This is a genomic window from Mesorhizobium sp. AA23, assembly GCF_001672435.1.
In the GTDB taxonomy this organism is placed as follows: Bacteria; Pseudomonadota; Alphaproteobacteria; order Rhizobiales; family Rhizobiaceae; genus Mesorhizobium.
In genome coordinates, this window is record NZ_LYTP01000011.1 from 1 (window position 1) to 56,363 (window position 56,363).

Consider the following 56,363-nt stretch of genomic DNA (forward strand, 5'->3'; position numbering starts at 1 on the left):
CTTCAACAAGCTCAAGCATTTCAGACGCTTCGCCACACGCTTCGATCGTCGCGCCGGCCACTTCCTCGCCTTCACCCATCTCGCCGCAGCTATGTTATGGATGCGCTGAATGTCGATTCAGCCTAGTTTGCGGCGAGACTGTTCCCCGACAGGCCGGGCAGGGTAACCCGATAGACCAGGAAGGTGGTGTCGACATCGGCGCCATCCTCGGCCTTGTACGGGGCACCGACCTGGAAGCCGTCCTGGGTGAGAAAGTCGTTGTCGTTGGCGACGAACAGGAAATAGTCGTCAGGCAGCTTCGGGTCCAGCACGCTCACCAGCGACATCGCCTCCCACTTCTCCGAGAGGTTGTTCCTGTCGTTCGGCGCGCCGTTGTGCAGGCCGAAACGGCCGAGTTCGCCCTTGTCGTTGATGTCGATGAACGAGGTGAGCTTGGCCGGCGTCACCGACGGATCGAGCACGCCTTTCGGCGCAACCGGCTTGTCGGCGGCGTCGAATGGGCCGTTGGCGATATCGGTGGCCGCGGACAGGTCGACGATCTCGATCTTGCGGTAGACCGACTCGGCGTCCTTCAGCCCCTGGCCGTTGCCGCTGTCGCGTGCCAGCATCAAAAAGCTCTTGTCGGACAGCGCCACGATCTCGCTCTGCGCGGCCACTTTGATCTTGCCCTTGGCGTCCTTGAACACCGGCAGCGGTACGACATATTCGTGCGCCAGCTTGAGGTGGGCGAGGTCGGAGGCGTCATAGACCAGCGCGCGGGTGTTCCGGCGGGTCGAGCCGGAATCGCCGCCATCCTGGCGCGGCGCCGACTGCAGCACGGCGATCAGGAACTTGCCGTCCGGCGTCATCGACATGCCTTCGAGGCCTTGATTGTTCTGGCGGCCGGTCTCGGGATCCTTGGGATCCGGCTCGGCGGCACCCGGGCCAGGATTGTCGGAAGCGAAGTTCGGCTTGCCATGGCGTATCGGCACCAGGGCCGCCGGCGGCTGCGTCGCCGACATCAGGCGGCCGTCGGCCGAAAAGCGATAGATGTTGGGGCCATATTCGTCGGAAATGAACATGGTGCCGTCGGGCAGGCGCACGACCGCCTCGTCGTCGAGCGAAAGCTTGCCATTGTCGGCCTGCGGCAGGATCGGCATGTCGCCGGCAGCGGGGCGCACGCCGTTGAGCGGGTCGAGGCCGGTGGCGTCGGCGCCCTTGTCGTCGGTCAGGAGCATGGTGTCGACGAGCGTTGCCTTGACGCCCGACTGTTCCTGGCCGGCGGCGGGCGCCGCGCCCGGAGGGGTCGGGGTCAGCTCGATTGCAATGGTGTTCAAGCGGGGCCGGTAGTCGGTGGTGCCGGCGACGTTGTAGCCGCGGTCCGGCAGCAGCCAGAGCGAGCCTTTGTAGCCGGCGCCGTCACGCGCCCAGCTCTTGGCGTCGATTGCCATGCCGGAGCCCGAACCAAAGGTCTCGCCGAATTTGTCCTTCTGGCTGGCGGGGATGCGGCCAACGCAGACCAGCCCCTTGTTGACATAGCCAACACCCTCGGCGAGCGCAGGGCTCAGCACGGTGAACAGGGCGATTGCCGCGCCAAGCGCGACGGTTCGGTTGAGGTGCTTCATGATGTCCCCATGTGACGAGCAGAGCCGGAATGGCGTCACATCGGGTCTAGGACGCGAACATCATACTTGCGTGACAGGAGTGGGGCTCCTTCCTTCTCCCCATGTGGGAGAAGGTGGATCGGCGCGCAGCGCCGAGACGGATGAGGGGTGTTCCAGCGGAGCGAGACGTTGGCTTTCCCTGGAGCACCCCTCATCCGTCGCCTTCGGCGACACCTTCTCCCGCAAGGGGAGAAGGAGAGGGTGCTCAATCGCTCTCGCGCGCGACGAGCTCCAGCGGCCAGACTTCGCGGATCGTGCGTGGCCCCTCCGGACCGGCATGGGCCGGGAGTGACGCCAGCAGCATCTCGGCCAGCCGCCGGCCCATCGGCTCCAGCGCCGGACGGAAGGCGGTCAGCGTCGGCGAGAAGTAGCGGCAGAGCGGCGTGTCGACGATGACGATCACCGCGATGTCGTGGCCGGGCCTGATGTCCATCTCGGCCAGTGCCTTGCAGCCGCCGAGCGCCATCGCGTCATTGTTGAAGATGATGGCTGTCGGCCGGTCCTTGGAGAGCATGACACGCGGCGTCACCTGGTAGCCGCCGGTCTCGTTGATGAAGCCGTCGGCGATCAGGCCGGGGTCGACTTCGATGCCGTGCCGCTTCAGAGCCTTGCGGTAGCCGTCGAGGAACAGGTAGCCGAAGTTGAGATCAAGCGAAGGGCGGATGGCAGCTATGCGGCGGTGGCCGCGCGCAACCAGCCGGTCGACGGCTTCATCACCCGCCCTCTCGAAATCGATATCGAGCGAAGGATAGGTGTCGCCGCCGGATTGACTTCGGCCAAGCGTGGCGAAGGGAAAGCCGGCCTTGCTCAGATAGTCGATCCGATCGTCTTCCCGCCGTGTATTGGCCAACACGACCGCGTCGGCCCGGCGCGTCTCAACCACGCGGCGCAGCCGCTCCTGCTGATACTGGCCGGGCTCGCCCATGACGACCATCAGATCCAACTCATGCTCGGCGAGCCGCGCCTGCAGGCCGGTCAGGAACGGAATGAAGAACGGCTCGCCATATTGCTGGTCGCCGGGATGCGGTTGCAGCATGAAGGCGATCGAGCGGGTGGCGCCCTGGCGCAGGCTGCGGCCCGACTGGTTGGGCGAATAGTTCAGCTTCCTGGCCGCCTCGAGCACGCGCTGGCGCGTCTCCGCATTGACGTCGGCGCGGCCGTTCAGCGCGCGCGACACGGTGCCGATCGAAATGTTCAGGTGACGCGCGAGATCGTGGATGCTGGACGCCAAGGTAGGTTCTCCCCCTGACCTCGCTAGCACCGGCCGTCCTTCAGGCCAAGCAGTGCATGTCGATTTTCGCGAGCAGGTGATTGACATTCTACGCCATCGGGTGTGTTCTCGTAAACGTTTACGGAAAAACGTTTACGGTGAAGCCGGAAATGCCGTGACACTCGGCCTGGAGGGGCCGAGCGGAGGAGGAGCGCTGGATGATGAAGGTCGTCCTGGTCGGGTGCGGAGCCATGAGCAGGCAGTGGCTCGATGCCGCGAGGCAGATCGACGGGCTTGCCATTGCCGGCCTTGTCGATCTCGATGCCGATCGGGCGCAGGCGAGGGCGCGCGAGTACGAGCTCCCCAATGCCGTCATCGGCACCAGCCTCGATGCCGTTCTCGATCAGACCCGGCCCGATGCCGTGTTCGATGTCGTGGTTCCTGCTGCGCGGCGCCAGGTCGCGCTTTCGGCCTTTGCCCATAACTGCCATCTGCTCACCGAAAAGCCGCTTGCCGACAGCCCAGAAAATGCGCGCGCCATCATCGAAGCGGCGCGCCGCGCGGGGCGGGTCCATGCCGTGGTTCAGAACCGGCGCTATGTCGCCAATGTCAGGCGGATCCGGCGGTTCCTCGATTCCGGCGCCATCGGCAAGCCGACCAGCATCCATGCCGACTTCTTCGTCGCGCCGCACTTCGGCGGCTTTCGCGAGGAGATGCGCCACGTGCTTTTGCTCGACATGGCGATCCACACGTTCGACGCCGCCCGCTACATGGTCGCCGGCGAACCGGCCGGCGTCTATTGCCAGGAGTGGGAGCCTGCCAATTCCTGGTACCGTCAGGGCTCGTCGGCCAGCGCGGTGTTCGATTTCGGCGGCGGCAAGGTCTTCACCTATGCCGGCTCCTGGTGCGCGGACGGTTTCCGCACGAGTTGGGAAGGCAGCTGGCGCATCGTCGCCGAGCGCGGCAGCCTGTTGTGGGACGGGCATGACGGGTTGAAGGCCGAGGTGGTTGCATCCGGCCGCGACGGTATCATCGACAAGACCCAGTCGATCGAGGTGCCGGCGCTCGACGCGGCCGACAGAGTCGACGGCCATCTCGGCATCATCCAGGATTTCATGCGCGCGATCGAGACCGGCACCGAACCGGAGACGCGCGGCACCGACAACATCAAAAGCCTAGCCATGGTCTTTGGCGCCATCGAAAGCGCAGAGACCGGACGCCGCGTCGCAATCGCAAAGGAAACGCCGTGATGCCGAACCCGCTTCTCGACATCAGGATCGGCACCATGGTGCGAGCCAATCTCGACGACCCGGCCGCCTATGTGAAACAGATCCTGCCGCTCGGCTTCGAGAGCATCCAGCCCTTTTTCTGGCAGACGCTGGGCGGCAAGGACCTAAAGCGCCTGGCGGGCGAAATCCGCGAAGCGATCGGCGATGCGGACGTCGCCGTCTCATCGATCGGCGTGTTCGGCAATCCGCTGGAGAACGGCGAGGTCGACCGCGGCGTGCTCGCGGCGTGGGAGACCGTCATCGACAACGCACATCTGTTCGGCACCACGATGGTCTGCGGCTTCACCGGCCGGCTGCGCGGCAAACCGCTGACCGACAGCCTGCCCCGCTTCCGCGAGGTCTGGGGGCCGCTGGCCAGGCGCGCCGCCGACAAGGGCGTGCGCATCGCCTTCGAGAACTGTGCGATGGACGGCAACTGGGCGAGCGGCGACTGGAACATCGCCCACAACCCGGACGCCTGGGAGCTGATGTTCAACGAATTGCCCGACGACAATCTCGGGCTCGAATGGGAGCCCTGCCACCAGCTCGTCTATCTGATCGACCCGATTCCGCAGATTCGCAAATGGGCGCCGCGTATCTTCCACGTCCACGGCAAGGACGCCACCGTGCGCTGGGACGTGATCCGCGAGCACGGCGTGTTCGGACGCCTGCCATTCGTGCAGATGCGCAGCCCCGGCTTCGGCGACAGCGACTGGACCCGGGTGATCAGCGAATTGCGGCTGGCCGGCTACAAGGGCGCCATCGACATCGAAGGCTGGCACGACCCGGTCTATCGCGGCGACCTCGAGATGACCGGTCAGGTGCGGGCGCTGGGCTATCTGAAGCAGTGCAGGGGAGGAGCCAGCTACCTGCCCAATCCGGTGTGAGGACCGGCCGGCGGGAGGAGCCGGCCACCAAGACTACGGCCGAAGCAATCGTCGAAACCCTCTGTTGCGAGGGACCAAAAGGGAGGAACGTGCATGAGCATCACGACGAGAAGGACTGTTCTGCGCTCGACCGTCGCGGCGGCTGCTGCGGCGCTCTGCGCCTCGATTTCCACCTTGCCGGCAAAGGCGCTTGACGCCCAATGGTGCAAGGACGTCCATATCCGCTTCTTCGTCGGCGGCGCCGAGGGCGACGCCTTCGGCACCATCGTCTACAATGGCGCCAAGCAGGCGGCGGCCGATCTTGGGCCGAAGGTCGACTACATCTTCTCCCAGTGGGATGTCGAGAAGATGGTGCAGCAATTGCGCGAGGCGGTCGCGGTCAAGCCGCAAGGCATCGCCATGATGGGCCATCCGGGCGATGCCGCGATCATGCCGCTGGCCGAGCAGGCGCATAAGGACGGCATCAAGATGATGTACCAGAACGTGCCGGTGCCGAAGGTGGTGGAAGCGTTCGGCGGCGGCTATGTCGGCGCGCAGCAGGAGCAGCAGGGCCGCGCGCTCGGCGCCGAGGCGTTCAAGCTCGGCAAGCTCAAGGCCGGCGACAAGGCGATCATGATCGGCCCGTTCGAGAACGAGAATCGCGGCGCGCGCGAGCGCGGCACGGTCGCGGCGCTGAAGGAGGCGGGCGTCGAGGTGATCCAGCTGTCCTCGCCGCCGAGCGGCGAATGGGCGTCCGACCCGAACCTTGCCATTCCGGTGATCACGGCGGCTCTGCTCAACCACCCCGACGTCAAGGCGGTCGGCTATCCCGGCGGACAGATGCTAGGCAACGTCGCCACCTATATGCAGGCGGCGGGACGCAAGCCCGGCGACATCTTCAACTTCGGCTTCGACACCAGCCCGCAGATCGTCGAAGGCTTCAAGGGCGGCTGGGTGCAGCTGACGGCCGACCAGCAGCCTTTCCTGCAGGGCTATCTGCCGATCTTGAGCCTTTGCCAGCAGGTGGTGCTGGGTCTGGCGCCGATGAATGTCGATACCGGCGCCGGCTTCGTCACGCCGCAGAATTACGAGATCGTCGCCGAGCTGGCCAAGCAGGCGCTGCGTTGACCTCCCAGGCGGTCGGTCGGGGTTGGGCCCGGCCGACCGGATCGCCGGCAAGCGGCCGATAACACAATTGGAAGCGAGGATCGCATGGGCGAACGCATCATCGAACTGCGCGATATCAAGAAATCCTACGGCCAGGTCTATGCGCTGGGCGGCGTCAACCTCAGCGTCGATCGCGGCGAGGTGGTCGGCTTGATCGGCGACAACGGCGCCGGCAAATCGACGCTGATCAAGATCCTATCCGGCGTGGTCAAGCCGACAAGCGGCGACATCCTCGTACGCGGCAAGCCGGTGACCGGATGGAGTGCCGCCCGCTCGCGCGATGCCGGCATCGAGACGGTCTTCCAGGACCGCGCTTTGGCCGTGCAGCAGACGATCGTGCGCAACATCTTCATGGGCCGCGAGCTGACCGGCTTCATGGGCTGGCTGAAAGTCAACAAGGAGATCGAGGAGGCAAGCCGGCTGATGCGCGAGATCGGCTTCACATCGAAAGTGTTCACGCCGCATTCCATCGTCGGCCAGCTCTCGGGCGGCGAGCGTCAGGGTGTGGCGATCGCGCGCGCCATCTACAAGCAGGCGGAGCTGATTATCCTCGACGAGCCGACGACGGCGCTGTCGCTGACGGAGACCGCCAAGGTCTTCCATTTCGTGCGCCAGGTGCGGGCGAGTGGCCGCTCGATCCTGTTCATCGGCCACAACATTCATCATGTCTTCGACATCGCCGACCGCTTCGTGGTGCTCGACCGCGGCAAGGTGGCGTTGACGGCTGACCGCAGCGAGGTCAAGTCAGCCGACGACCTCATCAACTTTATGGAAGAGATCGCGCATCCGGGTGGCCTGCCAGGGCTACACGAGGCGGGCGGAGCGGAGCAGAGAGCGTGATGAGCAAGGCCATGGAACCCGATCTGCAAACACCTCTGGGAAGAGCAAGCGGCCCGACAGAATCAGGCAAGCAGTGGAGTCATCCTTCCGATCACTGGCTGCGCGGCTTCGTCCTCGACAATCGCGCGGCGCTAGGCACGCTCGCCGTGTTCATCGTCATGATGGCGATCTTCATGATCGCCAACCCGACCGTCTTCACCACCTGGTATCTTTACAGCTCGGTGCTGACGACGCTTCCCGTCGCGCTGTTCGTTGTCGTGCCGCTGGTCTTCGTAGTCACCTGCGGCGAGATCGACCTATCGTTCCCGGCGACGATGGGTTTCGCCTCATGGGCCTTCGCGATCGTCGTGCAGGCCGGCTACGATCCGTTCCTCGGCATCGCCGCGGCGCTTCTCACCGGCACGCTGCTCGGCTTCCTGGTCGGATCGCTGGTGGTCTATGGCGGCCTGTCGTCGCTGATTGCCACGCTCGGCATGAACTTCCTGCTGCGCGGGCTGATCCAGATCATCAACGAGGGCAGGTCGACGGCGCTGACCAATCTGGCCGACAGCTCAGCTTACGCGATCTTCTCCAGCCAGCTCTGGGGCATCCCGGTGCAGATCTTCTGGGCGATCGCCTTCGTCGTGTTTTCGGCGCTGCTCTACAACCGCCACCGCTTCGGCGCCCAGGTCAAGGTGGTCGGCGACAATCCGGACAGCGCCAAGCAAATGGGCATCGACGTTCAGCGCGTCCGGGTCAAGGTGTTCGTCTTCACCGGCATCGGGGCGGCGATCGCCGGAACCTTCTCGGTGATGATCAACTTCACCTGGTGGCCGACGGCGGGCGACGGCTACCTGCTGCCGGTGCTGGCATCGGTGTTCGTCGGCGGCACGCCGACGTGGGGCGGTATCGGTACAGTGGTCGGCGGCGCGATCGGCGCGGTCACCGTGTCGTTCATCCAGACCGGCGTCGTCGCCGCGGGCCTCAGCGGCTTCTACGTGCAGTTCTTCAACGGGCTGATCATCATCCTGTCGCTGCTCGGCCACAAATGGAACCAGGCGCGGTATCGCTGAGAGGCTGCGGTTTTCGGACGGTAATCCGTTGGCGGCCGCCGCTCAAACGCTGGTGACAAACCCGTCCAGCACGCGTTTCTGGCCGGCCTTGTCAAAGTCGATGGTCAGCTTGTTGCCGTCGATGGCGGCAATGTTGCCGTTGCCGAATTTCTGGTGGAAGACGCGGTCGCCGAGCTTGAATGGCGAAGGTGTGTCGGCGACCGATTTGGCGACCAGCTCGCCTTCGATGGTGCGGCCTTTCACCGAGGTGCGGCCAGCGCCATAGCCGCTGTCGGTCTCGCCATAGCCGATGCGTTCGACCTGGTGGCCGGAGCGTGTGCCCCAGTTGCGGTCGGTCGCTTCGGTGCGGTTCGCCTGCGCGCGCTGCCAGCCGGGTGTTGCATAGGTGTTGGAGAAGCTGCCGGGTTTTTCCGCGCCGATATTGTCGAAGCGCGAGGCGCCGTAGGGATTCTGCCGGCCGCCGCCGCGGTCTGAGGCGAAGGAGCCGCCGCCATAGGGATTGCCATAGCCGCCATAGGAATTGCCGCCATCGGCGACATCGACATGGGCTTCCGGCAATTCATTGACGAAACGCGACGGAATGGTCGATTGCCACAGGCCGTGGATCTGGCGGTTTGAGACGAACCAGACGTGCAGGTTCTTTTTCGCGCGCGTCAGGCCGACATAGGCGAGGCGGCGTTCTTCCTCGAGGCCGGAGCGGCCGCCTTCGTCCAGCGCGCGCTGATGCGGGAACAGGCCTTCCTCCCAGCCGGGCAAGAATACGGTCTCGAACTCAAGCCCTTTCGCCGAATGCAGCGTCATGATCGAGACCGCATCGAGCGATTCGCCCTGCTCTGCCTCCATGACCAGCGCGACATGCTCGAGGAACGAACGCAGGGATTCATACTCCTCCATGGAGCGGATCAGTTCCTTGAGGTTCTCCAGCCGCCCGGGCGCTTCGGCCGAACGGTCGTTCTTCCACATGTCGGTGTAGCCGCTCTCCTCGAGGATGGTCTCGGCGAGCTCGGTGTGCGGCGTGGTCTCCAGCGCCTTCTGCCAGCGCTCGAAATTGGCCGCGACCTCGCGCAGCGCGGCGCGCGGCCTCGGCTTCAACTCGTCGCTTTCGGCGAGTGTCGCCGCGGCCTCAAGCATCGGGATTTGCATCGCGCGCGCGGTGTCGTGGATCTGGCGGATGGTGGCTTCGCCGAGCCCGCGCTTCGGCACGTTGACAATGCGCTCGAAGGCAAGGTCGTCGCCGCTGTTGGCGACGACGCGGAAGAAGGCCAGCGCGTCGCGGATTTCCAAGCGTTCGTAAAAGCGCGGGCCGCCGATGACTCGGTAGCTCAAGCCGAGCGTGATGAAGCGGTCTTCGAAGGCGCGCATCTGGAAGGACGCGCGCACCAGGATCGCCATATCGTTGAGGTTGTGCTTTTGCCGCTGGTAGGCCTCGATCGCCTCGCCGATGGCGCGCGCCTCTTCCTCCGAATCCCAGGCGGCATGGACATGCACCTTATCGTCCTCGGGGTCGTTGCGGTCGGTGAACAGCGTCTTGCCGAAGCGGCCCTCATTGTGGGCGATAAGATGCGAAGCCGCACCCAGTATATGCGCGGTGGAGCGGTAGTTGCGCTCCAGCCTGATGATGGTGGCGCCCGGAAAATCCTTGTCGAAGCGCAGGATATTGTCGACCTCGGCGCCGCGCCAGCCATAGATCGACTGGTCGTCGTCGCCGACGCAGCAAATGTTGACAGTGGATCGACGCCGGTTTCCCTCCCCCTTGAGGGGAGGGTGGCCGGGTGAAGCCCGGTCGGGAGGGGTCCTCGCGGCAGTGCTCGACGCTCCGGCGCCTGATGACTGGGCGGCGCCTTCCGCGGCGACCCCCTCCGTCCGCTTCGCGGACACCTCCCCCTCAAGGGGGGAGGATTGCAGCCTCTGCGCCAACAGGCGCAGCCACATGTATTGCGCGGTGTTGGTGTCCTGGTACTCGTCGACCAGGATGTATTTGAACTTGCGATGATAGTCCCTCAGCACGTCCGGATAGGCGCGGAAGATGCGGATCGGGTGATAGAGGAGATCGCCGAAGTCGCAGGAATTCAGCGTCTGCAGCCGTTCCTGATAGGCCTTGTAGAGCTGGCGCCCCTTGCCGTTGCCGAAGCTGCGCGCGTCGCCTTCCGGAATCTCGTCGGGGCCAAGGCCCTTGTTCTTCCAGTTGTCGATCATCTGCGCGAAGGTCTTGGCCGGCCAGCGCTTGTCGTCCAGATTTTCGGCCTGGATCAGCTGCTTGATCAGCCGCACCACGTCATCGGTATCGAGGATGGTGAAATCGGATTTCAATCCGGCAAGCTCGGCATGCCGGCGCAGCAGCTTGACGCCGATCGAGTGGAAGGTGCCGAGCCAGGGCATGCCCTCGACATTCTGCTCGCCGATCAGCAAGCCGATGCGCTGCTTCATCTCGCGCGCGGCCTTGTTGGTGAAGGTGACGGCGAGAATCTGCGAGGGGAAGGCCCTGCCGGTGGCAAGGATGTGGGCGATTCGCGTGGTGAGCACCCGCGTCTTGCCGGTGCCGGCGCCGGCCAGCACCAGAACCGGGCCTTCGGTCGTTTCAACAGCGAGCCGCTGTTCGGGATTGAGGCCGTTCAGATAATCGGGCGCACGGTTCTGCGCGTTGCGTGCGGCCATGGCGCGCGCGGCAAGGCCGGATGGGGCGGCGGGCCGCGCATTCGGTTCGTCAAAAAAGGGCATGTCTTCCGAAAAGCCGGACATCGCCCCCGAATGTAGTGATTCGGCAGCGAAAGGCCAGAAGTGTCTCCGTTTTGTTCTAGTTGTTCCTGTTCGGGGCCGCCTTGACAGGCGCAACTTGCGAGAGAAAGCTGCCAACAGGGCAGGGACGGCAAGCCGTTGCCTCAGAGGCGCCGCAAGCGCGCAACAGTCGAAGGAGTATCGTCTTGGCTGTCACCATCACCTCCCTCGTCCTTTTGCTTATCGGCCTGGTCCTCGGCGGCGGCGGCATCTGGCTGGTGACGTTGGGTGGCAGCTGGTACTACCTGATTGCCGGACTGGCCTTCCTGATCACCGCCTGGCTCATTTTCCGCCGCAGATCGACAGGGCTCTGGCTCTATGCCGCGATCGTGCTCGCCTCGCTGTGCTGGGCGGTTTGGGAAACCGGCTTTGATTGGTGGCAGCTCGGCCCGCGCGGCGGCATCATCGTTCTCATCGCGCTCTGGCTGCTGACGCCATGGGCCAGGCGGGGATTCACCGGTCCGGACGGACGCGCTCCGCTCATCCTGGCGGTGCTCGCATCGCTTGCAGTGGCTGGCTATTCGATGACCGCCGATCCGAAGGACATCGGCGGCACGCTCAACACCGATAAGGTGACGCCGACGGCCAATCTCGGCGGCGACATGCCGGCGGGCGAATGGCATTTCTACGGCCGCACGCCGTTCGGCCAGCGTTACTCGCCGCTCGCTCAGATCACGCCGGATAATGTCGCCAAGCTGCAGCCGGCCTGGACCTACCGCACCGGCGACATGAAGGGTCCGGACGACATCGGCGAGACGACCTATCAGGTAACGCCACTCAAGGTCGGTGATGCGCTCTACATCTGCACGCCCCACAATTTCGCCATCGCCATCGATGCCGCGACCGGCAAGGAGAAATGGCGCTACGACCCGAAGATCAAGCTCGATCCCAACCGCCAGCACCAGACCTGCCGCGGAGTTTCCTATTACGCCGATGCGAAGATCGCGGCGGGCCAGCCCTGCGCGGCACGCATCTACCTGCCGACTTCGGACGCCCGGCTGATCGCTCTCGATGCCGCGAACGGGCAAGTTTGTCCGTCCTTCGCCGAAGGCGGCACGCTGAACCTGATGGCCAACATGCCCTTTCCGAAGTCGGGCTATTATTATTCGACCTCGGCGCCGCTCATCCTCGCCGGCAAGATCATCGTTGGGGGCGCGGTCAACGACAATTATTCGACCGAGGAGCCGTCGGGCGTCATCCGCGCCTATGACGCGGGCACCGGCGCGCTGTTGTGGAATTGGGATTCCGGCAAACCGGATCAGACGGCGCCGCTGCCGGCGGGGCAGAACTACACCAACAACTCGCCCAACATGTGGTCAACGGCGAGCGCCGACGAGAAGCTTGGCCTGCTCTACCTGCCGCTCGGCAACCAGACGCCCGACCAGCTCGGCATGGGCCGCAGCGCCGATGTCGAAAAATTCTCCTCCTCGATCACTGCGCTCGACCTCAACACCGGACAGTTGCGCTGGGTGCGCCAGACGGTGCATCACGACCTGTGGGACATGGACGTGCCGGCGCAGCCGACGCTGGTCGACATCACGACGGGGAGCGGCGTGGTGCCGGCACTGGTAGGGCCGACCAAGCAGGGCGATCTTTATGTGCTCGATCGGCGCACTGGCGAACCGATCATTCCGGTGAAGGAAGTGCCGGCACCGGGCGGAGCGATCGAAGGCGACCATACCTCGCCGACGCAGCCGTCCTCCGACCTGTCGTTCAACCCGAAGCCGCTGACCGGCGCCGACATGTGGGGAATCACCATGTTCGATCAGCTGGCGTGTCGGATCGAACTGAAGAGACTGCGTTACGAGGGACGCTACACGCCGCCCTCGCTGCAGGGCACGCTGGTCTATCCCGGCAATTTCGGTGTGTTCAACTGGGGCGGCGTCGCGGTCGACCCGGTGCGACAGGTGATGTTCGGCATGCCGACTTATCTCGCTTTCACGTCGAAACTCATTCCGCGCGCGGACGTGCCGCCGCCCGGCGACACCAAGGGCAGCGAGCAGGGGCTCAACCGCAATGAGGGCGCGCCTTACGCGGTGGTGATGGGGCCATTCCTGTCGCCACTCGGCATTCCCTGCCAGGCGCCGCCCTGGGGCTATGTCGCCGGCGTCGACCTGAGAACCGGCCAGATCGCCTACAAGCATCGCAACGGCACCGTCTACGACATGACGCCGCTGCCCCTGCCGCTCAAGGTCGGCGTTCCAGGCATCGGCGGGCCGATGATCACGGCCGGCGGCGTCGCCTTCCTCGGGGCCGCCGTCGACGACTATCTGCGTGCATATGACCTTACGACGGGCAAGCAGCTCTGGCGCGCGAGGCTGCCGGCCGGCGGCCAGTCGACACCGATGACCTACACCGTCGCCGACGGCCGCCAGTTCGTGGTCATCGTCGCCGGCGGCCACGGCTCGGTCGGTACCAAGCCGGGCGATTATGTGATGGCTTACACGCTGCCCAAGTAGACGAGGACATCCAATCGCGCCGGCCTTTTTCGCCGAGCACGTGGCCAAGCGCCTGCAGCGACGACAGCAAGCGCCGCCTCGCCAGCCGCTACGCCGGCGGCCATCACGTTCCCGGCATTCCCCTTTTTGCCGTTCGGACCGGGCGGGGCCGCTCCGCAGTTTCCCGTCCCACCGTGACAGCACCATCAACTTTTTCGGAATGACCAAAATGTGATGGATGCAGAAGCCACCGGCAATCGTCATGGTCGAAGTTCGGATCGAGTGCCGTTGTCGCCGGCGGATGACTGGACCGTGCGCGTTCTAACCCTATCTTGCGCGTCAAACAGTCGTCGAGGAGAGCCATGGCCGAACCTGTCGCCAAGCCTGTCGTCACACAGCCCATCATCACTCAGGCGCCAGCACGACGAGCAAGGCGATCGCCATGGCGGTGCCGAGGCCGGCGATGCCGAGGCCAGTTCGGGCGATGCGGTGGCCCAAAACGATATAGCCGATGAACAGCGCGCCGTTGAGAAAAGCCCAGAACAGGCCGACGGGATCGCTCGACCACTTGACATCGATGAGCAGCAGCGTGCCGGCGACAGCGATGGCGAGCGCCGCGAAATTGCGCGGGGTTCTGAGGCCGACCATCGCGACGCCTATGGTGCCGACAAATTCGATCGCGGCGACTAGCGAGATCGGCAGGCGGTCTAGAGCCAGATAGAAGGCGCAGTTCATCACCGCCAGGCAGGCGCCGAAGGCCAACAGCAGCAGGCGGGCCGAGCGGTCGGCGCGCGTGAAAACCGTCCATGGCCTGGTAAGCGGCGCGAAGACGAGCGCGGCCGTGGCGATGCGCAGCCAGGCCATGCCGAGCACGCCGACCTGAGCGAACAGCAGCACGGCGAAGGCCGGCCCAAGATAGTGGAAGATCGCGCTGACGCAGAACCAGATATGCGGCGGCACCGCATCGGCCAGTCCGGCGAGGGCAGGGCGTGCAGCGTCGGTGTCGCTGCCGGCCCGGTTTGTCGGACGAACTTGCGCTTCAGAATTCATAGGGTCATTATCGCAGGCGAACTTCGCGACTTATATGGATGATGCACGGCTCCGATCGCCGTTCGCCTTCTGAAGAAAAGAGAATTATTTGAAACGCCTTCGAAATGAAAATGGCGAGCTGGATGCGGCGGACCTGAAAATCCTGCGACTCCTGGAAAAGGATGCGCGCACCAGCACGGCGGAACTGGCGCGCGCCGTCGGGCTCTCGGCGCCGAGCGTGGCCGAACGCATTCGCAAGCTGCAGGAGAATGGCGTGATCGAAGCCTATACGGTGAAGATCAATCCGACGGCGCTCGGCATGAAGCTGTCGGCATGGCTGCGAATCAGGCCGGTCCCGGGGCAGCTTGCCGTGGTGGCCGGGATCATTCGCGACCTGCCGGAAATCGCCCAATGCGACCGAGTGACCGGCGAGGATTGCTTCATCGCGCTCGCGCATGTCGGCTCGGTGGCCGAGTTGGAGCGGGTGATCGACAAAATTATTCCCTATGCGATGACCAACACCGCCATCATACAGTCGTCGCCGGTCGAGGCGCGCTCGCCGCTTGGCAGTTTAAGGGAGCGCTGAAGGCTCAGTGTGACCGCGTCTGATGCGCGCCTGCTTGAGAATCGCGCGCCAGCGGATCATGTCGAAGGGGATGGGCTCGTTGTTGTTGGCGATGTGGAAGATCTCGTTGTTGACGTTCTTCAACGATCGCCAGAAATCATAGTCGGTGATGCGCGGATCGGCCGCCAACCGCTCCACTTCGACCTTGATGTCGGTTTTCATGCACTGTCCTCGCACCGCATTCCGCCTGCCGCCCGCGCGTAAACCCGGTGCGGCGGTTTTCGAACGCGCCACTGAGTCGTTCAACAGACTCAATCGGCTTGTTCACGTTAAAACCTTGGTAAGGTTAACGCGGGTGTGCGGGTTTTCAAGCGCTCTTGCGTTTGATGCCGATCGAACGGCCGGCACGCTCCGGCATCGGCAACGCGGCGTGGGCGGCGCGCATGGCTTCAACCTGTGCCATCACATCGGCCGGGAAGGGAGCGACCCTCGGCCCGGCCATGTCGACATGCAGCGCAAGCTGCTCGGACGTCGCGGCCAGCCAGCCATCGACGTGGCGAATCTCCTGATAGGCCCTCAGCCGCTTCTCGTCGTGGTCGATGAGCTGGAACGAGACCTTCACCTTGTGGTCGAGGTGAAGCTCCTGCACGTAGCAGACATGGACTTCCGCCGTGTAGATGGTGAGGCGGCGGTCCCTGGCATAGTTCGGTCCCATGCCCATCAGCTCGAACGCTTCGTCCGAGCAGCGGTCGAACAGCACGTTGTAATAAGCCATATTGAGATGGCCGTTATAGTCGATCCAATCCTTCTCGATCGCCATCGGCTTGGAAATGATCGGCGCGGTCATCGTCATCTGGTTTTCCTTGATCGTCGCTGGACAGGGCCTGGCTGGTGAGGTTCTCTTCGCTCTGGCGCAATTCCGGTGCTTCACTCTTTTCCTGGAATTGCTTTAGGCATCATCCATAGCTGCATTACAAGAGTGGCCGCTGGTCCATTCGCGGAGGAATTCATGGCTTTGAGCGACCTCAACCCCGTCGAGCGCAACGAGAAAGGCATCGCCGCCGCACTCGGCATCCTCAAGCAGCGGTTCGGCGAGCGTTTTCAGACCGGCGAGGCGATCCGCGACCAGCATGCGCACACCACCACCTACATCCCGACCCAGGCGCCGGACGGCGTCGTCTTCGCCGAAACCACGCCGGAGGTGCAGGAGATCGTGCGCACCTGCGCCGCGCACCGCGTCCCGGTCATCGCCTTCGGCGTCGGCTCCTCGCTCGAGGGCCACACCAATGCGCCGGGCGGAGGCATATCCATCGACACCTCTCGCATGAACCGCATCCTCTCGGTCAATCCGCAGGATCTCGACTGCACGGTCGAGCCCGGAGTGACACGCGAGGATCTTAACCGCCATTTGCGCGACACCGGCCTTTTCTTCCCGATCGACCCCGGCGCCAATGCCTCGCTGGGCGGCATGGCGGCAACACGGGCGTCGGGCACCAATGCCGTGCGCTACGGCACGATGCGTGACAACGTGCTGTCGCTGACGGCGGTGATGGCCGACGGCGAGGCAGTGACGACCGGCAAACGGGCGAAGAAAAGCTCGGCCGGCTACGACTTGACGCGGCTCTTGGTCGGCTCGGAAGGCACGCTCGGCATCATCACAGCACTGACGCTCAGGTTGCAGGGCATTCCGCAGGCGATCTCCGGTGGCGTCTGCCCGTTCCCGACCTTGGAGGCCGCATGCAACGCAGTGATAGCGACCATTCAGATGGGCATCCCGGTGGCGCGCATCGAACTGGTCAACGCGCTGCAGATGCGGGCGATGAAGAGTTATTCGAAGCTCGACTATCCCGAGAGCCCATGCCTTTTCGTCGAATTCCACGGCAGCGACGCCGGTGTCGCCGAACAGGCCGAGACTTTCGGCATGATCGCCGAGGAGAATGGCGGCGGACCGTTCCTGTGGACCAGCGTCGCCGAGGAGCGGACGAAGCTCTGGAAGGCGCGGCACGACGCCTACTGGTCGTCGCTGACGCTGCGCCCCGGCGCCAAGGGGCTTTCGACCGATGTCTGCGTGCCGATCTCCCGGCTTGCCGGATGCGTCACCGAGACCGAAGCCGACATTGTCGAAATGGGCCTGATCGCGCCGATCGTCGGCCACGCCGGCGACGGCAATTTCCATGTGCTGGTGCTGATGGATGTCGACAGCCCGCAGGAGATCGCACTCGCTGAAAAATTCGTCGCGCGGCTCAACATGCGGGCGATCGCCATGGAAGGCACCTGCACCGGCGAGCACGGCATCGGCCAGGGCAAGGTCGGCTTCCTGCGCCATGAACTCGGCCATGGCGTTGACGTCATGCGCACCATCAAGCAGGCGCTCGACCCGCTGAACATCATGAACCCCGGCAAGATCTTGCCGAGAGCCTAGACGCCGAGGGTTGCAGCCGAATTGCCTCTTTATCGCCGCGCGGATGCGGGTAGAGTGCGGCTGACTTTAACCCTAGGCTTTGGAGCCGATGCTCGCTCGCCTGTTCGTGATCTTCGGTGGCCTGTTCGTGCTGGTGCTTTGCGCGGCGCTCGTGGTGCCGTATTTCGTCGACTGGACCGGCTACCGCGCCGATTTCGAGCGCGAGGCGAGCACCATCCTCGGTCGCAAGGTGACCGTGAAAGGCGACGCGACCGCGCGGCTCTTGCCATTCCCTTCGGTGACCTTCTCCAATGTCGAGGTCGCAGGCGGCCCTGGCGGACAGCCGGCGATGACGATGGAGACCTTCTCCATGGACGCGGAGCTGGCGCCGTTCCTGCGCGGCGAACTGCTGATCTTCGACATGCGGCTGGTGCATCCGAAGGCGACCATCGATGTTGCCGGCGACGGCACGGTCGACTGGGCGATCCGGCCGTCGACGCCCTTCGATCCCGGACAGATCGCGATCGAGAAGCTGACGGTGACCGAAGGGCAGATCGAATTGCGCCATGCCGCCGGCGGGCGCAGCCATTTCATCTCCGAGATCAACTCGACCGTTTCGGCAAAGTCGCTCGCCGGCCCGTGGCGGATGGACGGCTCGCTGCGCTTCGACGGCCTGCGCACGGAAGTCTCGGCCTCAACCGGCAGAACGGAAGCCGACGGCCAGATGCGGGTCAGACTCAAAGCCGACCCGGATGCCTATCCGCTCATCATCGAGACAGACGGCAATGCCGGCATCGTCAAAGGCGCGGCGGTCTATTCCGGTCAGTTCAAGGTTTCGGCTTCTGACAAGAATGGGGCCGACAGGAGCTCGGCCGAATTGCGCGGCACTGACGCCGAGCCTGTGAAGGTCAGCGCCGGCAAGCCCGATCCCGGCTTCCGGCTGAACGGCAAATTCGCGCTCGACCATCAGAAGCTCGGTGTCGATGAATTCCGCTTCGAGACCGGACCGCTCGACAACCCCTATACCGCCGACGGCAAGGCCTCGGTCGATCTCGGCCTGAAACCGCATTTTTCGATCGAAGCGAACGGCGCGCAGGTGCAGTTCGACGAGGCGGTGGGCGCATCCGCAGGTGCCGGATTGACGCTCGACCAGCGTATCGCGGCGTTCGAGCAGACGCTTCAGCACATGCCGAAGCCGACGATACCGGGCACGGTCGAGGTCAGGCTGCCGGCCGTGGTGGCGGGCGATACCACGGTTCGCGACGTGCGGCTCTCGGCGGAGCCGGCCGAAGGCGGGTGGTCGGTGAAGTCGCTCGCCGCGACACTGCCGGGCCGGGCGACGCTTGAAGCCGACGGCATGCTGAACGTCGAGGACCATTTCGGCTTCACCGGATCCCTGCTGCTTGCTGTCGGACAGCCGTCCGGTTTCGCCGCCTGGCTGTCGAAGGATGTCGACGACGCGATCCGCCGTCTGCCGGCGGCGGGCTTCAAGGCCAAGGTCGATCTCAGCGAGAACCGGCAGTCGTTCAGCGACCTCGAGCTGATCCTCGGCAAGGCGAAATTTTCCGGCCGCATCGATTCCAGCCAGCCCGATGGCGCCAGGCCCTCGGTGCTGATGCAGCTGGAGGGCGGCGAGCTCGACGTCGATGGGCTGGCGGCCTTCGCCTCGATCTTCGTCAGCGACAAGGGCGCCAACCGCTTCTCCGACCGCGACCTCGATTTCCAGATCAAGGCGGGCCCGGTCAGCGCCGCCGGGCTGACCGCCGATACAGTTGATACGGCGTTGAGGCTGCGCAAGGGCCTGCTCGAGATCGACCGGCTCTCGGTCGGAGGGCTCGCCGGCGCCTCGATCAGCGCCACCGGGCGCATCAAGGATTTTCCGGAAAGCCCGACCGGCAAGCTCGACGCATCCGTGGTGGCCGTCGATCTCAAGCCGCTCATAGATGTCGCAGCCCAGCATTATCCGGACAATCAGGTTCTGAAAGGCCTGGCTGCCCGTGTTGCTGCCTATCCGGAGCTGTTCCAGGACGCCCGGATCGACCTGGTGACAAGTGCCGCCGACAATGGCGACGGCACCACCGGACTCGCGCTCTCGGCGCAAGGCAAGGCCGGCGGTTCCGCCTTCTCGGCTTCGCTTTCGGGCAGGGGGACGCGGGATCGGCTTCCCGATGCGCCGGTATCGATCACCTTCAATGCCAGGAACGAGAACGCCGCCACGCTGCTTGCACTCTACGGCCTGCCGGCGCTGCCGCTCGGCATGCTTGGACAGGCCACCACCGATATCACGGCCAAAGGCTCGCTGGGCGGCGGTCTGGCAACCAGCTTCAACCTGACGGCCGACGATTTCAGGGCGAGCTTTGACGGGACCATCGCCGAGACAGAGCAAGGCGCCACCGCCAAGGGCAAGGTCAATCTCGACGCCGCCGATATCGAGCCATGGCTGATGACGACAGGTGTCGGGCTGCCCGGCATGGGCACCGGGACGTCGGCTTCGCTCGCCAGCGATGCCGACTTCGGCAATGGGCTTCTGGTGCTGAGCGGGCTCAGCGGCGCCATCAACAAGGCGACTGTGTCCGGCGACGTCAACGCCGACATGAAGGACGGACTGCCGCATCTTGCCGGCGCGCTGGCGCTCGATGAGCTCGACCTCGACCCGCTGGCGGTGTCGCTGTTCGGCGACCAGTCCTTCCTCGCCGGGAAGGACGGTGGCTGGCCGACGACGCCGTTCAGCCGGAAATCGACCCTGCCGTTCAGCGCCGATCTCGACCTCAACACGGCGGCCCTTGCCGCCGGACCGTTCGCGACCGCGCATGACGCGACGCTGTCGCTGAAGCTCGACCGGGAAGGCATCCGTGTCTCGGACCTCAAAGCCAAGCTCTATGAGGGCACGCTGACCGGCCTGTTCGAGCTCAAGAACACGGAGGGCACCGGCCTGTTATCGGGTCAGTTGAAGCTGGCGGGCAGTGATCTTACCGCAGTGCTGCCTGGCGCCGGAATCAGCGGCAGCGGCGACATTTCGGCCGCGCTGTCGACCAGCGGCAAGTCTGTCGATGCGATGATCGCCGCCCTGTCAGGGTCCGGCACGGCGGCGCTGAAGGGACTGACCATCGCCGGCATCAATCCCGATGCTTTTGCCCCCGTCATCGCCAAGGCCGATGCAATCGGACGCGACATCGATGCCGCCAAGACCGCCGGCTTCGCGCCTGAGATCGCCGGACAGGGAAGTTTCGCGGCCGGCAACACCGATATCCCCTTCACCGTTGCCAATGGCACGCTGCGGGCGCCGCCGATCAGCCTCGACAATCCGGCGGCGACGCTGTCGGCGGACGTTACCGCCGACCTCGATGCGAGCACGCTGGCCGCCAAGGGAGCGATTACCTATCGACCGGGCGACGAGGCGCTTGTCGGCTCCGAACCGGCTGTGAACTTCAGCCTTGCAGGCCAGATCGGGGCGACGTCGCTCCAGTTCGACAGCGCGCCGCTGGCGCAGTTCCTGACCCAGCGCGCGCTGGAGAAGGAGCAGCAGCGCGTCGAGGCGATGCAGGCGGCGCTGCTCGAGAAGCAGAGGCTGCGGCGCGAGGTGCGCTACTACGCTGCGCTGCAGACGGAGCGCGACCGGGCGGCCGAGGAACTGCGCCGGCAAGAGGAAGAGGCGCGACAGAAAGCCCAGGCTGAAGCCAGGGCGAAAGCCGAAGCGGAGGCGCAAGCGAAGGCAGAAGCCGAGGCGCAAGCCAAAGCGGAAGAAGGGGCAAGGGCAAAAGCGGAAGCCGACGCCAAGGCTCAGGCCGAGGCCGAGGCGCGCGCCAAGGCCGAGGCTGATGCGCAAGCAGGGGCGGAAGCCGATGCCAAGGCAAAGGCCGAGCAACAGGCCGCAGCCGCGAAAGCCCAGGCCGAGGCGGATCGCAAGCGTGCCGAGCAGGCGAGGCTGGAAGCTGAACGCAGGGCGGTTGAGCAGGCGCCAAAAGTCGACCGGTCGCTTCCCGGCGTCAACGACGGTTCCGTTCCAGAGCCGCCGAAGCCCAAGTCCAATCCGTTCACGATCGACAACCTCCTGAAGTCGCTGGACGGCGGTTGAAACCCATTATTCCAGGAAAACTGCATAGCGGTTCCGCCCGGAATCGCGGGCGAACAAAACACCCAAGACGTCGCGAAGGACAGCGCTGGATGTAGCGCTCAAACCGGCTCCTGCCGCGAAAGCAGGCGCTTGAGCATAGGCTCGATGCGGGCAAGCTCGTCGAGATGGGCGGCCGACAATTCGGCGAGACGGTCGTCGGCGAGCGGGGTGAGTTGCAGCAGGACGCGGCGGTGGTCGGCCTTATCTTGATCCCGCGCGACCAAGCCGGCCTCGCTCAGCCGATTCACCAGTTCGACGGCGCTGTGGTGGCGGATGCGCAACCGCTCCGCCAGATCGCCCACTGCCACCGGCCCGCCGCCGGGATAGCCCTTGATCGCCAGCAGCGCCTGGTGCTGGCGCGGGGTCAAGCCCGCCTCATTCGCCTGCAACTGGCTGAATTCGAGGAAGCGGCGGATCAGGTAGCGGAACTCCGAAAGCCGCTGATAGTCGGCCTGGCTGATGGCGGGACGTGGTTTCTTCGGATGCGTCATGCCACGACTTATCGCCCTTTCCGGCCAAAGCTCAACTCTAATGAAAGCCTGGCGCATCCATGACCAAAATGACGCGGAGCAACCACCAAAAACGGCCTTGAAGAATTATATCGTGTTACGATATGTAGCCGCCCGACAACCGGACGGTACCGCGCCGCCAGAAAGCTCAGGCTCCCCAATGAAATCCGCTCATGCCGGAAACGGCCATCTCCGCGACTTCACCACCGATCCGCGGGTGCTCATCATCGCCGCCATCGCAGTCGTTGTGGCGACCGCCGGGCTGTTTGCCGGCATCGCGCTGTTGAAGCTGATAAGGCTCGCCACCAACATCGCCTATTTCGGCCAGTTCACACTGGCCGAGCTCAGGCTCGAGGACACGCCGCTCGGCTATGCCGCCGTGCTGGTTCCAGTAATCGGCGCGCTGGTCATCGGGCTGATGGCGCGCTTCGGCAGCGAAAAGATCCGCGGCCACGGCATTCCGGAAGCCATCGAAGCAATCCTGCTCGGCCGCTCGCGGCTCGACGCCAAAGTGGCGGTATTGAAGCCATTGTCGTCGGCGATCTCGATCGGCTCAGGCGGACCGTTCGGCGCCGAAGGGCCGATCATCATGACCGGCGGGGCGATCGGCTCGCTGATCGCGCAGATGCTGCCGGTCAGCGACAATGAACGCAAGACGCTGCTGGTTGCGGGCGCGGCGGCCGGCATGACGACCGTGTTCGGCACGCCGATCGCGGCAATCATGCTTGCCGTCGAGCTGCTGCTGTTCGAATGGACGCCGCGCAGCTTCATCCCGGTCGCCGTCGCCGCCATCATCGCCGAGGTCGAACGCACCTTGCTGCACCTGCCCGGACCGATCTTCCCGTTCTCGGGCAGCATGGAAGCGTCGATCGCCGGATTGGGTGGCTGGGTGCTGGTCGGGATTGCCGCCGGCCTGCTCTCCGGCTTGCTGACGCAAATGGTCTATGCCTGCGAGGACGCCTTCCAGAAGCTGCCGATACACTGGATGTGGTGGCCGATGATCGGCGGCCTGGTGGTCGGTATCGGTGGACTGATCGAGCCGCAGGCGCTCGGTGTCGGCTACGACAACATCGCCAACATGTTGGATGGCCATGTGCTGGCGGCGGCAGCGCTGACGCTTTTGGTCGTCAAGGCCATTATCTGGTCGGTGGCGCTGGGTTCGGGAACGTCGGGCGGCGTGCTGGCGCCGCTCTTGATCATGGGCGGCGCGATGGGCGCGGTGCTTGCCGGTATCCTGCCCGAGGCGACGCCCGGCTTCTGGCCGCTGCTGGCGATGGCCGCGACCATGGGCGGCACCATGCGCGCGCCGCTGACCGCGACCTTCTTCGCGGTCGAACTCACCGGCAACACCCACATGCTGGTGCCGCTGATCGCAGCCTGCGCCACTGCCCATGCCGTCACCGTGCTGTTGATGAAGCGATCGATCCTGACCGAAAAGGTGGCGCGGCGCGGACACCACCTCGTTCGCGAATACCGCGTCGATCCCTTCGCGCTGACCAGGGTGCGCGAGGTGATGACGACCAAGGTCGAGAGCGTGCCGGCGACGATGACGCTGCACGGCGCGGCGGCATTCCTGACCGCCCCGGACACGCGCCATCCGAGCTTTCCTGTGATCGACGAGAAGGGCCATGTGCTCGGCCTCATCGATCCGCCGGCGATCCTGCGTTGGCGCCGCGCCGGCAAGCACCGCAAGACGACGCTCGGCGAACTTTTGGCCGGCAGCAAGGTCACGCTCGCCTATCCCGACGAATATCTGGAAGGACTGTCAGACAAGCTGCTCCTGGCCAACGTCTCGCATCTGCCGGTCGTCTCGCGCGAGGATGCACGGCTGGTCGGCTATATCGGCTGGAAGGACCTGATGCGGGTGCGGTCGAAAAAGCAGGCCGAGGAACGCGACCGTTCGGCCCTGCTCAGCTTCGGCGCCAAGCGCAAGGCGCAGGAAAGCATCGACGATCCGGTCTGAGGCCGGTCAAGATGCCTTGCCGCCGCGCTTTGCCCAGGCGAGCACGTAGAGTCTGAGCGCGGAGGAGAGGTTGGCGTCACGGGTCCGCGTTTCGTCGATCTCGGCAACGAGGGCCGCGAGCGACAGCGAACGTTGCGTCGCGATCGTCACCAAGTCGTCGTAGAAGGGCTGCTCCAGGGAAAAACTGGTGCGGTGGCCGCGGATCGTCACCGAGCGTTTTTCGACAGCGGCCATCCGGGCGCTCAGCGCCGGTCCGGATCGCCGGGCTTTTCGCGGCGATGGCCGTCCATGGATTTTTCCGTCATGTCGGACGTCAGCCGGTCACGCTCGCGCTCGGCTTTGGAACGGCCGTGCAATGCCCGGTTTCCCCCGGCCAGGCGTTCCTTCTCGATGCGCGCTTTCTGCTTGCGGGCCTGGCGGAGATTGACGACCTCGCCCATTTCCCCGGCTCACTTCTTGCGAAAGGCGTCGAGCGAAACCACTTCGGCACCCTTGCCGCCGGTATCGGCGGCAGCCGGCTTCTTCTCGGCCTCGGTGGCCCTTTTCTTCGATTCCGGTTTCTTTTCGGTCACGACCGCGATCGGCAGCTCCGGGGCCGGCGCGGCGTCGTCGTCTTCCGCGGCGTTGTCCGCCTTGACGTCGAATTCGAGTTCGAAATTCACTGATGGGTCATAGAAACCGCGCACGGCGGAGAAGGGGATTTCGAGCTTTTCGGGCACGTCGGAAAAGGAGAGTCCCACCTCGAAACCGGTGTCGGTCACCTTCAGGTCCCAGTACTGGAACTGGATGACGATGGTCATCTGCTCCGGATAACGCTCGCGCAGCCGCGAGGAGATGCGCACGCCCGGCGCGCCGGTCAGGAAGGTGATGAAGAAATGATGGTTGCCCGGAAGGCCCGTGCGCGCGACTTCGGCCAGGACCTTGCGCATGACGCCGCGCAATGCCTCCTGGGCCAGAATGTCGTAGCGGATGTGGTCGTCGGCCATGTGACGGTCGGGTTCCATTGAATCGTCCGCATAGCTGTAATCAAGCTTGGGCGCGGCGTAAACCGCATATAGGCGCCGAAAGCTAAGGCCAAGAGGGCTGGCGGCGATTTGATCGCTCAGGCGTGGGCGAGGGCGGCCTGCCGGGCGGCTGTCGCTTTCTTCCTGCCGAAGGCGGCCAGGAAGGTGTGCACGCCATTGGTCGCTGAGCGGAACGCCTCTTCCTCCGTCGGTATGCCGCCGAGCATGAAGGTTGTCTGCAACTCGGCGTTGACGAGTGCGAGGAACTGCCGCGCCGCCACGTCCGGATCGTCGATCGAGAGGTGCCCCGCATAGGCCAGCCGCGCGAAGCGGGCGGCAAGCGCCGACCAGGTGCGGCCCGGTCCCTGTTCGCGCCACTCGGCAAAAAGCTCGGGATAGCGCTCGCCCTCGGCCTGGATCAGCTTGCGCAGGAAGCGTCCGTCGCGGTTGCAGATACAGTTGCGGTTCATGCGCACCGCGAAGGCGACAAGATCGGCTTCGAGATCGGCGGGCTGGTCGGGAAAGGTGGCAATGGTGGCGAAGATGCCGGCATTGCAGCGCTCCGTCAGGTCGCGCACAATGGCCATGAACAGCTTTTCCTTATCGCCATGGTGATTGTAGACGGTCTGGCGCGAAACGCCGGCCTCGGCCGCGATCAGGTCGATATTGGCGCCGGCATAGCCTTCGCGGCAGAAGACCGAAGCGGCAGCATCAACCACCGATATGCGCTTGGCCTCATGGCTGCGTGGCGGGAAAGTGTCAGGAGAAACGCCGACCTTCATAAAAAACTATATAGCGATGATTGACGAATTGGACAAGCCTGTCTAAATTTGTAGACACAATAAAGCGAAGTCCGCTCCCGGGAACGACAGAATCGCGCTTTGAAGCGACGATGATTTCACATCCCGGATGTCGGGGTTCCACGGGATGGAACGTCCTCGGGTAGACGCCGGACCACGGCGACAACCAGATCCGAAAGAAGCCCTTATCATGAGTCCCAAATTCCTCCGCATCGCGGTCGTGCTCGGCTTGTTGTCCGCAATCGGCCCCTTCGCCATCGATATGTACCTTCCAGCGCTGCCTTCGATCGGTGAGGATTTGAAAGCTGGCACCGCCGCCGTGCAGATGAGCCTCTTGATCTTCTTCCTGTCGATGGGCTTCGGCCAGATCGTCGTCGGACCGATCTCAGACATGGTCGGGCGCAAGCTGCCGCTTTATGTCGGACTCGCGCTGTTCATGGTTGGCGGCGTCGGCTCGGCTATGGCGCCCAATATCGAGTGGCTGATCGCCTTCCGCTTCCTGCAGGGGCTCGGCGCCAGCGCGGGCATGGCAGTGCCGCGCGCCATCGTGCGCGACCTGCACACCGGCAACGAGGCCGCCAAGCTGATGTCGCTGCTGATGCTGGTGTTCTCGGTGTCGCCTATCCTCGCGCCGCTCACGGGCAGCCAGATCATCGAGAGCTTCGGCTGGCGTGCCGTGTTCTGGACTGTGACGGGCGCCGCCGCTTTAGCCACCATCCTGCTCGCGACCTCGCTGAAAGAGACGCGTTCGGCGGAGGAGCGCGCCAACTCGTCCTTCGGCACGGCACTTGCCGGTTACCGCTACCTGATGAGCGACCGCAACTTCCTTGGCCTGACGGCGATCGCCGGCTTCGGCATTGCGAGCTTCTTCGTCTATCTGTCGAGTTCGTCCTTCATCCTGATCGACCACTACGGCCTGTCGCCGTCGGTCTACAGCGTGTTCTTCTCGATCAACGCGGTCGCCTTCATCGGCATGTCGCAGCTGACCGGGATGCTGGCGGATCGCTTCGGCTTGAGGCGGGTCGTGTGGGTCGCGGTGACCGGCTATGCCACGGTGATGGTGGCGCTGTTCGCGATCATGGCATCCGGTGTCGACCGGCTCGACGTGATGGCGGCGCTGCTCTTTGTCGGCTACGGCTTCCTTGGCCTGGTCATTCCGACCACCTCCGTGCTGGCGATGGAAGAGCATGGCGAGATCGCCGGCACGGCATCGGCGCTGATGGGCACGCTGCACTTCGCCATCGGCGCGCTGGCCATGGGCGTGGCGGGCCTCTTCTTCGACGGCACGCCGCTGCCGATGGTGGCCGGCATCACGCTCTGCGCGGTGATTTCCTTCATGCTGGCCAAGCTGACGCTCGGCCGTGCGCGCGAAGCGGTCGAAGCGCCTGCCGAGTAAGACGCGGATAGAAAATCGGAAGAGGCCGGGATTGCCCGGCCTTTTTCAGCCCAGGCAGGACCGCAAGCATGCGCGCCAAGCATGCTCGGCCGTTCAATTGACTTGGAAAGAAGGCGAGGGGGAAGGTGGAGGTTTCTGTTGCCAGGTACCTCCGAACCCCGCCTAGAAGTGCGAACCTCTAGGGCTTGATTTGAAGCGTTCGCACTGCATTAAGCAGCGAGACGAGCTTCCGCATAGTTGTCGTTGGCAACTATAAGTTTAGCCCGATGACGGTGGTACAATGCCGGGCAAAAGTACGATCTTTACACCTTCGTCGATCCTATTTCGCCCCCAGCAAAAGCCGCTCCCTTTGGAAGAGCGGTTTTTGGTGGAGGCGCCGGGTACCGCCCCCGGGTCCGAACGGCTTATTTCATCGCCTGTTTATCGCCATAGTCGGTCAAGCCGACGAAGCGAATATAGGGAGCGGTTACGGAAAATGAAAGGGCCAAGTCGAGGCTTGTCCCCTGCGCCAAACTCGACAGCCGAGGGTTGACTTGCGCGTCTACTCAATCGAAGCTCCGCCGGTGATGAGGAATATCCTGACCTAGCGCACAAGTTGCGCGGCGCGCCACAAGCCTCATCGATCGGATCCGTGGCGCCGACGAGGGGAAGTTTCATGGCCGACTATCTTGCGGATGTGAAGAAATACGATGCCGGCGCCAGCGCCGATGCGGTCGAGAAGATCGTCAAGCACTTGGGCATCGCGCTCAGGAACCGCGATTCCTCCCTGGTCTCCTGTGCGGACCCGAAGGAGCTCGAGCGCGTCCGGGACAACTGGGTGACCAAGAAGCTTGGGATTGCCGACGCCAAGAAGGCCGACGCCTCGATCGAGAAGGCGTGCAAGGCGATGGCCGCCGACAACACCAAGAGCCGCGTGACCTTCTACTATCTGGTGGCGAAGGACCTGGGCAAACTGGGTTCTCTGTGAGGCAAGGCGATCGGCAGCCGGCATGGCAACGTGCCGGCGCCGTGGATTTTTCGCGCCGGATCGACATCTGTAGGCTTTGGGTATTCGACCCACCGCCAGTCGGCTATGATCGCTTGTCATCCGAATCGAGGCCGAGCCGATGCGCCAATATCTCGACCTGTTGAAGCATGTGCTGGAGAACGGCGCCGATCGCGGCGACCGCACCGGTACCGGCACGCGGTCGGTGTTCGGCTACCAAATGCGCTTCGACCTTTCGCGCGGCTTCCCGGTTACCACCACCAAGAAGCTGCATCTGAAGTCGATCATCCACGAGTTGCTGTGGTTCCTGGCCGGCGACACCAACATCAAATATCTCAACGACAACGGCGTCACCATCTGGGACGAATGGGCCGACGAGAACGGCGATCTCGGCCCTGTCTACGGCAAGCAGTGGCGCTCATGGCCGGATGGGCACGGCGGCGAGATCGACCAGATCGCCGCCCTTCTCAAGGAGGTACGCAAGAATCCCAATTCGCGCCGGCTGATCGTCTCAGCCTGGAATCCGGCCCAAGTGGAGGCGATGGCGCTGCCGCCCTGCCATTGCCTGTTCCAGTTCTACGTTTCGGAAGGCCGGCTCTCCTGCCACCTCTACCAGCGCTCGGCCGACATTTTCCTGGGCGTGCCGTTCAACATCGCATCCTACGCCCTGCTGACCCTGATGGTGGCGCAGGTCACCGGCCTGAAGCCTGGCGATTTCGTCCACACGCTCGGCGATGCGCATCTTTACTCGAACCATTTCGAGCAGGCGCGCGAGCAGATGCGGCGCACGCCGAAGTCGCTGCCGACGATGTGGATCAACCCGGATGTGAAGGATCTTTTTGCCTTCCGCTTCGAGGATTTCCGCCTCGAGAACTATTTTGCGGACGCCAATATCAAGGCGCCGATCGCGGTATAAGGCCCGCTTTGAGCGCTGCCAGCGCTCAAGCCGTCAGCCAGTCCCGACGATGACGTCGGAGGCCTTGATCACTTCATAGGCCCTACTTGCCCAGTCGCAGATCGGCAACCGCTTCGTTGGGGATCGAAGCCGTGTCGAGGACGCCGCCGCCGATAGCTATCCTGGCATGCGAGGTGGTCGATCCCTCGACGATTTCCGTGACCTTGCCCTTTAGGACATTGCCGGCGCTGATCTACATCTGCCTATGCCTCGCTGTATCGAACGGACTTCACCGTGTGCTGGTGGGATCCTGACGTACAACGGCGCGGAGCCTAAAAGTCCTTTTCTTGTTATGTTCATCCGGATATATCGAATCAGGGCTCGAACCGAACGGATTTTCAGAAGAGGGCGAGGTTTCATGACGGGCAAGGGTTTTGGATTGAAGGCGATGGCCATTGGCGGACTGACGGCAGCGTTGATGGCGGCTGTGCCGGCAGCCCACGCCGACGACAAGGTGATCGTGTTCGCCGCGGCCAGCCTCAAGGACGCGCTCGATGTGGTCAACAAGGCCTGCGAGCCCGAGGTCGGCGAAGCGGCCACGATTTCCTATGCGGCAAGCTCGGCGCTGGCCAAGCAGATCGAGGGCGGCGCGCCAGCCGATGTCTTCGTCTCGGCAGACCTCGACTGGATGAAGTATCTGTCTGACAAGAAGCTGACCAGGCCCGACACCGAGGTGAAGCTGCTCGGCAACCAGATCGTGCTCGTGGCGCCGCAAGATTCCAAGGTCGAGGCGAAGGCCGAGAAGGGCTTCGATCTCGCCGGGCTCATCCGCGACGGTCGGCTCGCCATGGGGGATTTCAAGGCGGTGCCCGCCGGCAAATACGGCAAGGCGGCGCTGGAATGGCTGGGCGTCTGGTCCTCCGTCGAAGGCAAGGTCGCACAGGCCGAGAATGTCCGCGCCGCGCTCAAGCTGGTGTCGACGGGCGAGGCCGCGCTCGGCATCGTCTACGCCACCGACGCCCATGCCGAAAAGGGCGTCAAGGTCGTCGGCACCTTCCCCGAGGATTCGCACCCGCCGATCATCTACCCGATTGCCCAGACCGCGGATTCGAAGGACAAGGATACGGCTGCCTTCCTGAAATGCGTCGAGTCAGCCAAGGCCGCCGCGCTCTTCAAGGAACAGGGTTTTACGGTGCTCGCGCCGAGCAACTGAGAAAGACCTAACACCGCAAATGAACTGGCTGCTGGACCTCACTCCCGACGAATGGAATGCGGTCCGGCTGTCGATCAAGGTGGCGACTGTGGCGATGATCGCCAGCCTGCCGCCCGGCATCCTGATCGCGCTGGTCCTGGCCCGGGGGCGGTTCTGGGGCAAGACCTTGCTCAACGGGCTGGTGCATTTGCCGTTGATCCTGCCGCCGGTGGTGACCGGTTATCTGCTGCTGCTCACCTTCGGCCGGCGCGGGCCCGCCGGCGCCTTCCTCGCCGAGCATTTCGGCATCGTTTTTTCCTTCCGCTGGACGGGGGCAGCACTTGCCTGCGGGGTGATGGGGTTTCCGCTGATGGTGCGGGCGATCCGGCTGTCGATCGAGGCGGTCGACCGCAAGATGGAGGCGGCCGCCGGCACGCTCGGCGCCAACCCGATCTGGGTGTTTGCCACAATCACGCTGCCGCTGATCCTGCCCGGCCTGATCGCCGGCGCGATCCTGTCCTTCGCCAAGGCGATGGGCGAGTTCGGCGCGACCATTACTTTCGTCTCCAACATCCCCAACGAGACGCAGACGCTGCCCTCGGCGATCTACACCTTCACGCAGGTGCCGGGCGGCGATCCCGGAGCGCTGCGCCTGACGCTGATTTCGATCGTCATCTCGATGGTGGCGCTGGTGGCCTCCGAGGTTCTGGCGCGCCGGATCGGCCAGCGGATGGACATCGAATGACGCTCTCGGTGGACGTCAGTCATCGTCTCGGCGATTTCGCCATCGAGGCGAGTTTCGAAAGCGCCGGCCGGCTGACGGCGCTGTTCGGGCCTTCGGGCTCGGGCAAGTCGACGCTGATCAATGTGATCGCCGGGCTGATCCGGCCGCGGAAAGGGCGGATCGCGGTGGACGGGCGCGTGCTGGTCGACACCGCCGCCGGCATCTTCGTGCCGATGCACAAGCGACGGATCGGCATGGTGTTCCAGGATGCGCGGCTCTTCCCGCATTTGAGCGTCGCCGGCAATCTGCGCTATGGCCGCTGGTTCACGCCGGTTGCCGAGCGCTACGCCAGTATGGATGCGGTGGTCGAACTTCTTGGCATCGGTCCCCTGCTCGACCGGCGGCCGGCGAAATTGTCGGGTGGTGAAAAGCAGCGCGTGGCGATCGGCCGCGCGCTCCTTGCCAGCCCGAAACTGCTTTTGATGGACGAGCCTCTCGCCTCGCTCGACGAGGCGCGAAAGGCCGAAATCCTGCCCTATATCGAGCGGCTGCGCGATGAGACGAAGATCCCGATCGCCTATGTCAGCCATTCCGTCGCCGAGGTGGCGCGGCTGGCGACCGACGTGGCGGTGCTGTCCCAAGGCAAGATCGCGGCTTTCGGCCCGACCGAGGCGATCATGCAGCGGCTCGACCTCTTGCCGGCGGAGGAGCGCGGCGAGGGCGGCGCGGTGCTCGACACCAGGGTTTTGCGTCACGACGAGGCTTTCGGCATGACTGTGCTCGGCTCGCCGGCCGGCGAGATCCGCGTGCCACGCGTTTCACGCCCGGCGGGAGCTCTGGTGCGGCTCCGCATCCGCGCCCGCGATGTCATGATCGCGACCGAACAGCCGTCGGGTCTTAGCGCGCTCAACATACTGCCGGGCAAAATCGCCGCAGTCAGGCCGGGCGTCGGGCCTACGGTGGAGATCGCCATCGACTGCAACGGAGCAACGGTGCTGGCGCGCGTCACCAAACAGTCGAAGCAGAGCCTTCGGCTCGCGCTCGGCCGCGAGGTCTTCGCGGTGATCAAGACGGTGAGCTTTGACAGCGCGACGACAGGTGCTGGGCTGCCGGTGGAGGCCGATGGTTGACGAAGGGCAATATCGCTATGTTGGTTTGGAATAGCGATGTGGCGGCGGAGAGGGTAATCTCGACATGATCGCAGAGGACAAAGGATGCCATCGCTGAGCCTGCGGATAAATCTCGACCCTGACGGACGAATTGGTCCGGGCAAGATCGAATTGTTGGAGCAGATCGCCGCTTTCGGCTCGATTTCGGCCGCGGCGCGCGGCATGGAGATGTCCTACAAGCATGCCTGGGACCTGGTCGAGGACATGAACCGGGTGTTCGGCAAGCCGCTGGTGGCGGCGCAGACCGGCGGCCGAAAAGGCGGCGGCGCGCAATTGACCGCCGTGGGTCTCGCCGTCGTCAGCCGTTTCAGAGCGATCGAGCGCGCGGCGGCTTCAGCGGCGGCCGTCCATATGCAGGCGTTGCAGGCCGAGATCGACGCCGGTTGATTGGGCCTGTAAGGGGCCTATTCCTCCGGCTCCCCGGGCTTGCGGAGCAAATAGGTGTCCATGATCCAGCCCTTTTTGCGCCGAGCTTCCTCTCGGACCTTCTCGATTTCGGCGCCGACATCGCCGAGGCGGCCGGAAAGGATGATCTCGTCCGCCGTGCCGAGATAAGCGCCCCACTGAATGAAAACATCTTGATCGACCAGTGTGTTGAAGGCGCACTTGCCGTCCAGCATGACAACGGTGCTTCCGGCATTCGCGGGCAGGCCTTCCTCAGTCAGCCGGCGGCCGGTGGTGACCAGGATCGAATCGCCGATGCGGTTGAGCGCGGTCGCGTGGACGGCGGCAAGCGCCTGGATCGCGGTGATGCCCGGAATGACCTCGAGCTCGAAACCGACATTGCCCCTCAGGCGCACGCGCTCCAGTATGCGCAGCGCGCTGTCGTAGAGCGAGGGGTCGCCCCAAATCAGGAACGCGCCGCAGCCGTCCTCGGCAAGCTCGTCGCGGATCAGCCCTTCATAGATTTCGGCGATCGCCTCGTGCCAGTCGTCGACGGTCACGCGATAGGACGACGTCGGCTCGGCCCGAACCGGGACGTCGAATTCGACGCGGCGCGACTTCGGGTTTGTGACGAAGCGGTCGCAGATCTGCCGGCGGAGTTCCGCGAGGTCGTTCTTTCTGGCGCCTTTGTCGGGAACGAACAGCACGTCGGCCCGGTTCAGGCCGTTGATGGCCTGTACGGTCATGTGGTCGGGATTGCCGGCCCCGATGCCGATGACGAGAAGCTTGCGCATAGGCGTCCTCCTGCCCGATCGGGCGGCCGGTGTCCAGACGGGGGCAGGCAGGCATGCGGGAACGCAAAACTTCCACCGATTGGCAGAAACGTTGAACGCCTCTAGCTACTTCTCCTGGAATTGCTCTAGATGGAAGCGCATCCGCATGATCCCGGTCATGCCGTCGAGAGGGGAGCCATGTTACGCACTATCCTGACCGCAGCGCTGGCATTCTCGGTTGCACCTGCCTTCGCCAACGATTCCGTTGCCGAGCTTGGCACCGGCGGGCTGATCCTGTCGCGCAGCGATGCGGTTGCCATGGAAAGCGAGGATCTCTTCATCTCGCCGGAAAAAGTGACCGTCGACTACGTTTTCCGCAACAATACCGACAAGGACGTCAGCGCGATCGTCGCCTTCCCGATGCCGGACATCGAAGGCGACCCGAACGAGATGCCGGCGATCCCGGAAGCGCAGAGCGACAATTTCCTCGGCTTCGAGGTGACGATCGACGGCGTCGACGCCAACCCGCAGCTCGAACAAAAGGCGTTCGCGCTGGGCATCGACATCACCGCGGAACTCCAGGCGCACGACGTGCCGCTCTATCCGTTCGGCGACGCCGCCAAGGCGGCGCTGGCAAAGCTGCCCAAGGATGTCGCGGAGGATTGGGAAGATCGCGGCATCATCATCGAAGACACCGCCGACAACAGTTCGGGCATGCAAACTGCCTACGCGCCGTTCTGGCAATTGCGCTCGACCTATTGGTGGCGCTCCACCTTCCCGGCCAACAAGCAAGTCCATGTCTCGCACCGCTACAAGCCGAGCGTCGGCGGCACGTCATCGGTCAGCTTCTATTACGACGGCAAGTTCCAGGGGCAGTACGACACTTACAAGACCCGCTACTGCATGGACGGCGGGTTCGAGAACGCTGTGCGCAAGGCGGCGAAGGAAAATCCCGACGGCTATCCCAAATATTTCGAGAGCCGCATCGCATATATCCTGACCACCGGCGGCAACTGGGCGTCCGGTAGTATCGGCAATTTCAAGCTCACCATCGACAAGGGCAGCCCAAAGAATCTGGTCTCCTTCTGCGGCGACAATGTCCGCAAGGTCGGTCCGACGACGTTCGAGATGACGGCCAAGGATTTTTATCCGGAGCACGATATCGGCATCTTGCTGCTTGAGCCGTCGGACAATAGTGGGAACGGCGGCTGATGGACATCGCGATCTACGTCGCCATTGCCGAGAACGGCGTGATCGGACGCGAAGGCGGGCTGCCGTGGCGGCTTTCCAGCGACCTGAAACGCTTCAAGGCCGACACGATGGGCAAGCCGATCATCATGGGCCGCAAGACCTATGAGGGCATCGGCCGGCCCCTGCCCGGCAGGCTGAACATCGTGGTGACGCGAGCCAGAGACTGGCGATCCGAGGGCACCGAAGTCGCCCATTCGCTCGACGATGCCATCACGCTGGCCAAGGTGCGCGGCCGCTGCACGGCAGGTGCCGAGGAGATCTGCGTCGTCGGCGGCGGCGAGATCTATGCCCAGGCCCTGCCGCTGGCCGATCGTCTCCACGTCACCCATGTGCTGGCCGCGGTCGATGGCGACGCCCATTTTCCGCCGATCGACCCCGCGATCTGGCGGATCGTCCGATCCGAGGATTTTCCGGCGGGCGAAAAGGACAGCCACGCGACACGCTATACCGTTTACGAGCGCCGCGGCGACGGTCACTGACGAGGACAAAGGGTCGCTGACGGCTCAAATCGCAGGCGCGCGTAGCGGATCGCGTTGAAAGCGCGTCACGGCGTCCCTATAGAAGAACGAGGGTTACAGCGCCACGCTTCCAACCGGACGCGCAAGAAGGTCGCCGTAAAACTTTGATTTGGCGCATGATTCCTTTCGGAAAACCGATATCGGTTTTCGGGGTCATGCGCTAGGATCGCGCCGCAAGGCCTGAGGGAACCGAAGCGAAAGGACATTCATGCCCTGGAACGACAAGAGCGGTGGCGGCGGCCCATGGGGCGGCGGCGGCAATCAGGGGCCCTGGGGACAGGGACCGAAAGGCCCGAGCGGCCCGCCCGGGTCGCCTCCCGATCTCGAGGACATCATCCGCCGCGGCCAGGACAGGCTGCGGCGCGCTCTTCCGGGAGGCGGCGGCGCCAGCCCGGCCGTCCTCGGGCTGATCGCGCTCGCGCTTGTCGTGCTTTGGGCTTTCAAGGCCATCTATACCGTGCAGCCTGACGAGGTCGCGGTCGAATTGCGCTTCGGCAAGCCGAAGGCCGAGCTCTCGCAGCCAGGCCTGCATTTCCACTGGTGGCCGATCGAAACGGTCGAAACGGCAAAGATTTCCGAGCAGCTCGTCAGCATCGGCGGCGGGGCGAGCAGCGGCTCCGGGCTGATGCTCTCCGGCGACCAGAACATCGTCAATGTGCAGTTCTCGGTCGCCTACCAGGTTTCCGATCCAAGGGCCTATCTTTTCGACGTCTCAGATCCCGACGGCATGCTGACGCAGGTGGCCGAAAGCGCCATGCGCGAGGTCGTCGGCCGGCGCCCCGCGCAGGATATTTTCCGCGACGATCGCCAGGGTATTGCCACATCGGTGCGTGAGATCATCCAAAACACGCTCGACGGTTACAAGACGGGTCTGCAAGTCAACGCAATCTCCATCGAGGACGCCGCCCCGCCGCGCGAGGTCGCCGATGCTTTCGACGAGGTGCAGCGCGCCGAGCAGGACGAGGACAAGTTCGTCGAGCAGGCCAATCAATATTCCAACCAGAAGCTCGGCCAGGCGCGCGGCGAGGCGGCCCAGATCCGCGAAGATGCCGCCGCCTACAAGAACCGGGTCGTGCAGGAAGCCGAAGGTGAGGCGCAGCGCTTCATCTCCGTTTACAACGAATACGCCAAGGCGCCCGACGTGACGCGCAAGCGCCTTTACCTGGAAACAATGGAGAGGATCCTGAAGGACTCGAACAAGGTCGTCGTCGAGCAGGGCAACGGGCAGGGTGTGCTTCCTTACCTGCCGCTGCCGGCACTGCAGCCCAAGGCGCCGCCCGCGCCTGCGCTGGGAGGTAACCAGTGATGGCCAACCGTCTTCCCATCATCGCGGTCATCGCGGCCGTCCTTCTGTTTCTGCTCTATTCGTCGGTGTTCGTCGTCAAGGCGGGCGAGCAGGCAATCGTGCTGAGGTTCGGCGAGATCATCGACGTCAAGACCGAGCCGGGCATCTATTTCAAGGCGCCATTCGCCTTCTTCGATGCCGACAGCGTTCAGACGATCGAGAAAAAAGTGATGCGCTTCGACCTCGACAATATCCGCGTTCAGGTCTCCGGCGGCAAGTTCTACGAGGTCGACGCCTTCATCGCCTACCGCATTTCGGATCCGCGCACGTTCCGCGCGGCGGTATCGGGGCAGGTGGAACTCGCCGAAGCCCGGCTGAAGACGCGGCTCGATGCGGCGCTGCGCCGCGTCTATGGTCTGCGCGATTTCGAGGCGGCACTTTCCGAAGAACGCGGCGTCATGATGCGCGAGGTGCGTGACCAACTGCGTCCGGACGCGACGTCGCTCGGCCTCGACATCGAAGATGTGCGCATCCGCCGGACGGATCTGACCGCCGAAGTATCGCAGCAGACCTACGATCGCATGAAAGCCGAACGCTTGGCGGAAGCCGAGCGGCTGAGAGCTCGCGGCAACGAGGCGGCGCAGCGTATCAAAGCCAGGGCCGACCGCGAGGTCGTCGAGATCATCGCCGAGGCGCAGAAGGAATCGGAGATCCTGCGCGGCGAGGGCGAGGCGCAGCGCAGCGCCACCTTTGCTGAAGCCTATAAGCGGGACCCGAGCTTCTTCGATTTCTATCGCTCGATGAATGCTTACGGCACGGCCTTGGACAGCACCGGAACCACCATGGTGCTGTCGCCCGACTCCGAGTTCTTCCGTTTCTTCCGCGATCCGGAAAGCAAGCCCGAGCCCGGACAGCCGGCGGCATCGCAGCCCGCGCCCGCGACGCCGGCAGCCCCGGCCACGCAACCCGGCAGCGCCCAGTAGCGGACGGTGCAGGATTTCCTCGCGGCCATCGGCCTGGTCCTCGTCATCGAGGGCCTGGTCTATGGCGGGTTTCCGGCTCTGGCCAGGAAACTGGCGGCGAAGTGCTGTCGTTGCCGGAGAATGTGCTGCGGATCGCCGGATTGGCTGCAATCGCCCTCGGCGTCGCCATCGTCTGGCTGGTTCGCGGCTGATGAAATTCCTTGGTGCCGAGGCGATTGACGATTTATCTTCCGCCGATAGCTATAGCCGCAAACGTGCCTTATTTCTTGCCAACATGAATTGACGGGCGCCTTTGCGGAAGCGCCTTTCTTTTTCAAAACGCCGGGAGGCCACGATGATATCCGACACCCTGTTGCGCGCGGCGCGGCGCAGGTTTTTCGCCGGCGCCACCGCATTCGTCGTCGGCATAGTTGCCGTCCCGTCCTTCGTCACGCCCACGATCGCCTCCGACGCGCCGCCTTCCGTCGCCGACCTCGCCGAACGCCTGCTCGGCGCGGTGGTCAACATCTCGACCTCGCAAACCGTCAAAGGCACGGAAGGCCCCGGTGCGGTGCCGATGCCACAGCTTCCGGAAGGCTCGCCCTTCCAGGACTTTTTCGATGACTTCTTCAAGAACCGCGGCGGCGACAAGGGCGGCGGGCAGAAGGTGCAGTCGCTTGGCTCCGGCTTCGTCATCGATGCCGAGCAGGGCATCGTGGTGACCAACAATCACGTCATCGCCGATGCCGACGACATCGAGGTCAATTTCTCCGACGGCGTGACGCTGAAGGCGACGCTTGTCGGCACTGATACAAAGACCGACGTCGCGTTGCTGAAGGTCGATCCGAAGGGCCACAAATTAACGGCGGTGAAGTTCGGCGATTCCACCAAGATGCGCGTCGGCGACTGGGTGATGGCGATCGGCAATCCGTTCGGTCTTGGCGGCACGGTCACGGTCGGCATCGTCTCGGCGCGCAACCGCGACATCAATTCCGGCCCCTATGACGACTTCATCCAGACCGACGCCGCCATCAATCGCGGCAATTCCGGCGGTCCGCTGTTCAACAGCAGTGGCGAGGTCATCGGCATCAACACGGCGATCATCTCGCCGTCCGGCGGCTCGATCGGCATCGGCTTTTCCATTCCCTCGCAACTCGCCGCGGGCGTCGTAGATCAGCTTCGCCAGTTCGGCGAAACGCGGCGCGGCTGGCTTGGCGTGCGCATCCAGCCGGTAACGGACGACATCGCCGAAAGCCTCGGCATGGCGACGGCCAAGGGCGCGCTGGTGGCCGGCGTCATCAAGGGCGGACCGGTCGACAACGGCACGGTTCAAGCCGGCGACGTCATCATCAAATTCGACGGCAAGGACATCCACGAAATGCGCGACCTGCCGCGCGTCGTCGCCGAAAGCCCGGTCGGCAAGGCCGTCGACGTCGTCATCGTGCGCAAGGGCGTCGAGCAGACAGTGAAGGTGACGCTCGGCCGGCTCGAGGACGGCGAGAAGCTGGCCAGCGGCGAGAACGGCAGTACCGGCGAGGACAAGGGCGACAAGGCGGCTCCTGTGTCGACGGCTTCGGTGCTCGGCATGACCGTTGGCGAGCTCAACGAGCAGACCAGACAGAAGTTCGGCATCGCGGCCGATGTGTCGGGCGTGGTCATCACCGACGTCGCCAAGGATTCGGCCGCCGCCGAACGCGGCATCCAGCCCGGCGAGGTGATCACCGAGATCGCGCAGGAATCGGTCGGCACGCCAAAGGATGTCATGGACCGGATCGGGGCGCTGAAAGAGCAGGGCCGCAAGAACGCGCTGCTGATGCTCGCCTCGAAATCCGGCGAGTTGCGCTTCGTGACGATCCGGATGGACTGATTCCGGAGAGCCCGAACGGGTTGATTTGCAAGAATGGGCGGCTAGCGGGCCGCCCTTTTTCGCGCCTGCCAGTCGTCGCGCGACAGCCGGTACAGCGCATGCCGCTTAAGATGAGGGTGGCTGTCCGGCACGGCGGGATGGTCGAAATCGGCGCCCGGGTCGGCGCGCATGCCGAGCCGCTTCATGACGGCGATCGAACGATGGTTTTCCACGACGGCAAAGGAGACGATTTCGTCCAGCTCCAGCGTTTCGAAACCGAAGGAGAGCCAGGCTTCGGATGCCTCGGTGACATAGCCCTTGCGCCAGTATTCCGGTGCCAGCCGCCAGCCGATCTCGATCGTGCCGGCCGGCAGGGAAGGCACATGATCGGTTTGGAGGAGGCCGACGAAGCCGATGCACTCGCCGGTGGCGGCAATCTCGGCGGCGGCGAAACCGTAGCCATCCTCATCGATCCAGGCGCGGAGCTCGTCCATCTTTGCGTCCGCCGCGGCCCGGTCGCGGCGGAACGGAAAAAATTCCATCACGCGCTCGTCCGAGTTGATGCGATGGAAGAGCGCGCGGTCGCGCTGTTCCCAATTGCGCAAGATGAGGCGCTCGGTGCGGATCGGCTTCATTGCACGAACTCGTCCTGGCGATAGCCCTGGAGGTAGAGCAGCGCCGTCAGATCGCCGTGGTCGATGCGGATCCTTGCCTGCTCAGCCACCGCCGGCTTGGCGTGAAGAGCGACGCCAGTGCCGGCCAGGCGGATCATGTCGAGGTCATTGGCGCCGTCGCCCACGGCAACGGCATCCTGCGTCGTCACGCCCAGCCTTGCCGCGATGTCGAGCAGCGCCTCGGCCTTGGCGGCGCGGCCGAGAATAGGCGCGGCCACCGTGCCGGTGAATCTGCCGCCGTCCTCGATCAGCCGGTTGGCGCGGTTTTCCTGGAAGCCCAGCATTGCGGCGATGCGGTTGGTGAAGACGTCGAAGCCGCCTGAGACCAGCGCCGTCCAGGCGCCGTTGGCACGCATGGTCTGCACCAGCGCGCGGCCGCCGGCGGCCAGCGTCAGCCGGTTGGCGAGGATGCGCTCGACCACCGCCGTGTCGAGGCCCTTCAGCAAGGCGACGCGTTCGCGCAAGGCCGGCTCGAATGCGATCTCGCCATTCATCGATCGCGCGGTGATCGCAGCGACACGGTCTTTGACGCCGATCTCGTCAGCAAGCTCGTCGATGCATTCCTGATTGATCATGGTCGAATCCATATCGGCAAGCAGGATCCTCTTCCTCCTGCCTTCAGCCGGCTGGACGATGATGTCGACCGGCTCGGAGGCCAATGCCGCGCGCAGATTGGCCGTCAATTCGCCGATGTCGGGAGTCTCCGGCAAAACCAGATCGCAGGCGACATCCTCGGCCAGCCAATGAACGGCGCTTGCGCCTGCCGCTCGCGAGGCGATATTCGCAAGCGGGACCGACACTCGGCGGTCTTTGGGATTGGACACAAGCGTGGCGATCAGAGGCATCGAAAATTCCGGCAGGCAGGCGGGCAAAGGCCGCGTGAAAAACGCCATCCTGATAGCGGGGCCGACCGCCAGCGGCAAGTCGGCGCTGGCGCTGGACATCGCCGAGCGCAAGGGCGGCGTGATCGTCAACACCGATTCCATGCAGGGCTATTCGGTTCTGGACGTGCTGACGGCGCGTCCGAGCGCGGCCGAAACGGCGCGCGTGCCGCATTATCTGTACGGTCACGTGCATCCTTCGACAGCCTACTCGACCGGCGCCTGGCTGCGCGACGTCACCGGGCTGATCGCGGAAGGTATTTTCTCCGGCCGGCCGGCTGTCTTCGTCGGCGGCACCGGGCTCTATTTCCGAGCTTTAGCCGAAGGCATCTCGGACATGCCCGACATTCCGCCTTCGGTGCGTGAGCGCTGGCGCTACGAACTCAAGGAACAAGGGGCAGAACGGCTGCACCGTGTACTGATGCATCAGGATTCGGCTGTCGCCATGCAGCTCCGGCCGACCGATGGCCAGCGCATTGTGCGGGCACTGGAGGTGCTCGACGCGTCGGGACGGTCGATCCTTGAATGGCAAGCGGCACGCGGCCAGCCGCTCATCGACCGCGACAGCGCACGCTTCCTGGTGATCGAGCCGGATCGCGGCGAACTGGTGGCGCGTATCCGGGCGCGTTTCGATCAAATGCTCGACAAGGGCGCGCTCGACGAGGTCAGGCAGTTGATGGCACTCGACCTCGATCCGAACCTGCCGGCGATGAAGGCGATCGGCGTGCGCGAGCTGCAGGCCGCGATGGCCGGACACATGGGCTTTCCCCAAGCGATTGAGCGAGCCAAGATCGCGACGCGCCAATATGCCAAGCGGCAGACGACCTGGTTCAAACACCAACTGGGGCCGGAGTGGCAAAGGTTACGCCCGGGCGAGAAATGGTCAATCGCGGACTGATAGAATGCGATTTGATCAGGGCTTGGAATTGTGAGCGCAGCTTCCCGTCACGGTTGTCCGGGTTAACCGTCCGTAAGGCCTGGCATGCCATAACGGCGACGGTCGCAGTACCGCGGGGCGTTATGCGTTTTCACAAGGCGGAATCGGCGTTTTTCGTCTTTATCTTCGTGATCCTGGCCGCCGGCCTGGTGACCTTTCACGCCTATGGCCAATTGCAGGATATCGCGACCGCTCTCGACACCGCATCGCGTCTCGACAGAATCGCCTATCTCAACAAATTGCTGTTCGTGACCGGTGCGCTGCTGGCTGCTGCCTTGTTCTTTGGAACCTTCTTCATCTACCCGCTGATCCGCGGCCAGGTGAGGGAAGAGGGCAAGTTGCGCGCCATGACGGTGTCGCTGAGCGCCCGTTCGCAAACGCTCGAGCACGCAGCGCTCACCGACGGCCTGACCGGAATGCAGAACCGCCGCTACTTCGATGACGCGTTGCGGGAATATCTCGACGAGTTCGGCCGCATCGACAAGCCGGTGGGCCTGATGATCCTCGATCTCGATCATTTCAAGCAGGTCAACGACACGCATGGCCACGATGTCGGCGACGAGGTTCTGCGGTCCGTCGCGCAGTGCGTACGGGGCATGACCCGCTATCACGATGTGGTGGCGAGGCTGGGCGGCGAGGAGTTCGCCGTGGTCACGCCCAACATGGATGCGGAACTGCTCGCGCGGTTCGCCGAGCGCATCCGCAAGGCGATCGCCAACCTGTCGATCATGTCGGGCAATGTGCGGCTGAAGGTCACCACCAGCGTCGGCCTCGCCGTCTGGGACCGCAAGGAGAGTGCCGAGGACTTCTATCGCCGCGCCGACCGGCAGCTCTACGAGGCGAAGAAGCAGGGCCGCAACCGCGTCTGCGCCTGAAATTCCATGATCAAATTCTTGACGCTCGCCGCCTGGAGCCGTGTTCTGCGCTTCTACCGCGCCGCGCGTCTCCTATGATCCTTTCCGAAAAGCGTTCTCGATTTTCGGGGTCATGCGCGTGCTCACGGACTATATGTCCGCTCCGGTTCTCGAAAGCGACTTCAGTCGACTCAGCCCGGGACTCAGTCGGCGCGAAGATGCAGAACGATTAGTCGTTCTGCTGGCGCATGCCGAAGGTCGAGGGCCTCAGGCCGTAACGCATGTCGAAATCGTCGTCCGGTTGCACGCGCGGCGCCGATGGCTTGCGGTAGTCGGGGTCGCCAGCCTGGCGCCCGGTATCGACGGCTTCGGCGAACGCTATCGACTGCTGCGGTTTCGGCACGTTGCGCAGACGCTCGACAATTCCGGCGAGATCGACATCGTCGCCGGAATCCGCGGGCAAGGCCTGCTCCCGCTTCGCTGTGCCGGGAATGAATTCCTGGGACAGTTTCTCGAATTTGAGCCGCATGGTCGTCGCCACGCCTTCGCCGAAGGCAATGGCTTCGCGCTGGCCCATGGAGGACAGGAACGCCAACGTCGAGGCCGAGGAATCGGCGATCGCCGAGCGGATGATGGCCTGGTCCTGCTCGTTGGCGAGCCGCATGGCGAAGAAGGTCGAGCATTGCGACAGGATGGTCGGATCGAGCTCGCCTGGACGCTGGGTCACAACGCCGAGATAGCAGCCATATTTGCGGCCTTCCTTGGCGATGCGCGACAAAGCGTGCCTGGTCGGCGCGAAGCCGAGGCGCGGATCGGCAGGCATGTAGCGGTGCGCTTCCTCGCAAAGCAGGAGCAGCCGCAGCCGGCCCTCGCTCCAGAGCGCAAGGTCGAAGGCGAGGCGCGCCAGCACCGAGCAGACCGAATTGACGACTTCGGACGGCATGCCCGCCATCTCGAAGCAGGTCACCGGACGTCCATGGTTCGGCACGCGGAAGATATTGCCGATCGTCTCGTGGATGGTGTCCTCGATCAGCCGCGAATTGAACATGAAACGGTAGCGCGGGTCGGAAGCGGCCGATTCGATGCGCGTCCTCAGCGACTTCAGGGTCGGCCGATCGTTCTTGCTTTCGAGCAGACCCATGCGCTCGTCGATCTGCTTGAGCAGATCGGCGATGCGGTAAGGCACCGGCGTGTCCGCCGTCAGCGCATCGCTGCCGCGCCTGATATACGAGCCGGAGCTCGGGTTGCGATAGAGGTTCTTGGCGGCCGGGATGAGGTCGCGCAGGACGTCGACTTCCTCCGGAACGGTCTCGCGACCGCGAAACAGAACTTCGGCGAATTCTTCCAGTCTGAACATCCAGAACGGCAGGTCGAGCGTCTTGGAATCAACCTTCACGCAGTATTCCGGAAGCGAGGCGGCAAACTCGTTGTGCGGGTCGAGGATCAGCACGCGCAGATCGGGCCGCGCCTCGATCGATTTGCGCAACAGCAGCGAGACAGCCGTGGATTTGCCGACGCCGGTCGTGCCGACAATGGCGAAATGGCGCGCCAGCGTGTCGTCGACAGCGATGTTGGCGGCGATCGCCTCGTCCTGGGACAGTGTGCCGATGGTGATCGAATGGCGGCTGGCGAGATCGTAGACGGCCTGCAGGTCGCGGCTGCGGATACGGTGGGCAACCGCGCCGATATGCGGATAGGTGGTGATGCCGCGGTCGAAGACCGGTTTGGCGCCGGGCTCGGTGCCGTCGCGCACCTCGCCGATCAGCTCGATGCTGACCTCGATTGCGTTCTGGCCCTCATTGCTCCAGGCGCGGTCAGACTTGCCGATCGCATAGACAAGGCCAACGGTTCGCGTCGCGCCAAGGTTGATGGAAATCATCTTGCCGACGGTCCACAGGCCGGTCACCGTGCCTTCGGCATCTTCGGCATAGGCGCTGATGGTAGCGCGCGCACCGTCGCATTGCACGACGTTGCCCAGGATGCGCTTGTCGCTCTGCTGGGCGTCGCGGCGCTCCTGCGAGGTCGGCTCCCCAATGGAGGCTTCGCGTTCAACAAACATCGGTTACCTGTCCCATTCCCCTCGGGGTCAAAGCTATCCCAATCGGGGTTAAAGCCGCGTGAGGTCGGATGGTGTAGGTCCCGTTAAACCACTCGCGAAAATGCGATCGACCAGCCTCTTCCTTCATCTCGGAATTTCGATATATTGGATGAATGACTGATATATCGAACGACATCACGTCCACGATCGGCAGGCGGATACGCTCCGAGCGTGATTTGCGGGGATGGTCGCTGGCCGAGTTGGCCGAGCGTTCCGACGTTTCCAAGGCGATGCTGAGCGCCATGGAGCGCGGCATGACAAGTCCGACCGCGGCGCTCCTCGTGCGCATCGCGTCGGCTTTCGGCATGACGCTCTCGACGCTGATTGCCCGCGCCGAAATGCAGGGCGGCAGCGTGTCCCGCAAGGACGAGCAGCCGGTCTGGCAGGATCCGGCGACCGGCTATGTGCGACGCCATCTGTCGCCTGCAACGCAAATGCCGCTCGAGCTGATCCGGGTCAGCCTGCCGGCAGGCGCCAAGGTCGATTTCCCGGCAGCGTCCTATGCCTTCATCAAGCAGCAGATCTGGCTGATCGGCGGCCGCCTGGACTTCACCGAAGGCAATGTCGTGCACAGGCTGGAGCCGGGCGACTGCCTGGCGCTCGGAGCCCCGTCGGACTGCACCTTCCACGCTCCGGGACCGGAAGCCGCCGAGTATCTGGTGGCGCTGGTCCGGGGCTGATCGCATGGCACGCCGGCCTGAACGGTCCCACAATGGCAGGCCGCCTCTCGACGACTACGAAGGTCCGCCCTGGGGCAAGGGCGACCCCTACATCTTTCTTGCCTGGCGCACCGCCCACGACAAAGCCTGGAAGGCGCCGAGCCATGCCGTCATGCTGATGCGGCTGGAAAAGGCCGAGCGGCTTGGGCTCAGCTATGAGGAATACACGCTCGAGATCCTGGAGCGCGGGCGGCACCTCAGCGAGGACGATGCCGAGCGGATCGCGGAAATCCGAAGGGCGCGCCGCCGAAGTCGGAGCAGTCATTTCGCATGACCGCGGCCCGACACCTTATCACCTGGAGACCCCCGACATGAATCCCCTTGAAATCAGGGCGTTGAACGACGACGCAAAAACCAGCGGGATGCTCGCCGACCTGCTGATCGAGACAGTCGCTGCCGGCGGATCGGTAAGCTTCATGCATCCCTTGTCTCCCGATGCGGCCCATGAGTTCTGGCGCAAATCGCTCGCTGCCGCGGCGCGCGGGGAACGGGCGGTGCTGGGCGCATGGGATGGCAAGACGCTTGCCGGCACCGTCTCACTGCTTCTCGACTGCCCGCCCAACCAACCGCACCGCGCCGAGATTGCCAAGCTGATGACCCGCCTCGACTATCGCGGCAAAGGTATTGCCACCGGCCTGATGCGGGCCGCCGAGGAACTGGCGGTCAAGAAAGGGCGCACCCTGCTGGTGTTGGACACAGCAAGCGAAGAGGGGGCCGGCGGCCTTTACGAAAAACTCGACTTCTCGCTGACCGGCGAGATTCCGGACTATGCGCTAAAACCCCATGGTGGGCTCACCGGCACGCTCATCTATTGGAAGCGGATAGGGGAGCCAGCCCGGGCGCTATGCTGAAATGCTGGCGAGACGCGACAAAAGCCAGCGGCGAAAATCCTGTTCGGCGCCGGACAGCCGCGATGACGATGGCCATGTCAGGAAGTGACCCGATGGGCTCGAGAGCTCGAAATCGGAAAGCCTGACAAGGAGATTGTCCTTTAGCGCGGCCTCGATGAGCGGCCGCGAGCCCAGCAGCGCTCCGGCGCCGGACTTCGCCGCCTCCGATCGCGGCGACAAAACTGTCGAAGCGATGCGAGCGTTGGGAGTGGCCGGCAAGGCCGGAGGCTGCGAACCACTCCGCCCACATCTCGCGCGCGCCCGCCACCAACAGCAGCGGCAGCGATGTCCATTCGGCATTTCCGGCCAAGATCGGCGCAGCGACCGGAACGAGCCGCTCGACCGTCAGCCGGTCGGCGACGCGCCCGGAAAATGAACCGTTGCCGAAGCGGATGTCGAGCGTCGAGCCTGCCTCGTCGTAGTCCGTCGGTCGATGGATGGTCACCAGATCGAGCCTGATCCACGGCAGCGCCTTTGCGAGATCGGGAAGAGCCGGGACCAGCACCAGCAGCGCGAAAGAAATCGGAACGCGAATGGTGACGGTTTGCAAAACGCGTGGCTCGAACAAACTCGCGCGTGCTGCTGCCGATGATCGCGAATGCCGACTGGATATGGGGAAGATAGGCGGCGCCCTCCGGCGACAACGCCACGCCGCGTGCCAGCCGCGCGAACAGTCGCGTCTTGAGACGCTCTTCCAGAAAGCGGATGTGCTGGCTGACGGCGGCTTGCGTGAGCCCGAGCTCGGCGGCCGCGGCGGTGAAATTCGACAGGCGCGCAGCCGCTTCGAAACTGCGTAGCCAGTCGAGCGGAGGCATGGGATCGGCAGCTTTTCCAGTCATTAGGTTTTTGGCGGCATTGGCTGAAAAACAATAATTTGAATTATGCCTTTGGCAAAGACAGCATGCAATCGGTACCGCGGCGCCGGCCCGAAGACGGGAGTTTCAGAAACGTGCTGACGAGAGCAAACCTTGGCGACGAAGGGCGAACGATCGCGCTTGGCTGGGACGATGGGACACGCAGCCGATTCCATGCCATGTGGCTGCGCGACAACGCACTGGACGACAGGACCCGCAGCGCCGGTAACGGCCAGCGGCTGGTCACCATTTTGGACATTCCGGGCGAGACACGGATCGGAGAGGCCTCGATCAAGGGCGAGGCGCTGGTGGTCACGTTCGTGCCTGAAGACAAGACCGTCAGCTTTCCCGCAAGCTGGCTTCGCGCCCATACTTACGACCGCGAAGAAAATCGGCAGCCCGGCTGGACCGGCAGCGACATTCGGCGGTGGACCAAGGCGACGATGCAGAGTTCGGTGCCGCGCGCGGCCTATAGTGAGGCGCGGCACGACAGGAATGTTCTGCGGCAATGGCTGACGGCGGTACGGAGCTTTGGCTTTGCCGTCATGGACGGTCTGCCGGCCGAATCCGGGGCATTATGCAATGTGGCCGATCTCTTCGGATATATCAGGGAGACCAATTACGGGCGCTGGTTCGAGGTGCGCGCCGAGGTCAATCCGAACAATCTTGCCTACACCAACCTTGGCCTGCAGGCGCATACCGACAATCCCTACCGCGACCCGGTGCCGACGCTGCAGATCCTGGCCTGCATCGAGAATACGGTGGAAGGCGGCGAATCCAGCGTCGTCGACGGATTCGCGGTGGCGGCCGCGCTGCAGGCGGAGAGTTCGAACGGCTTCCGGTTGCTTTCCTCCTATCCGGCGCGCTTCGAATATGCCGGCTCATCGGGCGTGCGGCTGCAGTCCAAGCGCCCGATGATCGAGCTCGGACCGGATGGCGAGCTCATCTGCGTGCGCTTCAACAACCGCTCGCTGGCGCCGACCATCGACGTGCCGTTCGCCGAAATGAACGCATATTACGCCGCCTATCGCCGGTTCGCCGAACTGATCGAGGATCCGGCCTTCGAGGTGACCTTCAAACTCGAGGCGGGCCAGTCGTTCATCGTTGACAACACGCGCGTCATGCATGCGCGCAAGGCCTTTTCCGGCAGCGGCAAGCGCTGGCTGCAGGGCTGCTACGCCGACAAGGACGGCCTGCTGTCGACGCTGGCGGCAATCGAACACGATGTCAGAGAGGCGGCCGAATGAAATCGAATGAACTGAACACCGGCAACATCGTCGAGTTCATCGCCGAAATTTTCGAGCGTCGCGGCGCGGAATCCTATCTCGGCGAGCCGGTCACCATGTCCGAGCATATGCTGCAGGGCGCGTGGCTAGCCGAGCAGGATGGCGCGCCGGAGGAGCTTGTGGCTGCGGCGCTGCTGCACGACATCGGCCACTACACCAGCGAGTTCGGCACCTATTCGCCCGACGACGTCGAGGACAAGCACCACGACGAGGCGGGTGGCGAGGTGCTGGCGCCGTTCTTTCCGCCGGTCATCGTCGAATGCGTCAGGCTGCATGTTGCGGCCAAGCGTTATCTCTGCGCCACCGATCCGAGCTATTTCGGCAAGCTGTCGCCGGCCTCGGTCCATACGCTGTCGCTGCAGGGCGGGCCGATGAGCGCGGAGGAGGTGGCGGAGTTCCGCAGCAATCCATTCCATCAGGAAGCCGTACGTGTGCGCATCTGGGACGAGGGTGGCAAGGTCGCCAACATGAAAACGCGCGCCTTTCGCGACTACGTGCCGCTGCTGGAGCGGGTGGTGAAAAAGTTCGCGGCCCAAAGCGCGACGTGATCACCGGCGCCGCCCCACCCGGCACACTTGCCTACAATAGTGCGCCGTTTCTCGGCAACATCATGCGTCTCGACATACCCGGCAAAATGCGTTGGCGGCAACCAGGCAAGGGCTGTGGTGCTGGCGGCCTGAACAATCCGCGCCGCTGAACAATGGGACCGACAGATTGCCCGTTGACAGCGGCGCGGAACCGACCTTATTGTCCGCGCCCATGAAAACAGCACTCATTCTCGTAGGCTGGCGCGTGGGCAAGGCGGTGTAACCGCCGGGCGAAAACCTCCCATGCGCATCCCACAGGCTCCCTCGGGGGCCTTTTTTATTGCCCAAAACCCAACTAAACGACCAGCAAATCGCCAGATGGCGAACAGTACGGGACCAGACCGATGAGCAACGGACATAACGAGCGGCGCGAAATGACGGGCGCCGAAATGGTGGTGCAGGCGCTGAAGGACAACGGCGTCAAGCATGTCTTCGGCTATCCGGGCGGCGCGGTCCTTCCGATCTATGACGAGATCTTCCAGCAGGATGAGGTCGAGCACATTCTGGTCAGGCACGAGCAGGGTGCCGGCCATGCCGCCGAAGGTTATGCGCGTTCGACCGGCAAGGCCGGCGTGCTGCTGGTCACGTCCGGCCCCGGGGCCACCAATGCGGTGACGCCGCTGCAGGACGCGCTGATGGATTCCATTCCGCTGGTCTGTCTCACCGGTCAGGTGCCGACTTCGCTGATCGGCTCCGACGCCTTCCAGGAATGCGACACCGTCGGCATCACGCGCCCCTGCACCAAGCACAATTGGCTGGTGAAAGACGTCAACGAGCTCGCCGCCACCATCCATGAAGCCTTCCATGTCGCGACCACCGGGCGGCCGGGCCCGGTCGTGGTCGACATTCCGAAGGATGTGCAGTTCGCCAAGGGCATCTACGTGCCGCCGCAAACGGCGCCGCGCACCAGCTATCAGCCGAAGGTCCAGGGCGATTTGGAGAAGGTGAAGGCCGCCGTCGAATTGATGGCCGGCGCGAAGAGGCCGATCATCTACAGCGGCGGCGGCGTCATCAATTCAGGTCCGGAAGCCAGCCATCTGCTGCGCGAGCTGGTCGACCTCACCGGCTTCCCGATCACCTCGACGCTGATGGGCCTCGGTGCCTATCCGGCTTCGGGCAAGAACTGGATCGGCATGCTCGGCATGCATGGCACCTACGAAGCCAACATGGCCATGCATGATTGCGACGTGATGATCTGCATCGGCGCGCGCTTCGACGACCGCATCACCGGCCGGCTGACCGCGTTCTCGCCGAACTCGAAGAAGATCCATATCGACATCGATCCGTCCTCGATCAACAAGAATGTCCATGCCGACGTGCCGATCCTGGGCGATGTCGGCCGCGTGCTGGAGGATCTGGTGCGGCTGTGGCGGGCGACTGCCAAGGCCGACAAGAAGGCGCTCTATCCATGGTGGGAGCAGATCGCGAAATGGCGCGCGCGGGACTCGCTCGCCTATAGGATGAACAACGACGTGATCATGCCGCAATACGCGATCCAGCGGCTCTATGCGCTGACCAAGGATATGGACACCTACATCACCACCGAAGTCGGCCAGCACCAGATGTGGGCGGCGCAGCACTATCACTTCGACAAGCCTAACCGCTGGATGACCTCGGGCGGCCTGGGCACGATGGGATATGGCCTGCCGGCGGCGCTCGGCGTGCAGATCGCACATCCGAATGCGCTGGTCATCGACATCGCCGGCGACGCTTCGGTGCAGATGACGATGCAGGAGATGAGCTCGGCCGTGCAGTACGAAGCGCCGATCAAGATCTTCATCCTGAACAACCAGTATATGGGCATGGTGCGCCAGTGGCAGCAGCTGCTGCACGGCAACCGGCTGTCGCATTCCTACACCGAGGCGATGCCGGATTTCGTCAAGCTGGCGGACGCCTATGGCGGCCATGGCATACGCTGCGACAAGCCGGACGAGCTGGACGACGCGATCCGCGAGATGATCTCGGTGAAGAAGCCGGTGCTGTTCGACTGCCGCGTGGCGACTCTCGCCAACTGCTTCCCGATGATCCCGTCCGGCAAGGCGCATAACGAAATGCTCCTGCCTGACGAGGCGACCGACGAGGCGGTGGCCAACGCCATCGACGCAAAGGGCAGGGAACTGGTGTAGCGGCAGGCAGCGTCTGCGGCGGAAAGCCGTGTGGAAACATAGAATTAGCGCCAAAGTTTGAAATCGAGATTCACGTCATGAACGCACAGCTCCAGCCGACCGGCTCCGCCTACTTCATCGCCAAGGAAACCGAAAAGCCGGAAACGCACACGCTTTCCGTGCTGGTCGACAACGAACCGGGCGTGCTTGCCCGCGTCATCGGCTTGTTCTCGGGGCGCGGCTATAACATCGAAAGCCTCACGGTGTCCGAGACCGAGCACGAGAAGCATTTGTCGCGCATCACCATCGTGACGCGCGGCACGCCGCATGTGCTGGAGCAAATCAAACACCAGCTCGAGCGGATCGTGCCGGTGCACCGCGTGGTCGATCTCACCGTGCGCTCGCACGAGCTCGGCCAGGAGCGGCCGCTGGAGCGCGAGCTTGCCCTCGTCAAGGTCGCTGGCACCGGCGTCGCCCGCGTCGAGGCGCTGCGGCTGGCCGATGCCTTCCGCGCGTCGGTCATCGACGCCAACACCGAGCATTTCATCTTCGAGATCACCGGCAAGGGTTCCAAGCTCGACCAGTTCATTGCCATCATGAAGCCGCTCGGCCTGGTCGAGATCTGCCGCACCGGTGTCGCAGCCATGAACCGCGGCCCGCAGGGCATGTAGGCGCGCCACCACCGCTCCGGCTGCTTCAACTTCTTCTCGCTGGCCCGGCGGTCGACCGTCCGTGGCTTTTGCCGCTGCCGATAAGGACAATATAGCTGACCTATCCGCGGGAGGATATGATGTCCGTCAACGCGTTCCTTGCACTCCTGGTCTATGCCTTCGTGACGTCGATCACGCCGGGGCCGAACAATCTCATGCTGCTGGCCTCCGGCGTCAATTTCGACATCCTCAGAACGGTTCCGCATATGCTCGGCATCAGCATCGGTTTTCTGGTTCTGCTGCTGGCCGTCGGCTTCGGACTCGGCGCGGTGCTGACAGCGTTTCCGGTGCTGCATATGGCGCTGAAAATCGCCGGCGCCGCCTATTTGCTCTACCTTGCCTGGAAGATCGGCATGTCGCGCTCGAAGGGTGGCAAGGACGGGGCGAAGGCGCGTCCGATGCGCTTCATCGATGCCGCCGCGTTCCAATGGGTCAACCCGAAGGCGTGGGTGATGGCGATCACTGCCATGGCCGTCTACACCAATCCGGATCATCCGTTCGTCTCGGTGGCGCTGATTTCAATCGCCTTCACCATCGTCAACCTGCCCAGCGTTTCGGTGTGGGCCCGGTTCGGCACCGCGCTGCGCGGCTTCCTTTGGGATCCCATGCGGCTGAAATGGTTCAACATAGGAATGGGTCTGCTGCTCGCAGCGACGCTCTGGCCGATGCTGCGTTAAGGGATCGCCACGGCACGTTAGCCGGCTGCACAACAATTGTGCAGTGCATATTAAATCTTCGTAATCCCGCGTTTTGGCCCTTTTCCGCCAAAGCCTTGTCCTATCTATTCGGCGAAATTCGCGGCAACGGCCGTGAAATGAGCTGAGAATAGACCACCGGTTTCGGCGTGTCGGATAGAGGGCTAGTTGTCGTTGCGCGGAAAAATCGCCTTTACAGTCGTCGCTCTGGCCTGCCTTGCAGGTGTCGGCCTTTATCTGTCGCCCGCCACGATGGGCAGGGTGCAGCAGCTGATCTCCGGCCAGCAGGCCGACACAGCCGGCGCCGACACGACCAAGGCATCGGGCAGCCAGAAGGGCGGCGCTGGCGGCGCGCGTTCCGCCTCGATCGTTTCGGCAACTGCGACGACCGCCGATTTTCCGATCCGTCGCTACGCCATCGGCTTCGTCTCCTCACCGTCGGTGGTCAGCGTGAATGCCCGTGTCTCCAGCCAGATCGTGTCGATCGCGGTGAAGGACGGGCAAATGGTCAGGGCCGGCGACCTTCTCTTCTCGCTCGATGACCGCGCACTGAAGGCGCAGCTTGCCAAGGATCAGGCGACGCTCGTCAAGGACCAGGCCCTGCTGGTGAGCGCCACGGCGGATCTTCAGCGCGCCAAGGACCTTGTCGCCAAGCAGGCTGGCACGCAGCAGACTTACGACCAGGCACTGGCGGCGCAGAAGGCCGCGGCCGCCACCATCGATGCCGACAAGGCGACGATCGACGCCGATACGGTCCAGTTAAGCTACGCGACCATCAGCGCGCCCATCTCAGGCAGGCTGGGGGCGGTCAACGTCTCGGTCGGGGATCTCGTCACCACCAGCAACGGCTCAAGCACCACGACGCCGCTTGTGACCATCACACAGATGGACCCGCTGCAGGTGAATTTCACTCTGCCGGAAAGCAACCTTGCTTTATTGCACAAGGCGTTGGCGAGCCCACAGCAAGGCGACGTGACGCTGACCAAGGACGGCGATCCGACGCCGATCGGCAAGGGCACGCTCGATTTCGTCGATTCCAGCGTCGACACCGCCTCCGGCACCATCGCCACGCGGGCGAGCATACCGAACTCCGATCTTTCGCTTTGGCCGGGGCAGTATGTGAACGTCATCCTTGATGCCGGCACGATGCCGCAAATGACCTCGGTGCCGACGGTCGCGGTGCAGCCGAGCCAGAAAGGTCCCTTCGTCTATGTGGTCAAGCCGGACAACACGGTCGAGATGCGGCCGGTGCAGGTGGCGCTGACGGAGGGCGATAACAGCGCCATCAGCCAAGGCCTCAAGGGCGGCGAGAAAGTGGTGGTCGAAGGCCAGACAAGGCTAAAGGACGGCGCGACGGTGCACGAAGGCAAGACAGCGAGCAACAGTGGCGATCAAAATTCGCCTAAGGTCGCACAAGCCGACAAGGCCGGCGAGGCCCGCCCATGATTTCCGAATTCTGCATACGAAAGCCCGTCGCCACGCTGCTGATGTCGTTCGCCCTCGTGCTGGGCGGACTGTTCGCTTACAAGTTCCTGCCGGTTGCCGCGCTGCCCAGCGCGGAGTTCCCGGTGGTGAATGTCTCGGCCCAACTGGCCGGCGCTTCGCCGGAGACCATGGCGACCTCGGTCGCGACGCCGCTGATCAAGCAGTTCGCAACCATTGCCGGCATCGATTCGATTTCGACCACCAACTCGCTGGGCCAGACCTCGATCGCCATCCAGTTCGTGCTCAACCGCGACATCGACGCGGCTGCCGCGGACGTTCAGGCAGCCATTGCGCGCACGCAAAAATCGCTGCCGCCGCAAATGACGGCGCCGCCAAGCTATCGCAAGGTCAATCCGGCCGATGCGCCGATTCTTCTGATGTCGCTGGTCAGCGACACCGTTCCACTCACCGACCTCGACGCCTTCGCCGAAAACGTCATCTCGCCCTCGCTATCGACCATCGATGGCGTTGCGCAGGTTTCGATCTACGGACAGCAAAAATATGCGGTGCGCATCCAGATCGATCCGACCGCGCTCGCCGCGCGCGGCATCTCGATCGACCAGTTGCAGACGGCCGTGGCCTCGGCCAACAGCAACACCCCGCTCGGCGTGCTGCAGAACGACAAGCAGCAGCTGACGATCACGGCCAACACCCAGCTGATGAACGCCGCCGATTTTTCAAACATTATCATCGCCACCAAGAACGGCCATCCGGTGCGGCTGGGCGAGGTCACGCGCGTCATCGACTCGGTCGAAACCACGACGACGGCGAGTTGGTATGACGGCACGCGCGCCATTATCATGGCCGTGCAGCGCCAGCCCGACGCCAATACGGTCGACGTCGTCGACAAGGTCAAGGCGATGCTGCCGTCCTTCCAGGACCAGATGCCGGCTGCCGCGAGCATCAAACTGCTCAACGACCGATCCACCTCGATCCGCCAGGCCGTCGACGACGTGCAGTTCACGCTGCTCCTGACCATCGCGTTGGTGGTGATGGTGATCTTCGTGTTCCTGCGCCGCGTCACGGCAACGATCATCCCGGCGGTGGCCGTGCCGATTTCGCTGATCGCCACACTCGGCGCGATGTTCCTGTTCGGCTTCTCGATCGACAACATATCTCTGATGGGTCTGACGCTGGCCGTCGGCCTCGTCGTCGACGACGCGATCGTCATGCTCGAAAACATCTTCCGCCACATGGAGGAGGACGGGCTGTCGGCTTTCGACGCCGCGCTCAAGGGCGCGCGCGAGATCGGCTTCACCATCATATCGATTTCGATTTCGCTGGTGGCGGTGTTCATCCCCGTGCTTCTGATGGGCGGCGTCATCGGCCGTATCTTCAACGAATTCGCCGTCGTGGTAACGGTCGCCATCCTGGCGTCGATGTTCGTGTCGCTGACCCTGACCCCGATGCTGTGCTCGCGGCTTTTGTCGGTGACCAAGGCCGATCGCGAGGCGCATGCCGACGGTCACAGACATGATCTCATCACGCGTGGCTATGACTGGATCCTGAGCTTCTGCCTGCGCCACACCTTCCTGGTGTTCCTGGTCTTCGTCGGCACCGCGGCGGCCTCCGTCTGGCTGATCCAGGTTTCGCCGAAGGGCTTCTTCCCGCAAGAAGACATAGGCCAGATCTCGGTAACCACCATCGCCCGCCAGGACATCTCCTTCGACGCGATGACGAAGCTGCAGAGCCAGGTCGCCGACGTCTTCTCGCATTCGCCTTACGTCGATCACGTCGCCTGGTCGGTGGGCAGCGGCAACAATGCGCTCAATCAGGGACAGTTGTTCGTGCAACTGAAGGACAAGGACAAGCGTCCCGACATAGAGAAGGTGCTTTCCGATTTGAGGCGGCAGCTGTCCGGCGTCGCCGGCATCGAAACCTATATGCAACCGGTGCAGAACCTCAGGCTCGGCTCGCGGTCCTCGGCCAGCGCCTATCAGCTGGTCGTCCAAGGCCTCGATAACGGCGCGACGGACGCCTGGGCGCAGAAATTGAACGACGCCATGGCCGCCGATCATAAATTCTTCACCGACGTCACAAGTGATTTGCAGAACAACGCGCTGCAGGCGTCGCTGGTCGTCGATCGCGACAAGGCCGCTCAGCTCGGTATCGACACGGACACGCTGCGCTCCGCCCTCTATGGCGGCTTCGGCACCGATCAGGTCTCAACCATTTTCGGCTCGGCCGACAGTTACGAAGTCATCACCGAGCTCGATCCGAAGATCGAGTGGTCGCCGGAGCGCATGCTGGCCATTCAGGTGAGAACGGCGAGCGGCAGCCTCGTTCCTCTCGGTGCCTTCGCCCGGGTCGATCGTACGGCCGGCGCCTTGACGGTCAACCAGCTTGGCCAGTTGCCGGCGGTGACGATCTCCTACAACCTGCCGCAGGGTGTCTCGCTCGGGGACACGGTGACCCGCATCAACCAGCTCAAGGACCAGATCGGCATGCCGCAGGCGATCGGCACCACCTTCGCCGGCACGGCCAAGACGTTCCAGGATTCGCTTGCCAACCAAGGGCTGCTGATCGGGGGCGCGATCCTCACGATCTACATCGTGCTCGGCATG

General features: G+C 64.0%; 48 protein-coding genes, 1 other RNA gene and 5 pseudogenes (1 of these 54 running past the window's edge). 36 read left to right on the forward strand and 18 right to left on the reverse strand.

The features are described from left to right. Positions 1–109 (forward strand): annotated as a pseudogene (locus A9K66_RS31130) (IS5/IS1182 family transposase); the annotation flags it as partial. Positions 110–122: 13 nt separating this feature from the next. On the opposite strand, the gene A9K66_RS10165 reads toward A9K66_RS31130, so the two are convergent. Next, complete coding sequence (locus A9K66_RS10165) at positions 123–1,604, reverse strand: esterase-like activity of phytase family protein (protein WP_067323146.1); 1,482 nt, start codon at positions 1,602–1,604, stop codon at positions 123–125. A 244-nt stretch (positions 1,605–1,848) separates the two neighbouring features. Further along, entirely contained in the window at positions 1,849–2,874 is a 1,026-nt protein-coding gene (locus A9K66_RS10170) for a LacI family DNA-binding transcriptional regulator (protein ID WP_067323149.1), read from the reverse strand. A gap of 197 nt (positions 2,875–3,071) precedes the next feature. Between A9K66_RS10170 and A9K66_RS10175 the strand changes: the two genes are divergently transcribed. The 5 genes from A9K66_RS10175 (at position 3,072) to A9K66_RS10195 (ending at position 8,046) form a co-directional block, all read left to right on the forward strand. Further along, positions 3,072–4,103: a Gfo/Idh/MocA family oxidoreductase gene (locus tag A9K66_RS10175; protein ID WP_067323151.1), complete on the forward strand. Its 1,032-nt coding sequence runs from the start codon at positions 3,072–3,074 to the stop codon at positions 4,101–4,103. After that, a complete protein-coding gene (locus tag A9K66_RS10180) occupies positions 4,103–5,008 on the forward strand; it encodes a sugar phosphate isomerase/epimerase (protein WP_197504177.1) in 906 nt (301 codons plus the stop codon). Before A9K66_RS10175 ends, A9K66_RS10180 begins: the two co-directional genes overlap by 1 nt. Before the next feature lie 93 nt (positions 5,009–5,101). Beyond that, positions 5,102–6,115 (forward strand): substrate-binding domain-containing protein, encoded by a 1,014-nt coding sequence (locus tag A9K66_RS10185; protein ID WP_067323154.1) that lies wholly within the window; start codon positions 5,102–5,104, stop codon positions 6,113–6,115. Between the two features lie 84 nt (positions 6,116–6,199). Beyond that, entirely contained in the window at positions 6,200–6,994 is a 795-nt protein-coding gene (locus A9K66_RS10190) for an ATP-binding cassette domain-containing protein (RefSeq protein WP_067323157.1), read from the forward strand. Beyond that, a complete protein-coding gene (locus tag A9K66_RS10195) occupies positions 6,994–8,046 on the forward strand; it encodes an ABC transporter permease (RefSeq protein ID WP_067323158.1) in 1,053 nt (350 codons plus the stop codon). Before A9K66_RS10190 ends, A9K66_RS10195 begins: the two co-directional genes overlap by 1 nt. Before the next feature lie 42 nt (positions 8,047–8,088). Here the strand turns inward: A9K66_RS10195 and A9K66_RS10200 are convergent, their stop codons facing one another. After that, a complete protein-coding gene (locus A9K66_RS10200; protein ID WP_067323162.1) occupies positions 8,089–10,785 on the reverse strand; it encodes a UvrD-helicase domain-containing protein in 2,697 nt (898 codons plus the stop codon). Between the two features lie 182 nt (positions 10,786–10,967). Here A9K66_RS10200 and A9K66_RS10205 point away from each other — a divergent pair, with 182 nt between their 5' ends. After that, complete coding sequence (locus tag A9K66_RS10205; RefSeq protein ID WP_067323165.1) at positions 10,968–13,280, forward strand: glucose/quinate/shikimate family membrane-bound PQQ-dependent dehydrogenase; 2,313 nt, start codon at positions 10,968–10,970, stop codon at positions 13,278–13,280. Positions 13,281–13,676: 396 nt separating this feature from the next. On the opposite strand, the pseudogene A9K66_RS10210 reads toward A9K66_RS10205, so the two are convergent. Further along, positions 13,677–14,309: pseudogene (locus A9K66_RS10210) on the reverse strand (EamA family transporter); the annotation flags it as partial. An 88-nt stretch (positions 14,310–14,397) separates the two neighbouring features. Between A9K66_RS10210 and A9K66_RS10215 the strand changes: the two are divergent. Then, complete coding sequence (locus tag A9K66_RS10215; protein WP_067323168.1) at positions 14,398–14,874, forward strand: Lrp/AsnC family transcriptional regulator; 477 nt, start codon at positions 14,398–14,400, stop codon at positions 14,872–14,874. Here A9K66_RS10215 and A9K66_RS10220 read toward each other — a convergent pair. Together A9K66_RS10220 and A9K66_RS10225 are read right to left on the reverse strand one after the other, a co-directional pair. Then, a complete protein-coding gene (locus A9K66_RS10220; RefSeq protein WP_067323171.1) occupies positions 14,860–15,075 on the reverse strand; it encodes a hypothetical protein in 216 nt (71 codons plus the stop codon). The two genes, A9K66_RS10215 and A9K66_RS10220, sit on opposite strands and share 15 nt — an antisense overlap. A 145-nt stretch (positions 15,076–15,220) precedes the next feature. Next, a complete protein-coding gene (locus A9K66_RS10225) occupies positions 15,221–15,706 on the reverse strand; it encodes a thioesterase family protein (RefSeq protein ID WP_067323174.1) in 486 nt (161 codons plus the stop codon). A 156-nt stretch (positions 15,707–15,862) separates the two neighbouring features. On the opposite strand from A9K66_RS10225, the gene A9K66_RS10230 reads away from it, so the two are divergent. Beyond that, the gene (locus A9K66_RS10230; RefSeq protein ID WP_067323177.1) at positions 15,863–17,275 is read left to right on the forward strand and encodes an FAD-linked oxidase C-terminal domain-containing protein; all 1,413 of its coding nucleotides are present in this window, start codon (positions 15,863–15,865) and stop codon (positions 17,273–17,275) included. Positions 17,276–17,363: 88 nt separating this feature from the next. Further along, positions 17,364–21,329 carry an AsmA family protein gene (locus A9K66_RS10235; protein WP_067323180.1) on the forward strand — a complete coding sequence of 1,322 codons (3,966 nt, stop codon included), beginning with the start codon at positions 17,364–17,366 and terminating at the stop codon, positions 21,327–21,329. A 98-nt stretch (positions 21,330–21,427) separates the two neighbouring features. Here A9K66_RS10235 and A9K66_RS10240 read toward each other — a convergent pair whose 3' ends face one another. Next, positions 21,428–21,859, reverse strand: coding sequence for a helix-turn-helix domain-containing protein (locus A9K66_RS10240; protein WP_066990862.1), 432 nt, complete (start codon positions 21,857–21,859; stop codon positions 21,428–21,430). Positions 21,860–22,037: 178 nt separating this feature from the next. On the opposite strand from A9K66_RS10240, the gene A9K66_RS10245 reads away from it, so the two are divergent. Further along, the gene (locus A9K66_RS10245) at positions 22,038–23,840 is read left to right on the forward strand and encodes a chloride channel protein (protein WP_067323183.1); all 1,803 of its coding nucleotides are present in this window, start codon (positions 22,038–22,040) and stop codon (positions 23,838–23,840) included. Between the two features lie 6 nt (positions 23,841–23,846). Here the strand turns inward: A9K66_RS10245 and A9K66_RS10250 are convergent, their stop codons facing one another. The 4 genes from A9K66_RS10250 to A9K66_RS10265 all read right to left on the reverse strand — a co-directional run bounded on the left by A9K66_RS10250 (position 23,847) and on the right by A9K66_RS10265 (position 25,626). Then, positions 23,847–24,074, reverse strand: a complete 228-nt coding sequence (locus A9K66_RS10250) for a ribbon-helix-helix domain-containing protein (protein ID WP_066990868.1) — start codon at positions 24,072–24,074, stop codon at positions 23,847–23,849. Between the two features lie 8 nt (positions 24,075–24,082). Next, positions 24,083–24,280, reverse strand: a complete 198-nt coding sequence (locus A9K66_RS10255; protein WP_067323185.1) for a DUF4169 family protein — start codon at positions 24,278–24,280, stop codon at positions 24,083–24,085. A gap of 9 nt (positions 24,281–24,289) precedes the next feature. Continuing rightward, the gene (locus A9K66_RS10260; RefSeq protein WP_067323188.1) at positions 24,290–24,826 is read right to left on the reverse strand and encodes an SspB family protein; all 537 of its coding nucleotides are present in this window, start codon (positions 24,824–24,826) and stop codon (positions 24,290–24,292) included. 116 nt (positions 24,827–24,942) lie between these two features. Continuing rightward, complete coding sequence (locus A9K66_RS10265) at positions 24,943–25,626, reverse strand: TetR/AcrR family transcriptional regulator (RefSeq protein ID WP_067323191.1); 684 nt, start codon at positions 25,624–25,626, stop codon at positions 24,943–24,945. A gap of 208 nt (positions 25,627–25,834) precedes the next feature. On the opposite strand from A9K66_RS10265, the gene A9K66_RS10270 reads away from it, so the two are divergent. Beyond that, a complete protein-coding gene (locus A9K66_RS10270) occupies positions 25,835–27,040 on the forward strand; it encodes a multidrug effflux MFS transporter (protein WP_067323194.1) in 1,206 nt (401 codons plus the stop codon). A gap of 124 nt (positions 27,041–27,164) precedes the next feature. Here the strand turns inward: A9K66_RS10270 and ssrA are convergent. Beyond that, positions 27,165–27,525: a transfer-messenger RNA gene (gene ssrA / locus A9K66_RS10275) on the reverse strand. Between the two features lie 170 nt (positions 27,526–27,695). Here ssrA and A9K66_RS10280 point away from each other — a divergent pair. Next, positions 27,696–28,007 (forward strand): DUF2853 family protein, encoded by a 312-nt coding sequence (locus A9K66_RS10280; protein WP_066990883.1) that lies wholly within the window; start codon positions 27,696–27,698, stop codon positions 28,005–28,007. Between the two features lie 139 nt (positions 28,008–28,146). Then, on the forward strand, positions 28,147–28,941 hold the full coding sequence (locus A9K66_RS10285; RefSeq protein ID WP_067323197.1) for a thymidylate synthase: 795 nt from the start codon (positions 28,147–28,149) through the stop codon (positions 28,939–28,941). 33 nt (positions 28,942–28,974) lie between these two features. Here the strand turns inward: A9K66_RS10285 and A9K66_RS29375 are convergent. Then, positions 28,975–29,173: pseudogene (locus A9K66_RS29375) on the reverse strand (TOBE domain-containing protein). Between the two features lie 165 nt (positions 29,174–29,338). On the opposite strand from A9K66_RS29375, the gene modA reads away from it, so the two are divergent. From modA to A9K66_RS10305, 4 genes are all read left to right on the forward strand, one after another. Beyond that, entirely contained in the window at positions 29,339–30,133 is a 795-nt protein-coding gene (modA, locus tag A9K66_RS10290; RefSeq protein ID WP_067323200.1) for a molybdate ABC transporter substrate-binding protein, read from the forward strand. Positions 30,134–30,152: 19 nt separating this feature from the next. After that, positions 30,153–30,857 (forward strand): molybdate ABC transporter permease subunit, encoded by a 705-nt coding sequence (gene modB / locus A9K66_RS10295; protein WP_067323203.1) that lies wholly within the window; start codon positions 30,153–30,155, stop codon positions 30,855–30,857. Continuing rightward, positions 30,854–31,966 carry a molybdenum ABC transporter ATP-binding protein gene (gene modC, locus A9K66_RS10300; protein ID WP_067323206.1) on the forward strand — a complete coding sequence of 371 codons (1,113 nt, stop codon included), beginning with the start codon at positions 30,854–30,856 and terminating at the stop codon, positions 31,964–31,966. Before modB ends, modC begins: the two co-directional genes overlap by 4 nt. A gap of 84 nt (positions 31,967–32,050) precedes the next feature. Further along, positions 32,051–32,392 (forward strand): winged helix-turn-helix domain-containing protein, encoded by a 342-nt coding sequence (locus A9K66_RS10305; RefSeq protein ID WP_066990897.1) that lies wholly within the window; start codon positions 32,051–32,053, stop codon positions 32,390–32,392. Positions 32,393–32,409: 17 nt separating this feature from the next. Here the strand turns inward: A9K66_RS10305 and cobF are convergent, their stop codons facing one another. Continuing rightward, the gene (gene cobF / locus A9K66_RS10310) at positions 32,410–33,183 is read right to left on the reverse strand and encodes a precorrin-6A synthase (deacetylating) (RefSeq protein ID WP_067323209.1); all 774 of its coding nucleotides are present in this window, start codon (positions 33,181–33,183) and stop codon (positions 32,410–32,412) included. Positions 33,184–33,360: 177 nt separating this feature from the next. Between cobF and A9K66_RS10315 the strand changes: the two genes are divergently transcribed. The 6 genes and pseudogenes from A9K66_RS10315 (at position 33,361) to A9K66_RS10340 (ending at position 39,045) form a co-directional block, all read left to right on the forward strand. Then, the gene (locus A9K66_RS10315; RefSeq protein ID WP_067323348.1) at positions 33,361–34,374 is read left to right on the forward strand and encodes a DUF4424 domain-containing protein; all 1,014 of its coding nucleotides are present in this window, start codon (positions 33,361–33,363) and stop codon (positions 34,372–34,374) included. Then, positions 34,374–34,892, forward strand: a complete 519-nt coding sequence (locus A9K66_RS10320) for a dihydrofolate reductase (protein ID WP_067323212.1) — start codon at positions 34,374–34,376, stop codon at positions 34,890–34,892. The genes A9K66_RS10315 and A9K66_RS10320 overlap by 1 nt, the downstream gene beginning before the upstream one ends. A gap of 247 nt (positions 34,893–35,139) precedes the next feature. Then, entirely contained in the window at positions 35,140–36,237 is a 1,098-nt protein-coding gene (hflK, locus tag A9K66_RS10325) for an FtsH protease activity modulator HflK (protein WP_066990906.1), read from the forward strand. Then, on the forward strand, positions 36,237–37,199 hold the full coding sequence (locus A9K66_RS10330) for a protease modulator HflC (RefSeq protein ID WP_067323214.1): 963 nt from the start codon (positions 36,237–36,239) through the stop codon (positions 37,197–37,199). The genes hflK and A9K66_RS10330 overlap by 1 nt, the downstream gene beginning before the upstream one ends. A gap of 6 nt (positions 37,200–37,205) precedes the next feature. After that, positions 37,206–37,390, forward strand: a pseudogene (locus A9K66_RS10335) (DUF2065 family protein). A gap of 143 nt (positions 37,391–37,533) precedes the next feature. After that, entirely contained in the window at positions 37,534–39,045 is a 1,512-nt protein-coding gene (locus A9K66_RS10340; RefSeq protein WP_067323217.1) for a DegQ family serine endoprotease, read from the forward strand. Positions 39,046–39,086: 41 nt separating this feature from the next. Here A9K66_RS10340 and A9K66_RS10345 read toward each other — a convergent pair whose 3' ends face one another. Then, the gene (locus tag A9K66_RS10345) at positions 39,087–39,659 is read right to left on the reverse strand and encodes a GNAT family N-acetyltransferase (protein ID WP_067323220.1); all 573 of its coding nucleotides are present in this window, start codon (positions 39,657–39,659) and stop codon (positions 39,087–39,089) included. Next, a complete protein-coding gene (gene serB, locus A9K66_RS10350) occupies positions 39,656–40,543 on the reverse strand; it encodes a phosphoserine phosphatase SerB (RefSeq protein ID WP_082953817.1) in 888 nt (295 codons plus the stop codon). Before serB ends, A9K66_RS10345 begins: the two co-directional genes overlap by 4 nt. Here serB and miaA point away from each other — a divergent pair. Then, on the forward strand, positions 40,533–41,477 hold the full coding sequence (miaA, locus tag A9K66_RS10355; RefSeq protein ID WP_067323353.1) for a tRNA (adenosine(37)-N6)-dimethylallyltransferase MiaA: 945 nt from the start codon (positions 40,533–40,535) through the stop codon (positions 41,475–41,477). The genes serB and miaA overlap by 11 nt on opposite strands. 122 nt (positions 41,478–41,599) lie before the next feature. Beyond that, positions 41,600–42,391: a GGDEF domain-containing protein gene (locus A9K66_RS10360; RefSeq protein ID WP_066990920.1), complete on the forward strand. Its 792-nt coding sequence runs from the start codon at positions 41,600–41,602 to the stop codon at positions 42,389–42,391. Positions 42,392–42,599: 208 nt separating this feature from the next. On the opposite strand, the gene A9K66_RS10365 is transcribed toward A9K66_RS10360, so the two are convergent. Continuing rightward, positions 42,600–44,429 carry an ATP-binding protein gene (locus A9K66_RS10365; RefSeq protein WP_067323223.1) on the reverse strand — a complete coding sequence of 610 codons (1,830 nt, stop codon included), beginning with the start codon at positions 44,427–44,429 and terminating at the stop codon, positions 42,600–42,602. A gap of 152 nt (positions 44,430–44,581) precedes the next feature. Here A9K66_RS10365 and A9K66_RS10370 point away from each other — a divergent pair, with 152 nt between their 5' ends. The 3 genes from A9K66_RS10370 to A9K66_RS10380 are packed head-to-tail and all read left to right on the forward strand — an operon-like array spanning position 44,582 to position 46,038. Then, positions 44,582–45,148, forward strand: coding sequence for an XRE family transcriptional regulator (locus A9K66_RS10370; RefSeq protein ID WP_067323226.1), 567 nt, complete (start codon positions 44,582–44,584; stop codon positions 45,146–45,148). A gap of 4 nt (positions 45,149–45,152) precedes the next feature. Next, positions 45,153–45,461 (forward strand): hypothetical protein, encoded by a 309-nt coding sequence (locus tag A9K66_RS10375; protein WP_067323230.1) that lies wholly within the window; start codon positions 45,153–45,155, stop codon positions 45,459–45,461. 37 nt (positions 45,462–45,498) lie between these two features. Then, a complete protein-coding gene (locus tag A9K66_RS10380; RefSeq protein WP_067323233.1) occupies positions 45,499–46,038 on the forward strand; it encodes a GNAT family N-acetyltransferase in 540 nt (179 codons plus the stop codon). On the opposite strand, the pseudogene A9K66_RS10385 reads toward A9K66_RS10380, so the two are convergent. Then, positions 46,030–46,892, reverse strand: a pseudogene (locus tag A9K66_RS10385) (LysR family transcriptional regulator). The gene A9K66_RS10380 and the pseudogene A9K66_RS10385 sit on opposite strands and share 9 nt — an antisense overlap. Before the next feature lie 134 nt (positions 46,893–47,026). On the opposite strand from A9K66_RS10385, the gene A9K66_RS10390 reads away from it, so the two are divergent. From A9K66_RS10390 to A9K66_RS10420, 7 genes are all read left to right on the forward strand, one after another. Next, positions 47,027–48,178: a gamma-butyrobetaine dioxygenase gene (locus tag A9K66_RS10390; RefSeq protein ID WP_067323356.1), complete on the forward strand. Its 1,152-nt coding sequence runs from the start codon at positions 47,027–47,029 to the stop codon at positions 48,176–48,178. After that, positions 48,175–48,765: an HD domain-containing protein gene (locus A9K66_RS10395; protein ID WP_067323236.1), complete on the forward strand. Its 591-nt coding sequence runs from the start codon at positions 48,175–48,177 to the stop codon at positions 48,763–48,765. The genes A9K66_RS10390 and A9K66_RS10395 overlap by 4 nt, the downstream gene beginning before the upstream one ends. Before the next feature lie 383 nt (positions 48,766–49,148). Continuing rightward, positions 49,149–50,930: an acetolactate synthase 3 large subunit gene (locus A9K66_RS10400; RefSeq protein WP_082953814.1), complete on the forward strand. Its 1,782-nt coding sequence runs from the start codon at positions 49,149–49,151 to the stop codon at positions 50,928–50,930. 77 nt (positions 50,931–51,007) lie between these two features. Next, positions 51,008–51,580, forward strand: a complete 573-nt coding sequence (gene ilvN / locus A9K66_RS10405; protein WP_067323239.1) for an acetolactate synthase small subunit — start codon at positions 51,008–51,010, stop codon at positions 51,578–51,580. A gap of 119 nt (positions 51,581–51,699) precedes the next feature. After that, positions 51,700–52,296: a LysE family translocator gene (locus tag A9K66_RS10410; protein WP_067323361.1), complete on the forward strand. Its 597-nt coding sequence runs from the start codon at positions 51,700–51,702 to the stop codon at positions 52,294–52,296. A gap of 192 nt (positions 52,297–52,488) precedes the next feature. Beyond that, positions 52,489–53,760, forward strand: a complete 1,272-nt coding sequence (locus A9K66_RS10415) for an efflux RND transporter periplasmic adaptor subunit (protein WP_067323243.1) — start codon at positions 52,489–52,491, stop codon at positions 53,758–53,760. Next, positions 53,757–56,363, forward strand: the 5' portion of a protein-coding gene (locus tag A9K66_RS10420) for an efflux RND transporter permease subunit (RefSeq protein ID WP_067323247.1). Its footprint extends 552 nt past the window's final position; the window shows 2,607 of its 3,159 coding nt (coding positions 1–2,607); it begins with the start codon at positions 53,757–53,759; its stop codon lies beyond the right edge, outside the window. Before A9K66_RS10415 ends, A9K66_RS10420 begins: the two co-directional genes overlap by 4 nt.

Bases quoted from the DNA above. Each gene is read 5' to 3' on its own strand.
- A9K66_RS10280 (WP_066990883.1), top strand. From the start codon at position 27,696: ATGGCCGACTATCTTGCGGATGTGAAGAAATACGATGCCGGCGCCAGC.
- A9K66_RS10255 (WP_067323185.1), bottom strand. From the start codon at position 24,280: ATGGGCGAGGTCGTCAATCTCCGCCAGGCCCGCAAGCAGAAAGCGCGC.
- A9K66_RS10260 (WP_067323188.1), bottom strand. From the start codon at position 24,826: ATGGCCGACGACCACATCCGCTACGACATTCTGGCCCAGGAGGCATTG.
- A9K66_RS10375 (WP_067323230.1), top strand. From the start codon at position 45,153: ATGGCACGCCGGCCTGAACGGTCCCACAATGGCAGGCCGCCTCTCGAC.
- A9K66_RS10175 (WP_067323151.1), top strand. From the start codon at position 3,072: ATGATGAAGGTCGTCCTGGTCGGGTGCGGAGCCATGAGCAGGCAGTGG.
- A9K66_RS10270 (WP_067323194.1), top strand. From the start codon at position 25,835: ATGAGTCCCAAATTCCTCCGCATCGCGGTCGTGCTCGGCTTGTTGTCC.
- A9K66_RS10230 (WP_067323177.1), top strand. From the start codon at position 15,863: ATGGCTTTGAGCGACCTCAACCCCGTCGAGCGCAACGAGAAAGGCATC.
- A9K66_RS10330 (WP_067323214.1), top strand. From the start codon at position 36,237: ATGGCCAACCGTCTTCCCATCATCGCGGTCATCGCGGCCGTCCTTCTG.
- A9K66_RS10380 (WP_067323233.1), top strand. From the start codon at position 45,499: ATGAATCCCCTTGAAATCAGGGCGTTGAACGACGACGCAAAAACCAGC.
- A9K66_RS10395 (WP_067323236.1), top strand. From the start codon at position 48,175: ATGAAATCGAATGAACTGAACACCGGCAACATCGTCGAGTTCATCGCC.
- serB (WP_082953817.1), bottom strand. From the start codon at position 40,543: ATGCCTCTGATCGCCACGCTTGTGTCCAATCCCAAAGACCGCCGAGTG.
- hflK (WP_066990906.1), top strand. From the start codon at position 35,140: ATGCCCTGGAACGACAAGAGCGGTGGCGGCGGCCCATGGGGCGGCGGC.
- A9K66_RS10315 (WP_067323348.1), top strand. From the start codon at position 33,361: ATGTTACGCACTATCCTGACCGCAGCGCTGGCATTCTCGGTTGCACCT.
- A9K66_RS10370 (WP_067323226.1), top strand. From the start codon at position 44,582: ATGACTGATATATCGAACGACATCACGTCCACGATCGGCAGGCGGATA.
- A9K66_RS10195 (WP_067323158.1), top strand. From the start codon at position 6,994: ATGAGCAAGGCCATGGAACCCGATCTGCAAACACCTCTGGGAAGAGCA.
- A9K66_RS10285 (WP_067323197.1), top strand. From the start codon at position 28,147: ATGCGCCAATATCTCGACCTGTTGAAGCATGTGCTGGAGAACGGCGCC.
- A9K66_RS10345 (WP_067323220.1), bottom strand. From the start codon at position 39,659: ATGAAGCCGATCCGCACCGAGCGCCTCATCTTGCGCAATTGGGAACAG.
- A9K66_RS10365 (WP_067323223.1), bottom strand. From the start codon at position 44,429: ATGTTTGTTGAACGCGAAGCCTCCATTGGGGAGCCGACCTCGCAGGAG.
- A9K66_RS10340 (WP_067323217.1), top strand. From the start codon at position 37,534: ATGATATCCGACACCCTGTTGCGCGCGGCGCGGCGCAGGTTTTTCGCC.
- A9K66_RS10410 (WP_067323361.1), top strand. From the start codon at position 51,700: ATGTCCGTCAACGCGTTCCTTGCACTCCTGGTCTATGCCTTCGTGACG.
- A9K66_RS10265 (WP_067323191.1), bottom strand. From the start codon at position 25,626: ATGAAGGTCGGCGTTTCTCCTGACACTTTCCCGCCACGCAGCCATGAG.
- A9K66_RS10190 (WP_067323157.1), top strand. From the start codon at position 6,200: ATGGGCGAACGCATCATCGAACTGCGCGATATCAAGAAATCCTACGGC.
- A9K66_RS10400 (WP_082953814.1), top strand. From the start codon at position 49,149: ATGAGCAACGGACATAACGAGCGGCGCGAAATGACGGGCGCCGAAATG.
- modC (WP_067323206.1), top strand. From the start codon at position 30,854: ATGACGCTCTCGGTGGACGTCAGTCATCGTCTCGGCGATTTCGCCATC.
- A9K66_RS10235 (WP_067323180.1), top strand. From the start codon at position 17,364: ATGCTCGCTCGCCTGTTCGTGATCTTCGGTGGCCTGTTCGTGCTGGTG.
- modA (WP_067323200.1), top strand. From the start codon at position 29,339: ATGACGGGCAAGGGTTTTGGATTGAAGGCGATGGCCATTGGCGGACTG.
- A9K66_RS10185 (WP_067323154.1), top strand. From the start codon at position 5,102: ATGAGCATCACGACGAGAAGGACTGTTCTGCGCTCGACCGTCGCGGCG.
- ilvN (WP_067323239.1), top strand. From the start codon at position 51,008: ATGAACGCACAGCTCCAGCCGACCGGCTCCGCCTACTTCATCGCCAAG.
- A9K66_RS10180 (WP_197504177.1), top strand. From the start codon at position 4,103: ATGCCGAACCCGCTTCTCGACATCAGGATCGGCACCATGGTGCGAGCC.
- A9K66_RS10320 (WP_067323212.1), top strand. From the start codon at position 34,374: ATGGACATCGCGATCTACGTCGCCATTGCCGAGAACGGCGTGATCGGA.
- A9K66_RS10165 (WP_067323146.1), bottom strand. From the start codon at position 1,604: ATGAAGCACCTCAACCGAACCGTCGCGCTTGGCGCGGCAATCGCCCTG.
- A9K66_RS10225 (WP_067323174.1), bottom strand. From the start codon at position 15,706: ATGACGATGACCGCGCCGATCATTTCCAAGCCGATGGCGATCGAGAAG.
- A9K66_RS10360 (WP_066990920.1), top strand. From the start codon at position 41,600: ATGCGTTTTCACAAGGCGGAATCGGCGTTTTTCGTCTTTATCTTCGTG.
- A9K66_RS10305 (WP_066990897.1), top strand. From the start codon at position 32,051: ATGCCATCGCTGAGCCTGCGGATAAATCTCGACCCTGACGGACGAATT.
- A9K66_RS10240 (WP_066990862.1), bottom strand. From the start codon at position 21,859: ATGACGCATCCGAAGAAACCACGTCCCGCCATCAGCCAGGCCGACTAT.
- A9K66_RS10245 (WP_067323183.1), top strand. From the start codon at position 22,038: ATGAAATCCGCTCATGCCGGAAACGGCCATCTCCGCGACTTCACCACC.
- A9K66_RS10200 (WP_067323162.1), bottom strand. From the start codon at position 10,785: ATGTCCGGCTTTTCGGAAGACATGCCCTTTTTTGACGAACCGAATGCG.
- A9K66_RS10220 (WP_067323171.1), bottom strand. From the start codon at position 15,075: ATGAAAACCGACATCAAGGTCGAAGTGGAGCGGTTGGCGGCCGATCCG.
- cobF (WP_067323209.1), bottom strand. From the start codon at position 33,183: ATGCGCAAGCTTCTCGTCATCGGCATCGGGGCCGGCAATCCCGACCAC.
- modB (WP_067323203.1), top strand. From the start codon at position 30,153: ATGAACTGGCTGCTGGACCTCACTCCCGACGAATGGAATGCGGTCCGG.
- A9K66_RS10250 (WP_066990868.1), bottom strand. From the start codon at position 24,074: ATGGCCGCTGTCGAAAAACGCTCGGTGACGATCCGCGGCCACCGCACC.